Raw genomic sequence first — 57,671 nt, 5'->3', positions numbered from 1 at the left:
CATCTATTCGGGATTTTGATTTTTATTGCGTATAAGACTCTAACCTTGAATGATTTCATTAGCAAATTTCCCCCTCCAACTTTTTAGTAACCCAAGCGGATTTGTGTTATAATTTTAGGGCGAAATTGAAATGAACACGCCTAAAACTCTTTGGAAAAAGATAAAGCAGGCTTGGAGTCCGCTACTCCATCACCTGCTTTCCACCTCGCCTTTTCATTTTCAGGCTCGGGTTAAAAAGGCCTCCCATACCTTTCTAATCCATTGAGTTGCTTAACGGCTTTGCGATACGAAGCTAAAGCAAACTATAATATTGCTTTAGCGGAGTTAGTCAGGGACATAAAAAACGCTCTAGCGGTTTTTGTAGCAAGTCTAAATATCAATAATAGACTTGCTTTGTCCGTGAAATCTTACTTATAAGGAAAAATGTGATGAATCCTTTATTGAATGGAATGAACGACAAGCAAGCAGAAGCGGTCAGAACTACTCAGGGGCCGCTTTTGATTATGGCTGGGGCCGGTTCTGGTAAGACCCGAGTCCTGACCCATAGGATTGCCTATTTAATTGATGAAAAAATGGTTAATCCCTGGAATATTTTGGCCATTACCTTTACCAATAAGGCAGCCAGGGAAATGCGGGAGCGAGCCATGCTCCTCAATCCAGCCACCGAAGAAACCCTGATTGCCACCTTCCACTCCATGTGTGTGCGAATTTTACGACGGGAGGCCGACCATATCGGCTACGACCGCAATTTTACCATTGTCGATCCCGGTGAGCAACGCACCCTGATGAAACGGATTATCAAGGGTTTCAACATGGATTCTAAGAAGTGGAATGAGAGGGCTATTCTGGGCACCATTTCTAATGCCAAAAATGACCTGATTGATGAAGTGGCTTATGAGCAGCAGGCAGGGGATATGTACACCCAGATTGTGGCCAAGTGCTACAAGGCCTATCAGGAAGAACTTCGTCGCAGCGAGGCCATGGACTTTGATGACCTGATTATGCTGACTTTGCGGCTCTTTGACAGCAATCCTGATGTCCTAGCCTACTACCAACAGCGTTACCAGTATATCCATGTCGATGAGTATCAAGATACCAACCACGCCCAGTATCAGCTGGTTAAGCTTTTGGCTTCCCGTTTTAAGAATATTTGTGTTGTCGGTGATGCCGACCAATCCATCTACGGCTGGCGGGGGGCTGATATGCAGAATATCCTAGATTTTGAAAAGGATTATCCTGAAGCCAAGGTCGTTCTTCTGGAGGAAAATTATCGCTCTACCAAGAAGATTCTCCAAGCGGCCAACGATGTCATCAACAATAATCGCAACCGCAGACCCAAGAAACTCTGGACCCAAAATGATGAGGGACAAGAAATTGTTTATTATCAGGCTCATGATGAAAGGGATGAAGCTGTCTTTGTTGCCTCAACCATTGACCAAGAGGTCAGGGAAAATAGGCGTGATTTCAAGGACTTCGCTGTCCTCTATCGGACCAATGCCCAGTCGCGGACCATTGAAGAAGCCCTGCTCAAGTCCAACATCCCCTACACCATGGTCGGGGGCACCAAGTTCTACAGCCGTAAGGAAATTCGTGATGTCATTTCCTACCTCAATGTTATAGCCAATACCCATGACAATATCAGCTATGAGCGGATTGTCAATGAACCCAAGCGGGGTGTGGGACCAGGAACGCTGGAGAAAATTCGGACTTTTGCTCTAGAGCAGAATCTCAGCCTGCTGGAAGCTTCCGAGCAAATTATGCTTTCTCCTATCAAGGGCAAGGCTGCCCAAGCCGTCTGGGATTTGGCCAATAGTCTGCTCAATCTGCGGGCTGATTTGGACAACTATAGTCTGACCGAATTGGTTGAAGCGGTCTTGGACAAGACAGGCTATTTGGAGGCCCTCCAGGTGCAAAATACCTTGGAAAGTCAAGCACGAATTGAAAATATTGAAGAATTCCTGACCGTTACCAAGAATTTCGATGAGAACAAGGACGATGCCCCAGAAGATGAGGCTGGTCTGGACAAGCTTAGCCGTTTCCTCAATGACTTGGCTCTGATTGCTGATACCGATGATGGCGATGTTGAGTCGGCAGAAGTCACCCTCATGACCCTGCATGCCGCTAAGGGACTGGAATTCCCAGTTGTCTTTCTGATTGGTATGGAGGAAAATGTCTTCCCCCTCAGCCGAGCCGCCGAAGACCCCGATGAATTGGAAGAAGAGCGTCGCCTGGCCTATGTCGGCATCACTCGGGCAGAAGAAGTCCTCTACCTGACCAACGCCAACAGCCGGACCCTCTTTGGGAAATCCAACTACAACCGACCAACTCGCTTTATCAGGGAAATTTCTGATGACCTGCTGGACTACCAAGGTCTGGCAAGGCCGGCCAATAGCTCCTTTGCCGCTACCTATCGTGATAGCGGAGAGACTAAGTTTGGTCAAGGCATGAGTCTGGCCCAAGCCTTGCAGACCAGAAAGGCACAAGCAGCACCAAAATCCTTTGCGACTGCTCGGCCAGCCGTAGCCCAAGCCCAAGGGGCTGGTGCTTCTGATAAATCCGCTGTCGATTGGCAGATTGGTGATATTGCCCACCACCGCAAATGGGGAGATGGCACGGTGCTAGAAGTCTCAGGCACTGGCAAGACTCAGGAACTCAAAATCAAATTCCCAGAAGTCGGCCTCAAGAAGGTCCTGGCAAGCGTCGCTCCAATTGAGAAGAAGTAAACAAGGCTTCCATGTTATAATAGTCTCATGAGAGGAGGTGAGTTTATGGACTTAATTGCAAGATTAAAGTTGGAGAGAGAAGGCAAGCTTCATGGTGGCATTTATGATATTACCCAAAAGCGTTTTGCCTACAATTCCAACAAGATTGAAGGCAGTCGCTTAACGCAAGAACAGACCAATCTTATTTTTGAAACCCAGTCCATTGCCAATATCGGCCAGGAGGGAATCAAGCTTGATGACCTGATTGAAAGCACCAATCATTTCAAGTGTTTTGATTTCATTCTAGACTCACTGGAGCAGGAACTGACGCAAGACTATCTCAAGCAACTGCACAGTTTATTAAAATCTGGCACCAGTTCGCAAAACAATCCCCTGACCCCAGTTGGTCATTATAAGATTGTGGATAATGAAGTCGGTTCTATTGCGACGGTTTCCGCCCAACATACCGAAGAAGCTATGCTTTCTCTTTTGATTGGTTATCAATCTGACTCAAACAAATCTTTAGATCAAATTGCTCGCTTTCATGTTAGCTTTGAGCGCATTCATCCCTTTGCGGATGGCAATGGCCGAATCGGTCGACTTCTAGCCTTCAAAGAATGTTTGAAAAATGGTCTAGTTCCCTTTATCGCTTATGATAGCAATAAGCTCGCCTACTATGGGGCTCTAGCCAATGCCCAAGAAAAGGATGAATTCAGCCCTCTTTTCGCATATTTCCAAGAGGAGCAGGCCTTCTATGCCAATTGGCTCAAGACCAAGGGTTTTACAGGACCAATCAACGAGAAACTAAAATCAGATGAAATATAATAAGAGATGAACACCTGCAATAATGTAGGTGTTTTTGCATGGTGTAAATCAATTTTAGATTTGTTAGAATTAGGTGTTAATTAAAAATCCGAAGAGAGCTCTCTTCCATAAAAGGAGAAAGTATTTCCAAAGTTATGAAGAAAGAACTTGAGCAATTATTGTCACAAAATGATGAATTTTTAGTCGAAGGGCGATTGAATAAGAACAAACTAGCGGACCTAGCTCGAAAATATGATTCTGGCCTTATCAATACTCTTATGACTGATCCGAAAATTTCAGAACACTTCTTCTCGAAAATCCAAAAGGGTGTACTTGTTTTCAAAAAAAGATACTTTTCTGCAGTTTTTGAACAATAAAGAATTTCTTCCAGATAGTTTTACGGCTTATAAAACAAAAATCGGCTTGGCGACAGGTGATAATAAGTACCTATCTGAGAATAATGCGGTGGTTCTAAATTTCCCTTACAAAGATTGTATTTTGGAAGGTGGACAAGATAAGGAAGACGCCAAACGTCAAGAAGTCTTCTTCAACGAAACTCTGGCACCGACTGAAATCAACCGACTCTTAGACGATAAAGTCCTGACCAACTTTAAACGCTTTGACCAAAATGGTGAACATGAGGTTGAAGAACTGAAAGACACAGACAACCTCATCATCAAAGGCAATAATCTCATCGCTCTCCATAGTCTCAAGAAACGCTTTGCTGGGAAAGTGAAGTTGATTTATATTGATGTTCCCTATAATACAGGTTCAGATAGTTTTAATCACTCTACATGGTTGACTTTTATGAAAAATCGACTGATGGTTGCCCGAGAATTATTATCCAAGGAAGGAGTAATTTTTGTACATTTGGATGATAATGAAGTAAAGTATCTTGGCGTACTTTTAGATGAAATTTTTGGAAGAGAAAACTTTATTGAGCTTGTAACTGTCGTTAATAATCCTCGTGGTCGTGATTATGGTGGAATTGCTAATATGCATGAGTTTACCCGTGGTGCTAGTTATACTTAAAATATCCCAAGTTATAGGTTAGTACAATCTGTTCCAGCATTAGTTGAAGCCCAGCTAAGCCTCTGGCTAATGTTTGTTCAATTCCAAATAAGCGACAGAGTTCAGAGAAACGTGTTTCAATGGTTCTACGCATAGCTAATAACTCCCAATGACTTTTGTGTGAGTGAGAAGAATCAAAATAACTTGTTTATTTTGATTCAGAAAATCAATAGAATAGTTACCAAAGAGAGGTAAAATATGTTTTCGAAAAACAATTTCTGTCCTATTAACAGTTGTTTGCAATGGTGGTCTGCTGGTTGAAGTAGTTTGCCCTGCTTTATAGGATTCTCACCAAATATTATGATAGAAGTCTGAAAACAGAATAGCACCTCTTGCTTGCTTCTAGTGGAGCTGATTCGCCATTAAGACTTTGATTGATTTTGTTTTGTAATTCAAATTCGTATTTTTTGCTTCACTCCTAAGTTTGAAACGTTTTTCAATCACTTTCTTATTAATTTCTAGTGAAGATCTTGCTTCTTCTGGAATATAGATGCGTAATCGATAAGTTCCATTTTTTGTATTTGTAATTGATACTCAATAAAAATCAAAAATGGCCAAGGCAACGAACTGCAGACAGTACTTGGGTACGGCAAAGTGAGTTAACGATGGATAGTTTTGATTTTTGAAGAGTATGACATAGTATTCTCCTTTTGAATTGAGCTAGAAAAATACCGTGATTTTATGATAGAGAAATCACGGTAAATATACTACTGATTTTTTAGCCAACGATTAACATCGTTTTCGTCAAATCTGATAGATAGTTTATTTCTAATTCTGAGCTAATTCTGATAGTTGGTAACCCTTTTTTAATCCAAGAGTCAAGTGTGTTATTAGAAATTCTTAAGCACTTACAGGTTTGTTGCTTATTTAAAAATGGAGTTCTAATGAAAAAACTAGAAAAAATATGGGAGCAAGGTTTTAAAATGAGTCATCAAAGCCATTTTTTTATAGAGTATACGAAACACTAAGGAATTAAAGTCAATCGTAAAGAGATAGTTGTTTACTTTATCAACTATCTCTTTATACAAATATACATTTATTATACATTTATTAGACAAGCTCATCTTGAAATTTATAAATACATTCATTAAGATTTGTGCCATAAAACTAAACAGTTACAACCCGCTTTGAATTATCAGTCTTACTTAGAGTTTAAAAAGCGATATCATTAATCACTTTTCTTAACTTTCTGTTTCACCTTCGAGAGACAGATCAGTAGAGTCAATTATTATGTAGCAATAGTGTTAATTCATTGAGTATATCATTGAGCATATCCTGAATTTCATTGGGATGGCCAGTTGCCCCATAAATTAATCTTTTTATATTCTTTTGAAAATGTCTAGGTAAATACTGTGCATTTTGTTCTGCATAGTCTATCATTCGTTTTTCACCTGGATGGGTCAGCATATTAAGTGCAAATATTAAATCAAAGTAAGTTTCTAAAAACGCTGTAACTCTATGATTAAAGCTAACAATATCTTTACGCATGGCTGCTTTGATAATTTGCTTATCGTAGGATGGAAGATAACCAGTTAGTAAGTTCATATGGTGACTGAGGATAGTCTGTTTTAGTTTTTGTGGATAGTCAATATCAAATCTGTTAACAATACATTTTAGCTTATCACTGGAATCATAAAGAATTTTTGAGTTCAGAACATTATGCCATAAACAGGTGGTATATGCGTTTTGGATTTTGCATTTTTCAACAACATCTACTAGCTCATTTCTTATCTGATTAATATCTCTATAGAGGATGTCAATGTCTTGGCCAGACATTAAAGTGCAATCGTCTTCAAGTTCCCAAAAATGATTCCCTACTTCTATGTGCGAGCAGAATCTTTTTAATATGGTTAATCGTGTGGCTTCGTCAGGAATTGATGAACAGTAAATGTAAAGATCATAGTCAGATGTTTCATCATAATTATCAGTTGCTCGAGAGCCACCTAGAGCGATTGCTTCAACCTCTGGGATTTTTGAAAATTCTTGCCAAAGAGATGTAAATTCCATGTTGTGCTCCTTCCGTAAAGGTAGACTTCTAATCGGATTATATCATAATAAGCTAAATCCTCAAAGTAAGTTCCGTAAAAGTGGAAGTTAGTATAAGACTTTTAGTGCTTTTTCTTAAACTTTATCCCTGAGCAGTTTAGGAGATTGAACAATTTCTTGAGCCTGAATTGCCCTAATTCCAAGTAGGCTTGCGGTATCTTCCTCGTAAGTGAAGGTAAAGATTTCGTAAGCGATCTTACCGTTAATAGCAGACCTCTTGTGTCAGGTTATCAGAAGACGTTTCAGACTAACTTCCAGATTTTGGACCAAAACGAAACTTGCTTTGAAATGTAACAATATCATAATATTATACCCGAGGTGCTAGTTAAAAAGTTACGAAAAAAGCCCAATTGGACTATACTGTAAGTGCAAAAATCAAACAGGAGGTTGTCCAAATGAGCCACTTACAGTGTACCGCTAATTGTCATCACTTACAATACAAGGTGAAGCCATTGTCCAAAATTTGTCATTGGTTCTATCAAAACTATTGTCCAGAAGCTATTAAGCACCGACATAATGTCAAATTAGCTCATGTCTCCGATGAGTCCCTCTTAACCTTACTTGTCCTACAAGCAGAACTGGGAATTAAGTCACAACGTCACTTTTACCAGATGTGTCATCTATTTTGCTTGGGAAAGAGACTCGAAAGAAGTCGCTTCAATCGTCGATCCCAAAATCTGATTTGGCTCATTCAGTTGATTCGACAAGGCCTGAACCAACAAATACCAGCAGAGTCCATTGTCATTATTGATAGCTTTCCCTTGCCTCTTTGTCAACCCGTTCGCAATCATAGGGTCAAAATCCTCAATGGGTTAGCGGATATTGGCTACAATGCTTCCAAGCAGATGTGGTTTTATGGCTTTAAAGTTCACATGTTAGTGACTTTATCGGGCTATATTTTGAACTATGTTGTCACGCCAGCCTCTGTTCATGATATCAGAGCTGTTGATGAATTACTTGAAAACTGTAGGCAACCGTTTATTCTAGGAGATTTAGGTTACCTTAGTCAGTCCCTTAAAGAGGAACTAAACAAGAGGGGCTATCACTTATGGACACCTTGGCGACAAAATATGCAGGGTTCAACTGAACACAACAACTGGAAGTTACTAGCCATGCGTAGAACCATTGAGACACGCTTTTTCCGAGCTCTGTAGTTTGTTTGGAATCGAGCATACATTAGCCAGAGGTCTAGCTGGGATTCAGCTAATGCTAGAACAAATTATACTAACCTATAATCTGAGCTATTTTATTGTGAACTAGCACCACGGGTAGCCTGTGTCTCTTTTATCAGTACCAATATGTTACTCCAAACTCTGCCCCAGTGGCGGAGTTTTTTCATATAATCCATTTTTCCTGTGTCTGGATTCTCCAAAGAGCTATAGTCCCTACCTATAACCCTTTCGCTTAGATAACTATTGGTCTGAAAATAGTTTTGGGTGTAAAATAATACTAATTTATCGAATAGGAGAGATTTTATGACCCAAGATTATTCCTTTGAAACCCTGCAGCTTCATGCTGGTCAGCCCATCGACTCGGATACCAAGTCGCGAGCTGTGCCCATTTACCAGACAACCTCTTATGTCTTTGACGATGCTCAAGCAGCTGAGGACATCTTTGCCCTGAGACAACCAGCTAATATCTACTCCCGCATCACCAATCCGACGGTGGCTGTTTTTGAAGACCGCATGGCGGCCCTTGAGAAGGGCGTGGGAGCAGTAGCAACAGCATCGGGTATGGCCGCTATCACCTACAGCATCTTGGCCTTGGCCCATGCTGGGGATCACGTGGTTGCCGCCACCACCCTCTACGGAGGCACCTTCAACTTGCTCAAAGAAACCCTCCCTCGCTACGGGATTACAACAAGCTTTGTCAATGTCGATAATCTAGATGAAGTCGCAGCGGCCCTCCAGGACAATACCAAGTTGGTCCTGATTGAGACCCTAGGCAACCCGCTTATTAATATCCCTGATATTGAAGCTGTGGCGAAAATTGCTCATAATCACAAGATTCCTCTGGTTATTGATAATACCTTTGCGACTCCATATTTGATTAATGTTTTTGAACATGGGGCTGACATCGCTGTTCATTCGGCTACAAAGTTTATTGGTGGTCACGGAACCTCTATCGGGGGTGTTATTGTTGATAGTGGTCGCTTTGATTGGGAGGCTTCTGGCAAGTTCCCCCAATTTGTTGAGGAGGATCCTTCCTACCACAACCTTAGTTATACCAGAGATATTGGAGCGGCAGCCTTTGTGACAGCCGTTCGGACCCAGCTTTTGCGTGACCTCGGCGCTTGTTTGTCGCCTTTCAATGCCTTCTTGCTTCTCCAAGGCCTAGAAACCCTCTCCTTGCGGGTTGACCGTCATTTGGAAAACACCAAGAAGATTGTGGATTTCTTGGAAAATCATCCCAAGGTTGAGAAGGTCAATTATCCTGGCCTGCCATCCAGTCCCTATTACGACTTGGCGAAAAAATATCTGCCTAAGGGAGCAGGCTCTATCTTTACCTTCCATGTCAAGGGAGGCAGTAAGGAAGCTAGAGCAGTTATTGATAGCTTAGAAATTTTCTCCGACTTGGCCAATGTGGCCGATGCCAAATCTCTGGTAGTCCACCCAGCGACAACCACCCACGGACAACTATCTGAGGAAGACTTGGTAGCTTGCGGTATTAGTCAAAATCAAATCCGCCTGTCTATCGGCTTGGAAAACGGCAATGACTTAATTGCCGATTTGAGTCAAGCTTTGGAAAAAATTTAACTCAGTCCTTTGATAAAATCTAGGTCAGCTCTTCAATAAGTCTTAAGTTTGGAGGTATTTATATGGTCAGTTTACAAGAAGCTTTTCAAGCCTTTAAGAAGGCCAAATTAGTCGATTTAACCCATCAAATTTCTGAAACCAGTCCCCACTTTCCTGCCTTGCCGGCTCTGGAGAAGAAGGATATCTTTACCCTCAAGGACGGTTTTCATGTCCAACAATTCACCGTTGTTGGCCAGTACGGGACTCATATTGATGCCCCCATTCATTTTGTCCAAGGAGGCAAGTGGCTAGATGAGCTCCCTCTAGAAGAACTTTTTCTCCCCCTCTATGTCATTGATTTATCAGAAAAAGTTGCCCAAAATCCTAATCTTGAATTAAGTGTAGCCGATATTCTAGCATTTGAAGAGCAACATGGCCAGATTGAAGCTGGGGCCTTTGTCGCCTTCCGCAGTGATTGGTCCAAGAGATGGCCCGACCAGGACGCTATCAGAAATCTCAATGCCCAAGGCACTCAGGAAACCCCAGGCTGGAGTCGGGAAGCTATCGAATTTCTGATTAAGGAAAGAGCTGTTAAGGCTCTGGGGCATGAAACCCTGGATACGGATAGCGGTCAGACCGCTGCCAAAAATGGAGCCCTGCTTAACGAATACTATTTACTGGAGCAAGGGATCTACCAACTAGAGGTCATGGCCAATTTGGACCAGGTTCCAGCCACAGGCAGTTTCATCGCCATCGCCTATCCTCATTGGGAAAAGGCGACAGGCTCGCCCGTTCGGGCAGTGGCCTATGTCCAAGAATAAAAGTGCCCTCTAAAAGAGCTAGTGCGCCTGAGGCTAGCCAATAACCGTCTAATCATTTTTAAAGGGAGGAGCACCTCTCTTTTTCTTATGGTCCTCTTTTTTGATTGCCGGTCAATTCTCTTTCGTATCTACCCCCTGCAATTTTTCAATAAGTCCTGTCCGCCTTTCTTGGGGATTTGTGCTATAATGAACTGTAAAACATTTTGGCAGAAAGCTGATAGAAAGAACATTATGGATTTAAAAAACTACATTGCTTCAATTGAAAATTACCCTAAAGAAGGCATTACCTTTCGTGACATCAGCCCCTTGATGGCAGACGGTCCAGCTTACAGCTATGCGGTTCGTGAAATTGTTCAATACGCTAGCGACAAGAAGATTGATATGGTCGTTGGACCAGAAGCCCGTGGCTTCATTGTTGGTTGTCCAGTTGCCTATGAATTGGGGATTGGTTTTGCACCTGTTCGTAAGCCTGGAAAATTGCCTCGCGAAGTTATATCCGCTGACTATGAAAAGGAATATGGGATTGACACTTTAACCATGCATGCCGATGCTATTAAGCCTAGTCAAAGGGTTCTGATTGTCGATGACCTCCTGGCAACGGGTGGTACGGTTAAGGCTACTATCGAGATGGTTGAACGTCTGGGTGGTGTCGTTGCCGGCTGTGCCTTCTTGATTGAGTTGGATGGTCTTGATGGTCGCAAGGCTATCGAAGGTTACGATACAAAGATTTTGATGAACTTCCCTGGTTGAGCTATAGAGAGTAGTTATAGCCCAGCCTAGTAAAGTTCTATTTGAAATGCCTATCCCCATGTTTTATAATAGAGGTAATCTATTATAGAATGGGGATATTTTCATGCCAATTACCCTCAATAAAAAATTGCCTGCCGTTGATATTTTAAAGAATGAAAATATCTTCGTCATGGACGATATCAGAGCCAGGGGGCAGGATATTCGGCCAATTAAGGTCTTGATTCTCAATCTCATGCCGACCAAGGAGGCCACAGAGACCCAGCTTTTGCGCTACCTGTCTAACACCCCGCTGCAAATTAAATTGGACTTTATCTATACCGCCAGTCATCAGTCCAAAAATACCAAGGCTGAGTATTTGGAGACCTTTTACAAGACCTTTGAAGAAATTAAGGGGGATTACTTTGATGGCTTAATCATTACGGGGGCACCCGTAGAAACCCTGCCCTTTGAAAAGGTTGACTACTGGCAGGAGCTCTGTCAGATTTTTGATTGGGCCAAGCATCATGTCTACTCAACCCTGCACTTGTGTTGGGGGGCTCAGGCAGGGCTCTATTACCGCTATAGGGTGGAGAAGTTGTTGATGGACTACAAATTGTCCGGAATCTATGAGCAAGATGTGGTGGAGCATTTTTCACCGCTCATGCGGGGTTTTGATGATAGCTTCCTATCGCCTCATTCCCGCCATACCCAGGTTACAGAAGAACAGGTCCGCTCAAAAACCAATCTGCAAATCTTAGCTAAGGGAGATGAGGTTGGCCTGTCTATCCTAGCCAGCCGGGATTTGCGAGAAATCTATAGTTTTGGGCATCTGGAATATGACCGCGATACCCTGAAACGAGAATATCAAAGAGACCTTAAGGCCCATAAGGGGCCCAAGCGTCCTGTCAATTATTTCCCTCAGGGACAGGCTGACCAGCAGCCCAAGCTTCGGTGGAGTTTGGCAGCCTCGACCTTTTTTACCAATTGGCTTAATTACGCTGTCTACCAAGAAACACCTTATTGCCTGGAAGATTTGGAAGAAAGAGACAGCCTATATGGCTATTTATAAAGAGAAACTATGACTTTTTTAGACAATTATCAAAAGGGCAACTTGGTTTTGCCAGCTAGCCTACTCTTTCATTTTAAGGAAATCTTTGCGACCGCTGATGACTATCTGGTCTGGCAATTTTTCTACCTACAAAATACAACTAAAGTAGATGAAATGCCCTCCAGCCGAGTGGCTGATGCCTTAGGAAAGACCGTGGCAGAGGTCAACCAAGCCATTTCTAACCTGACCAATCAGGAGCTTCTAGTCATGAAGACCATTGAATTGGACGGAGAGACGGATATTATCTTTGATGCCAGTCCGGTGCTCCAGCATTTGGATGACCTGCTGGGACATGGAAATCAAGGGAGCCAAGCTCCGACGGCTCCGCTGGATAATGCCAATGATTTGCAAAGCCTCATCAATGATTTTGAAAAATCGGGCTGGATGCTAACACCGTTTGAATTGGAGGACTTGCAAAAGTATGTCCGAGAAGATGATGTTAGCCCTGATTTGATTCGTGAGGCCCTTAAGGAAAGTATTTTCAACAGCAAGCGCAACTGGAAATACTTGACGGCCATTCTGAGGCGGTGGACCAGGGATGGTATCACTACCGTTCGGCAGATTGAAGAACGCCGCCAAGAGCGCGATCAAGCCAACCCCAGTAAGGTTCAAGTTTCAGATGATTTTCTTAATGCCATGAACCTCTGGAATGAGCGAGAATAAACTATCAAGAAAGGTCCGAGCCAATCATGTGCTCAGGCCTTTTTGCAATTTGGAGTCACTTGCTTGTCATTAGCTCTGAGAAATTGGCTGCGCCCCCAAGCTAGGAAGTAACTGATGTTTCTGACCTTTTCAAGCAAAAAAACGGCAGGCAAGGCTTGATTTTTTCTGCTATAATAAGGCCTATGGAAACAAATATTTCACAACGTCTCTTGGATGTGGCGGACTTTATCCCCCAGGGGGTCAAACTCTTAGATGTCGGTAGCGACCATGGCTACCTGCCAATTTATCTTTTACAGGCAGGGTTGATTAGCTCGGCCATTGCTGGTGAAGTGGTTCAAGGTCCCTATCAGTCTGCCCTTGCTAATGTGGCAGAAGCTGGTCTGGATAAGCAGATTCAGGTTCGTCTGGCTGATGGTTTAGAGGCCTTGGAGCCTAGTGATGGGGTGACCACCCTTGCCATCTGTGGGATGGGAGGACGACTGATTGCCGATATTTTGGCAGCAGGTGAAGACAAATTATCAGGTCTGGAGCGCTTGGTGCTCCAACCCAATAATCGTGAGGATGATGTTCGAGCTTGGCTATCTGACCACGGCTTTAGAATTAAGGCCGAAAAGGTCATGAGCGAAAAAGGAAAATTCTATGAAATCATTGTCGCCCAGCCTGGACAGGAAATTCTCAATGATTTTCAGCAACGCTTTGGTCCCCGCCACCTAGAAGTGAAATCTCCTGGTTTCATGGCCAAATGGCAAAGGGAACTGGGAAAATTAGAAGGAGCTCTGAGCAAGATTCCCCAAGATAACCAGGGGGACCGGCAGGCTCTAGAGCAAAGAATTCAAGCTATCAAGGAGGCTATCAAGGATGAAGGCTAGAGAATTTATTGACAAATATGAAAGTTATTGTCCCCAGGAGCTCTCCATGGAGGGAGATATTTCTGGACTTCAAGTTGGCAGTCTAGACAAGGTCATTAAGAAGGTCATGGTGACCCTGGATGTTCGGGAAAATATGGTAGCAGAGGCTATAAAAAATGGAGTGGATCTCATCATCACCAAGCACGCTCTAATTTTTCGTCCCCTCAAGGATTTGACCAGTAGTCCACGAACAGATATTCTTTTGGAGCTAGTCAAACATGATATTGCTGTCTATGTCAGCCATACTAATATTGACATTGTCCCTGATGGCCTCAATGACTGGTTCTGTGACCTTTTGGCCATTGAAGATAGAGAAATTTTGACGCCAACAACCGATGGCTATGGCATTGGCCGAGTGGGAAATATTAGACCCCAAAGTTTGGAAGATTTAGCGTTGAACGTTAAGTCGGTTTTTGGTCTAGACAGCATCAGGCTGGTGCGTTACGATGGAGCTAATCCAACCATTAGTCGGGTTGCTATCTGCGGTGGTAGTGGTCAAAGTTTCTACCAGGATGCCCTAGCTAAAGGGGCTCAGGTCTATATCACGGGAGATATATATTACCACACAGCTCAGGATATGCTGACAGATGGCCTTCTGGCCCTTGACCCCGGTCACTATATCGAAGTCCTTTTTATTGAAAAACTCGTGGAGAAGATGACTGCCTGGAAGTTAGAAGCAGGCTGGGATGTAGAAATTATCCCTAGTCAGGCTTCCACCAATCCTTTTAGTCATCGCTAGGAGAGTCAATCATGAATTGGATTTTATCGCAAAATGTTGTCCTCCTAGCCTTCCTAGCTGGGCTTTTCACCTGGGGCTGTACCATTCTTGGGGCAGCTATCGTTTTCTTCTTTAAGACTATAAGTCGCAGGCTTCTGGATACCATGATGGGTTTTGCGGCAGGGGTCATGATTGCTGCCTCCTTTTGGTCCCTCTTGGAGCCCTCCATCACTTATGCCAAGGCAGATTATGGAGGCTGGTCTTGGATTCCTGCAGCGGTCGGATTTTTGGTGGGCGGTCTTGCCCTTCGTCTGATTGATGCCCTGGTCCCCCACCTGCATTTGGATAAGGAGGATGTCAGTCAGGCTGAGGGCCTGCAGCCCCCTAAGAAGCTCTCCAAAACGGCCTTGCTCTTTCTAGCCATTACCATCCACAATTTCCCTGAAGGCCTGGCGGTCGGCGTAACCTTCGGTGCCCTAGCTGGTTGTCTTCCCAGCCAATCAGCTCTTCTAGGAGCTCTTGGCTTGGCCATCGGGATTGGTTTACAAAATGTCCCCGAGGGGGCAGCCTTGTCCATTCCTATTCGGACAGATGGTAAGTCACGATTGCGAGCCTTTTATCTGGGCTCTATGTCAGCCATTGTTGAACCCATCGGAGCCGTCTTAGGGGCAGGACTGGTTATGCTCATGATGCCCATTCTTCCCTACGCCCTCTCCTTTGCGGCTGGTGCTATGATTTTTGTTGTCGTGGAAGAACTAATTCCCGAGTCCCAGACCAATGGCAATACCGATATTGCTACTCTGGGGTTGATGCTGGGCTTTGTCATTATGATGGTCATGGATGTGGCCCTTGGTTAGGAGAATATTAGCATGAAAGTTGCTGTAGTAGGGGCAGGTATTGTTGGCGCAACAGCTGCCTATTACCTTTCAAAAGAAAATGATTATCAAGTGACGGTCTTTGATTACGGCCAAGGACAGGCCACCAAGGCAGCAGCAGGAATAATCAGTCCCTGGTTTTCCAAGCGACGCAATAAGGCTTGGTATAAAATGGCCCGTCTGGGTACGGATTTCTATCAAGAGCTGATAGCCGACTTACAGGCCGATGGCTGGGATACTAGTTTCTATAAGCAGACTGGCGTCTATCTCCTAAAGCGGGACCAAAGTAAGCTGGCTGAACTGAAAGCCCTAGCTAACAGTCGGCGAGAGGAGTCGCCCCTGATTGGTCAACTGGAGATTTTAAATCAAGCTCAGGTAGCTCAGCGGTTTCCGCATTTACAGGGCTTTGACCAGCTTCTCTATGCTTCTGGTGGTGCCCAAGTGGAAGGGGCTAATCTGACTAGGACCCTTTTGCAGGCCTCTGGTTGTCAGGTAATCAAGGACAAGGTTGGCCTCCAAGTCATGGCGGATGGCACCTATCAGATTGAGGGGCAGACCTTTGATAAGGTCTTACTGGCGACAGGAGCCTGGCTACCAGAAATTCTCCAGCCACTAGGCTACCAAGTGGATATCCGCCCTCAGAAGGGCCAGTTGCGAGATTACTTCTTTGAGGACTTACCGACCGTTGACCTACCCGTCGTCATGCCAGAAGGTGAACTGGACATCATTCCTTTTAAAGCAGGACAAATTTCAGTTGGAGCCAGCCACGAAAATGATCAAGGGTATGATTTGACACCAGACCCCCAAGTCTTGCAGGAATTAGAAAATCAGGCTCAGGCCTTTCTGCCTATATTGGCTCAAGCTAAAACCTATCAGGAGCGAGTGGGCACTCGGGCCTACACCAGTGACTTTGCTCCCTTTTACGGTCAAGTCCCTGAGCTAAAGAACGTCTATGCTGCCTCAGGTCTAGGCTCGTCAGGCTTAACAACAGGTCCTCTAATCGCCAAAGAATTAGTGCATCTTCTAGTCGGCAAAAAAGGCCAATTGGATTACCAGGATTATCCGATTGAACGTTATATAAAGTCAATCAAGTCAAAGGATTAAAAAGGCTTAGGATACCTTTTTATACTCAATGAAAATCGGAATTAGCCGAGGCAACGAACTGAAGACAGTACTGGAGTACGGCAAGGTGAGTTAACGATGGAAAGTTTTGATTTTCGAAGAGTATTGATCCAATTTATAGTGGTCGTTATCATTGAAAACCTCCATGAAACTCACAACTATAAAATTAGCCCTGACCGTTTTGGTTAGAGTCAATAAAAAGAGCCGAATTTAGTTTTCTCGGCTCTTTTATACGTTCTAAAGTAAGGCTAGGTAGCCTAGATGGCTTCTTTATTTACCAAAAAGTCCCTTAACCTTATCCAGGACACCATCGGCACCTTTGACGCCAGCCAAGAGGTCCTTGGCCTTATCGAGGTAGTCACCGAGGTCGTCCTTATGTTGGTCAATAAATTTTTGGGCAGCTGAGAAGTCTTTCTTCTCAATGAGTTCCTTGACTTGGTTAAATAATTCACTTGGATTCATGGTCTCTCTCCTTTTTATGTCTTTATTTTGTCTTAGACCCTTTTATTAAAGCATAAAACTTTTAAATATCAAACCAAATTGCTTAAAAACTTGTGGCTAGCCAGCTGTTCTTTAGGGTTATTGACATCCTTGACGACAATTTCATAGATGGCAGAAGCCTGGGGATTGAGCCTTTTTAGGACCTCTGGTCAATCCGTAATGCCCTTTCCCAGAGTCAGGCTGTCATGGTATTTGCCCATACTGTCGACCAGGTGGTAGTGGTGGCTATTGGGCCTTAACCTCTCCAAAGAGTCCAGCAGGACCTGATTGTCCCCCTGGGCCTTAATCAGGGCGTGGGAGGTATCAAAGGCTAGACGATAGCCCCTGTCCAATATTTCTTGGTCATAGTCGGGTCGCCAAAGAAGAAAATTGGCGAAATCCCATTTTCAAAGAGGATTTTCTGACCACCCAGCTGGCTGAAATAGTCCAAACGTTCAAAAGTGACTTGTCGGGCCATCTCCAGACTACCGTAGTATTCTAATACCTGAGGATTTTTAAGCTCATAAGAACCGTGAACCAAGACCTGACAATCATGGTCGAAGGCCAGATCCAGCAAATCGTTGGTTGATTTTTCCAAAAAATAGTAGAGTTCAGGCAGAAGCTTCTTTGGTGTAATCATCTCCAAAAACTCCCCATGATATTTCATGGGCTGGTGAAGGACGATGCGCTTAGTAGCTTGATTTTGAACCTCTAAAACGGCTTCCTTAAGGCGTCTGAGTCCTATCTGAGAAAAGTCATCTTGACTGGTATAAAATTCAAAAACCTCCGGTTTGTAACGGAGGCGACTGGCTAATTGCTGGGGGTCGGCAGAAGCCTTAAGTCCAAGAATGGGTTTAAACATGGGTGTTATCCTTGCTTTATACTCAATAAAAATCAAAAATAGCCAAGGCAACGAACTGCAGGCAGTACTTGGGTACGGAAAGGTGAATTAACGATGGATAGATTTGATTTTTGAAGAGTATTAAATTAGGGAAGAGGGCGATTGACTAAGCAGACCGCTTCGGGAACTTGAAAATCATGACTAACTTCGCTCAAGCGACCAGTATCCAAATTTCTGCGAAAAACCGTCACATTGTCCGAATCCTGATGGGCCACCAGAAGATAATTTTCATCAGCGCTCAGGCAGATGTCTCGTGGTGTTTCTCCATGAGTGGGAACGACATCAATCAAATGAATGTAGCCATCTAAAATAAAACGGTAGCAGGCGATAGAATTATGACCTCGGTTGGAGACATAGACGAACCAACCATCACTGGTCACCTTGATGGCAGCAGGAGCATTGAAGCCCTGGTAATCATCAAGGAGTGTTGGGATGACTTGATAGGCCTCAAAATTACCACAGCCCTGATAAATTAAATTATGAACGGATGAATCTAATTCGCAGACCACAAAAGCATGCTTAAAAATAGGATGGAAGGTCAGGTGACGAGGGCCACTGCCAGCCGGAAATTTGTAGTTGTCGATGGGTTGTACCAGGCCTGTCTCATTCAGGGCGTAGCTGGTCAATTCATCTGTCCCCAAGTCGCAGGTCAGGAGGTAGTGGTCAGGACTGATATCAGCAAAATGAACCCGAGCATGGCCTTGATTGGCATGGGGGCCAGACCCCTGATGGACAATCCGATTAACCAGGTCTAGGCTACCATCAGCTTGGCGTTTGTAAACCAGGGCTTGGCCTGTGTGGTAATTGGCTGAAAAGACCAAGTCTCGCTTGTCATCCCAACCCAGGTGGCAGGGAGCAGCACCATCTTCTAATACGGTATTAAGAGGCTGAAAACCAGCCGAATAGCTGGCAACTCCTCCCTGGTCTTGATGACTAGCAATACTATAGAGGCAATCATCGGGGCTAAAGGTTAGGTAAGTGGGATTTTCCTGCTCAGCCAGTAATTCTAGGTTGGACAGTTGCCCTGTTTCATTATCAAAATCAGCCTTGTAGATTCCTTGGGATTGGCGTTTGGTATAAGTCCCAAAATAGATTTCTTCCATGCTAGCCTTTCTAGATGAGGAAGCTGCCTCCCAAAAAGAAGGAGGACCAGTCCTCAAGCCTTATTTCTATAGAGAAATTATAGCATTTTTTTGTTAAAATAAATATACTATTGTAAGGAATGAAAGAAGGCAGCATGACCAAACTGGCAACCATCTGTTATATAGATAACGGCAAAGAACTTTTGTTGATGCTCCGCAACAAGAAGCCCAATGATGTCCATGAGGGTAAGTGGATTTCTGTTGGGGGCAAGTTAGAGGCTGGAGAAACCCCAGAAGACTGTGCCAAAAGGGAGATTTTCGAAGAGACCCATTTCACCGTCAAGGAAATGGATTTTAAGGGCATCATTACCTTTCCCGAATTTACACCTGGCCACGACTGGTACACCTATGTGTTCAAGGTGACAGATTTTGAAGGTGAGCTCATTTCTGATGAGGCATCCCGTGAGGGAACGTTAGAATGGGTTCCCTATGATCAGGTTCTCTCTAAGCCCACCTGGGAAGGGGACTATGAGATTTTCAAGTGGATTCTAGAAGACAAGCCCTTTTTCTCTGCCAAATTCACCTATGATTCAGCTGGGAAATTGGTTGAGAAGGCGGTTAAATTTTACGATAAATAAGGAATATCATGGATAAGAAAAACGAAAAATTTTACGAGAGTTGGTTTTACAAGTGGGTGGTTGACAATCGCTTTGTCAGCAGTCTGGTCATTTTAATTTTGACCTTCTTGGCTCTATATCTTTTGACCCGTATCAGCTTTATCTTCACGGCCTTAGCTGGCTTTCTAACGGTCATCATGTTGCCGATTGTCATTTCGGTTCTGCTTTATTACCTCCTCAAGCCCATTGTTAATTTTGTGGAGAAGCACCTGCCCATCAATCGGGTCATGGCCATCAGTCTAGTTTATCTGGTTATTGTTGGTCTCCTAATTTGGGGTGGTGCCAGCTTTTTCCCCATGTTGCAGGAACAGATTATGTCCTTTATCAATAATCTGCCCCACTATATCAAGTCAGTCGAAAGACAGGTGAATCAGGTTATTGCGGACAATCGCTTTGAGGCCATCCGTCCCCAACTGGAAGACTGGGTCAACAACTACAGTAGCAAGGCTATTGGCTATGCTGAGAATTTTTCTAAAAATATTGTCAGCTGGGCTGGCGATTTCGCCTCAGCTGTTACTCGAGTGGCCATCGCCATCATCATGATGCCCTTTATCGTTTTTTACCTCTTGCGTGACAGCGATAAACTTAAAGGCTCCATCCTTAAGACCTTCCCTGTCAAATGGCGCAAGCCTCTGTCTCGGATTCTCAGCGATGTCAACACGCAGTGGCAGGGCTATGTTCAGGGGCAGGTGACCGTGGCTATCGTGGTTGGTATTATGTTTTCTATCCTCTTTAGCCTGATTGACCTGCGCTATGCTGTGGCCTTGGGAATCCTGGCTGGAGTTCTCAACCTCATTCCCTATCTGGGGAGCTTCTTGGCTATGCTGCCAGCTATTATCCTTGGTCTGGTGGCTGGACCCTGGATGTTGATCAAGGTCCTGATTGTCTTTGCGGTTGAGCAGACCATTGAAGGACGTTTTGTGTCCCCCCTGGTCTTGGGCACCAAGCTCAGTATCCACCCCATCATGATTCTCTTTATCCTCTTGGCCTCGGGTTCAGTCTTTGGTGTCTGGGGTGTGCTACTTGGAATTCCAGTCTATTCAGCCCTGAAAGTTGTCGTCAAAGAAATCTTCGATTGGTATCGTGATTTCAGTGGCTTATACAATGAAGAAAGTGAGCAGGAACGTGCTAAATAGTGAAAAAATGATTGCCTCCCTAGACCAGGGAGATTTGGACCATGCCAATAAATATTTCAAAAAAGCCTTGGCGAATGATGACGCCGAGACTCTTTTGTCTCTAGCCCAGTATCTAGAGAGTATAGGATTTTTACCTCAAGCCAAGGAAATCTACCTCCAGGAGTTGGCTACTTATCCCGATGTCGCCATCAATTTAGCCCAGATTGCAGCTGAAGATGGCCAACTAGAAGAGGCCTTTGGCTATCTGGATACCATTGGTCCAGACGATGAAAATTACCTATCTGCCCTTATGGTCACGGCCGACCTCTATGATATGGAAGGCTTAAGCGATGTGGCCAGGGAGAAAATGCTAGAGGCTTCTCAAATCAGTCAGGAGCCTCTGGTCATCTTTGGCCTGGCGGAACTGGATTACCAGCTGGAAAATTATGACCAAGCGATTAAGGAATATGCCCAACTGGATAACCGAGACATCCTAGAAACCACGGGGATTTCTACCTACCAAAGAATTGGGCGGGCCTACGCCAGCCTAGGAAAGTTTGAAGCAGCCATTGAGTTTCTCGAAAAGGCTGTCCAGATTGAATATGAAGATGCTACGGTCTTTGAGTTGGCCACTATTCTCTATGACCAAGAGGAGTATCAGAAGGCCAACCTCTATTTCAAACAGCTAGATACCATAAACCCTGACTTTGAGGGCTACGAATACGTCTATGCCCTCTCCCTGCATGAGGAGCATAGGATTCAAGAAGCCCTCAAACTAGCCCAGCAGGGTCTATCCAAGAATGAGTTTGATAGTCGGCTCTTGCTTCTGGCCTCCCAGCTCTCCTATGAAAACCACGATAGTAAGGTCGCCGAAAGCTACCTCCTATCGGCCAGGGATTTGGCTGAGGATTTGGAGGAGGTGCTGATGCGCCTATCCAACCTCTATCTGGAAGAGGAGCGCTATCAGGATGTTCTCGCCTTGGAGCAAGAGGATATTGATAGTGTCCTAACCAAGTGGAATCTGGCCAAGGCCTATCAGGCCCTTGAGCGAGAAGAAGCCCTAGAGCATTTTCAAGCCATTGCTGAGGACCTCAAGGATAATCCCGAATTCCTCCAAGATTACGCCTATATTCTAAGAGAATTCGGTTACCATGACCGAGCCCGTCAAATCGCCCAGCACTATCTCCAACTGGTACCAGACGATATGAATATGGCGGACTTCTTGACAGACGAAAATTGAACCATCAGCTGAGCCTCTAAGGGGGCTTTTTTATTATGCAAAAACAACATCATGACAAAAAAAGTTACAATATTACAAAACAATGTTGAAAACGCTTTCTCTTAGTGCTATAATAAGTTTAGAAATTAATTCATAATTCTAATGAAAGGGGTTCCGACAATGAAAAAATACATGGCCCTGCATGAAAAACAACGGTTTTCCATTCGCAAATATTCCTTTGGTGCTGCCTCAGTCCCGCTAGGGGCCAGTCTCTTCTTGGCTAGTCAGGTGTAGCTGGTCAAGCCGTTAACTACGATAGTATTAAAACGGCCGAAGGTAAGACATGGATTTCTTACATCGCTTATAGTGGCAACCGTCGCTATATTGCCATTGATTAGTCAAAAGTTCTCAATCGGCTCACCTTTAGGAGGTGGGCCTTTTTGAGCTCCAGCCTTAATGCTCATCATTTCACAAACTTTAGGACTAGAATTTAGGAAGAAACGTGCTATAATGTGACTTACATGATGTAAAAATCAAAAAGAAACTTTGTGAAATTCTTTGTCACCAGAGCTTCTTTTTTATTGTTAGAAAGTTGGGTAAAGTAATGACAGAAGAAAAAATTTATGGGGCCGATCTAGTTGTTGATAGTCTCATTAATCATGATGTCAAATATGTTTTCGGAATTCCTGGAGCCAAGATTGACCGAGTTTTTGATACCTTGGAAGACAAGGGGCCTGAATTGATTGTAGCCCGCCATGAACAAAATGCGGTCTTTATGGCTCAGGGGGTAGGACGAATAACGGGTCAACCTGGAGTTGTGATAACAACCTCTGGTCCTGGAGTTTCTAATATGGCTACCGGTCTAGTGACCGCAACCGATGAAGGCGACCCTGTCCTTGCCATTGGTGGCCAAGTTAAGAGGGCTGATTTGCTTAAGAGGGCTCACCAGTCCATGAACAATATGGCCATGATGGCTCCCATTACCAAGTATGCTGCCGAGGTCCAAGAACCTAATACCATTTCTGAAACCTTGGCTAACGCCTATCGCTATGCTAAATTGGGTAAGCCAGGAGCCAGCTTTATTTCTATCCCTCAGGATGTGACTGATAGCCAGGTTTCTGTCAAGGCCATTAAACCTCTGACCGATCCCAAGATGGGCTCAGCCTCGGTTGATGATATTAATTATCTGGCTCAGGCCATCCGCAATGCGGCACTGCCTGTTTTACTTTTGGGAAATGGTGCTTCCACCAGTCGGGTGACTGGGGCTCTCCGTCGTCTCTTAGAGGCCGTTAAATTACCTGTTGTCGAAACCTTCCAAGGGGCAGGAATTGTCTCACGTGAGTTAGAAGAAGAAACCTTTTTCGGTCGGGTAGGCCTCTTTCGTAACCAACCAGGGGACATGCTACTCAAGCGCTCTGACTTAGTGATTGCTATTGGCTATGACCCAATCGAATATGAAGCTCGCAACTGGAATGCTGAAATCTCAGCCCGCATTGTCGTTATTGATACGGATACAGCTGAAATTGACACCTATTTCCAACCCGAGCGAGAATTAATCGGTAATATTGAAGAGACCATTGACCTACTCTTGCCAGCTATTTCTGGCTACCGCTTGCCAGAAGGTTCTGTTGACTACCTAAAAAATTTGAAGAAGGAGTTGGCTGGTGACCTTAAGTTTGATACCAATTCTCAAGCTGGCCTCCTTCACCCTTTGGATGTAATTGAGGTTCTTCAAGACCAAGTTACTGATGATATGACGGTGACGGTTGATGTGGGCAGTCACTATATCTGGATGGCCCGTTATTTCAAGTCCTATGAAGCCCGCCACCTGCTCTTTTCCAACGGGATGCAGACCCTGGGTGTTGCCCTGCCTTGGGCTATCTCGGCAGCCCTCCTACGGCCCAATACCAAAATCGTCTCCATTTCTGGGGATGGTGGTTTCCTCTTTTCCGCTCAAGAGTTGGAAACAGCAGTCCGTCTCAAACTGCCGATTGTCCATATCATTTGGAATGATGGTAAGTATGACATGGTTAAATTCCAGGAAGAAAAGAAGTATGGTCGTGCTTCAGGGGTTGACTTTGGACCAGTTGATTTTGTAAAATATGCGGAGAGTTTCGGTGCCAAGGGCTATCGGGTCGATAGCAAGGACAGCTTCCAAGCCACTCTTAGGCAAGCTCTGGCAGAGGCTAATCAAGGACCTGTATTAATTGATATCCCAATTGATTACAAGGATAATACAGCCCTAGCTGAGACTATCCTACCAGAAGAATTTTATTAAGACCTCTGGCTTACCTTGTATAAGGGATGTTTTGCCCTCAGACTCTTACATAAGAAAGAAGGAAAAAAGACATGGCTGAAGTCATTAAACTTTTTCAGTATAATACCTTAAATGCCCTCTTTGCTGGTCTCTACGATGGTTCTATGACCATCGGGGAGTTGCTCAAGCACGGAGACCTAGGCATTGGGACCCTAGATTCTATTGATGGGGAGTTGGTGGTCCTTGATGGCAAGGCTTATCAAACGACTAGTAAAAATGGCAATCTCAAGGTGGTTGAAGTAGCTCCAACAACGAAGGTTCCCTATGCGGCTGTAGTTCCCCACCAAGCAGAAGTGGTTTTTAAGCAACGTTATGAAACGACCGATAAGGAATTGGAAGATCGTATAGAATCCTACTATGATGGGGCTAATCTCTTTCGTTCTATCAAAATTAAGGGACATTTCAAACACATGCACGTCCGCATGATTCCCCAAGCCCAAAGCGGGGAAAAGTTTGCAGAAGTAGCGACCCGTCAGCCTGAGTATACAGCTGAAGATGTTTCGGGGACCATTGTTGGTTTTTGGACACCGGAAATGTTCCATGGGGTTAGCGTCGCTGGTTACCATCTTCACTTTATTTCCGAGGATTTCTCCTTTGGTGGCCACGTCATGGACTTTGTCATGACAGACGGTACCGTTGAAATTGGCCCCGTCGACCAGTTGGACCAACGCTTCCCAGTCCAAGACCGCAACTATCTCTTTGCCAAGTTTAATTTAGACGAATTAAAAGAAGATATTAATAAATCCGAATAGAAGGACTAGGATTGCTAGCCTTTCGACCACCAAGCTTAAGTAAACCCAAAAAGGCCGACCTCATGCAGTAGTGAGGTCGGCCTTTTTAGCTAGTATTCAGTCTATTTTTTTATTATCAAAGATGAAGAGTTTACTCAGGATATAATTGATGAGGATGATTAGAATTTGACTAATAACCCCGACAACTCCATTGACGATTTCTAGATTGTCATTAAAGAATTGACCAATTAAATGGGGATAGCTAGTGACGAAGACAAAAGTCATTCCAAAATCAAGCCCCAGGGTTAGCAAGCGAGCAGTCGTAAACTTGATAAAACGGGGGAACCAACCAGACCTTGCTTGATTAAAGACCCAAATGTCATTGGTGACAAAAGCGAAAATAATAGCGATAGCATTGGCAATAACGGTTGTTGTTAGGGGCATCTTTAGGAGGGCAAAGAGGCCAATCCGGCTAATCAGATAGACTAGTGTGGTCAAGCCACCAAAGAAGAGATACTTCATGGCTTCATTATTCCATGCCCAAATAATTAGTGATTTAATTTTTTTCATATCATTACTTTAGCATAAATGTCACGGATATGCTAGAATTGATAGAAAGTCCAGATGAAAATAGAAAGAAAACTTTTATGAAAGCTTGGCAGATTCCTTTGGTCCTAGTATGGATACTTGCTTTAATTATTATTTTTCCAGGGAACTGGCTCCTGTCCTTGCACGGCCTAGCATGGGAAACCAAGATTATGCATATTGGCCTCATGCTTTTAATTCCTAGTCCCAGCCTGGCTGCCTACCTACTGGGCAAGCTGTCCTGGTGGAAGACTGTCCTTTTGGCCCTAGTTCCGACCTTGATGACCTTTATCTTGGTAACGACCTTTGGCATTGCCCCCTTTTCCAACTATCGCGACCAAGGCCCCTATCTGGTCAGTGAAGAGGGACATTTCAAGAGGACTCACGACGACTATCATTTAAAAGTTAATAATTTTGTCATGGAAAAGAAGGTTGTGAAAACAGTAGATTTGGATTAGGAGAAGGAGATGAAGAAGGAAAGATTTAGGAGGTTCATAGGAATCTTGGTTAGTATTATCGTGGTACTAGCCTTTTTCCTGTTTCCAGACTTACTTGATTTTCCAAGTCGTTTATTTAGTATTTTTAAGGATATTTTATGTTTGGTTTATTTTGGGATTTGCCTGTCCTTTACTTTGGTCTCTTACTATACTGGACTTTTCGCAAGAGTCAAGTCTGGGAGGAGCGGACCAAGTTCGCAAAGTTTCTCTTTGGACTGAGGTGGAGCCTTCTGGCTCTCTATGTCCTTAGTTTGGCGGGATTCTACTTAGCTCAACTAATCCTTGAGGCCAAGGGACTGATGTGGTTGTCCTGGTACTCCAGGCGGGCTATGTGTCTTCTGGCCCTGTCTCCTTTTATCATCGCTCTTCTTCTACCAACCCCTCCCTCGGGGAAAGTGCTAATGAAGAAGTCTTTCCTGGTGCTCGTTCTTGGTCCCTTTATAGCTTTTTCTATTTTTACTTTGAGCGTTGGAGGTTCCGCAGACCCAGTATCTGACTATTCCTACCAGGGTTCCTATGTTGTTCTTCGGGAGGGCTATTTGCAGAGTGAGCATTTGACTTACCGTCACAAGCTTAATCAGTTTGTGATGGAAAAGAAAATTGTAAAGACGGTCTATTTTGATAGAAAACCGTAATGAATTTTAGGAGGAGAAAATGAAGAAAGTCGCTAGCTTTTTACTCATTGCTTTACTCTTGTCCTTCCTAGTCTGGGGTGGGGAGGAACTCTTTTTGTCACCGACTTTTGTGGTCTTAATGGTTCTTGACCTAATTTTTGCCGGCATTGTTATTGGGCTAAAAAATACCCCTGCCTGGCGGATTGGCTTAATTTGCTAGCTGACCTTGCTGGCTCTGACTTTCTTGGGTGATTGGCTTGGTCCTCAAGCCCTTGAGAATTTAAGCTGGACTCCCCTCATTCGGCAGGGGAGGGTTATGGCCCTGATTCTCCTTCCTTTTTGCCTTGTTCTAGGTGATTCCAGTCTGAAAGAAAAGGAGAAAGGCTGAATTTTTTCTTCTGGCATTTTAACTAGTCTCCTGTTGGTTCTCTGTCTCAAGGGACTGGGGTCAACCGAGTATGGTCTAGGTCCCTTTTGCCAAAGTCGTAGCCTAGGGGCGGACATTTTAGTCAAAGAAGGCCAAATGCAGACAGAGCATTATTCTTTCTACCATCGTCGAAATTTACTGATGATGGAGGCTAAACCTTACAAGCGAATTTTTGTGGACCAAGAGGAGTTCCAGCATATCTCACTTGAAGATTGATGCTCTATAGAATTTGTCCAAGCTCGACTAGCAAGTCATCTAGCTTAAGCTAGTCTAATTTTATCAAGCATAAGCTAGTCGAATTCTAGGAGCTTCTTTTTTCTTTTGACTTGTGCTATACTGATAAAGCTGATTTCCAGCCCTTGGTGCTTAGCTCTTTTCACCAAGCATACTATAAGCAGAAGTATTTCTTTTTTTCTGCTAAAGGAGAATATTTAATGAAATTTACCGTTCGTGATTTGGTACAAATCGCCTTGGTGGCAGCTCTCTATTTTATTCTGACAGCTATGCCCCCTTTTAATGCTATTAGCTATGGAGCCTACCAGTTCCGCTTGTCAGAGATGCTTAACTTCTTGGCCTTCTATAAGCGCAAATATATTATTGCCCTGACTTTGGGTTGTGCCATCTCTAATTTTTACAGTTTTGGCCTAATCGATGTTCTTGTCGGAAGTGCTCAGAGCTTGATTGTTGTCAGTCTGGGGGTCTACCTTTTCAAGAAATTTATGGACCAAAGCATTTTAGGCTATAATCTGGCCTTTTTCTACTTTAGCTTGTTCTTTTCAGCTAGTATGTTCATCATTGCTGCTGAATTGAATTTGGTCAGCCAGGCTCCCTTCTTCTTTACTTGGATGACAACAGCCCTGGGAGAGTTAGCCTCCTTGCTTGTCGGCGGTTATCTCATCGGCCTGCTAGCAAAACGCATCGATTTAACTAAATAAATGAAAATGCCTTTCCTTTTGGGCAATGACATTAAGCTAAGTGTTCCCCTACCATCAGTTTATATGGTAGGGGCTTTTTTTCTGTGCTAGACTAAGGTTAGGAGGTGACTTATCATGCTCAATCAGATTAAACATACCTTTTCTAAAGCTCTAGCATCCCTACTCACTCATCCCAAACCATTTATTGTTAAGCCTGACCAACAGTTCGTACGACGAAGTTCCTTATCTCTAGAAAAGATGGTCAATGCTATCCTAGGGATGGGTGGAAAAACCTTATCGAAAGAATTGCTTGATTTAAAATTAGATGTGACAAATTCAGCTTTTGTTCAAAGGCGCTATCAGATTAAATCCGATTTGTTCAAATCACTCTTTGACTCTTTTACGGACAGGATTCCTAACCATATTGACCTGCCAATTCTTGCCATTGACGGGAGTGATGTTTCCATCCCTAGAAATGATCAAGATTATGAGACTTGCATCATCGCCTCTCATTCGGATTAAGGACGGCTCCTATGGTATCAAAGGGAAAGTGAACTTACCTGCTTCTCCCTGCTTTGACCAAACTTTTCATCTGATCTTATGTCGATAACAAACGAAAGATTGGAAGCAGGTTTACCAGCAATTTCCAAACCACTTCCGGTTTTTACCAAAGACTAGTCGATTTGATTTTTTATCCGAGAAAAGTCGAACGCAAGATATCCAGACTTACTTCTTAGGGTTTAGAATGGTACGCTTAGAGGTGGCGCCAGGTAGCTACGAAACCTTAATCACCAATACTGATACTCTTCGAAAATCAAAATTTTCCGTCGTTAACTCACCTTGCCGTACCCCAGTACTGTCTTCAGTTCGTTGCCTCGGCTAATTTCGATTTTCATTGAGTATGATTATCCTATTGAACAATTAAAAAGCCTCTATACCAGCAGATGGGGCATAGAGACGAGTTTTCATCAGCTAAAATATAGTATTGGATTGGTCAATTTTCATGCAAAAAAGAAGGAAGGGATACTCCAAGAAATCTATGCCCGCTTAATCAACTTTAACTTTTGCCAATGGCTAGCCTCGCAAGTAATCATCAATAAATCTGGTAGAACGTATGATTATCAGATTTGTTTTTCAGATGCAGCTTATGCTTCTAGGCTATTCTTTATTGGAGTTCTCTCTTCCCCTAAGGTAGAAGCCTACCTCAAGAAACACTTAACACCAGTTCGACCGAAGCGATCCTTTGAACGACGATTACACCCACAAACTGTTGTTAGTTTCGCCTACAGAGTATCATAAATTCGAAAAAATTAGGTTGAAAAAACTTTCTTTAGTGTACTCTAAAACACCCCTGTAGACTAAAAATCACTACAAATAGATTTCGTCTAAAGAGGTGTTTGTATAACTGATCGCTTAGCTTAATGACATTGGCCTTTTGGGAGGGTTTTTCTTGCCTAAAATTTTAGCTCAAAGGAGCAAGATTTGGTCAGAATTTTGCTATAATGTAAGTGCTATGGAAAATCGTATGAAAGAGCTGGTTGATCAGCTGAATCGCTATGCCAAGGAGTACTATACCCAGGACAATCCTTCAGTCTCAGATGCCCAGTATGACAAGCTTTATCGTGAACTGGTAGACTTGGAGAAGGCCCATCCTGAATTGGTGCAGGCTGATAGTCCCACTCACCGAGTTGGTGGCTTGGTCTTAGACGGTTTTGAAAAATATACCCATGAATATCCTCTCTTTTCCTTGCAGGATGCTTTTTCCCGTGAGGAGTTGGATGATTTTGACCGTCGGGTTAAGGCGGAGTTTCCTTCAGCCTCCTACTTGGCTGAGTTAAAGATTGATGGCCTGTCCATCTCACTGACCTATGTCAATGGCCAATTGCAAATCGGAGCCACTCGGGGGGATGGAACTGTCGGTGAAAATATTACTGAAAATCTTAAGCGGATTCAGGATATTCCTCTCAGCCTAGCTGGGGGTCAAACCATCACGGTTCGGGGGGAGGCCTATCTTCCTAGGGCTTCCTTTGAGGCCATCAATGCCAAGCGTCGGGAAGAGGGGCAGGATGAATTTGCCAATCCCCGTAATGCGGCAGCTGGGACCCTGAGACAGCTGGATACAGCAGTTGTCGCCCAACGTAAATTAGCGACCTTCATCTATCAGGAAGCTGGTGAGACGGATTTTCCAACTCAAGAAGCTGTATTGGAAGGTTTTGCGGACATGGGCTTTGTGGTTAATCCTCGCAGGATTGTCACCAGCTCTATGGATGAGATTTGGGACTTTATTCAAGCAGTCCAAGCGGATCGTGATAACCTAGCCTATGATATTGATGGGATTGTCATCAAGGTTAATAGTCTGGCCATGCAAGAAGAGCTTGGTTTTACCGTCAAGGCGCCCCGTTGGGCCATTGCCTACAAGTTTCCGGCTGAAGAAAAAGAAGCAAAGATTATTTCGGTTGACTGGACGGTGGGTCGGACGGGCGTGGTCACCCCGACTGCTAATCTCAGTCCTGTTCAGCTAGCAGGCACCACCGTCAGTCGAGCTACCCTTCACAATGTTGACTATATTGCTGATAAGGACATTCGGCTGGATGACACGGTTGTGGTATATAAGGCAGGCGACATTATTCCTGCCGTTCTCAATGTGGTCATGGCCAAGCGTCAGAAGCAACTGCCCATGGAGATTCCAGAGACCTGTCCATCTTGTTATAGCCGGCTGGTTCACTACGAGGATGAAGTGGCCCTGCGCTGTGTTAATCCACGTTGTCCAGCCCAGCTCAAGGAAAAACTCATCCACTTTGCCAGTCGTGATGCCATGAATATTACAGGGCTGGGCCCTTCCCTGATTGAGAAAGTTTATCAGGCAGGGCTGATCCAAGATGTGGCTGACCTCTACCAATTGACAGTGGCTGATCTCTTAACACTAGAAGGAGTCAAGGAGAAGTCGGCTGCTAAGCTCTATCAAGCAATACAGGCCTCCAAGGAAAATTCTGCTGAGAAGTTGCTCTTTGGTCTGGGGATTCGCCATGTCGGTGCCAAGGCTAGCAAACAACTCTTGGAGAAGTTTGGCTCTCTGGGCCAGCTGATGTCAGCGAAATTTGAAGCTATTGCAGACATTGACGGTCTGGGTGCTGTTATTGCTCAATCCCTTCAAGACTACTTTGCGACAGACGGGGCCAAGCAACTTATGAGAGAGTTACAGGAAGCTGGCCTCAACTTTGACTACCTAGGTAAAAGGGTGACTGAGGATGCTGCCCTTTCAGGAATGACCGTTGTTCTAACAGGAAAATTAGTCAGCCTCACACGTAGTCAGGCCAAGGAAAAATTAGAAACCCTAGGGGCCAAGGTTACCGGTTCGGTCTCAAAAAATACAGACCTAGTAGTAGCAGGGACAGATGCTGGTTCCAAGCTGACCAAGGCTCAGGAATTAGGCATTACCATTCAAGACGAAGATTGGCTGGCAAATTTATAGGAGAAGAAGATGCGACAAAAACGTGCTCGCCTGATTTATAACCCAACATCAGGTCAAGAAATTATGAAAAAAAATGTGGGTCAGGTTCTGGATATTTTAGAAGGCTTTGGCTATGAGACCTCGGCCTTCCAGACCACACCGGAGCCTGATTCGGCTAAGAACGAAGCCAGTCGGGCTGCCAAGGCTGGTTTTGATTTGGTCATTGCCGCAGGTGGTGATGGCACCATCAACGAGGTGGTCAATGGGCTGGCTCCCCTCAAGAAGCGACCAAAGGTAGCTCTGATCCCGACAGGAACGACTAATGATTTGGCTCGGGCTCTCAAGATTCCCCGTGGCAACCCTATTAAGGCTGCCCAGGTCATTGGAAAAAATCAGCTCATTCATCTCGATGTTGGTCGGGCTCATGGTGATACCTATTTTGTCAATATTGCAGCAGCAGGGACGCTAACCGAGCTAACCTATAATGTGCCCAGCCAGCTCAAGACCATGATTGGCTATCTGGCCTATTTAGTCAAGGGGGTTGAGCTCCTACCTAGGGTCAAGACGGTCCCTGTCAAGATTACCCATGACCAAGGGGTCTTTGAGGATGAGGCTTCCATGGTTTTTGCGGCCATTACCAACTCAGTTGGGGGCTTTGAGACCATCGCACCAGACGCCAAATTGGACGACGGTAATTTCACACTCATCATCGTCAAGACGGCCAATTTAATTGATATTGCCAATCTGGTTCGCAAATTGATTCAGGGGGGCAAGCATATTGGCGACAAGCGAATTGAATACATCAAGACCAGCAAGATTGTCATTGAACCTCAAACCGACGAGCGGATGATGATTAACTTGGATGGTGAATATGGAGGCGATGCCCCAATTACCCTGGAAAATCTTAAGAATCATCTGGAGTTCTTTGCAGATACCGATGAAATTTCAGACGATGCCTTTGATTTAGATACCGAAGAATTAGCCTTAGAAGCCATTGCCCAAAAATTCTCTCACGAAGTTGATGAACTGGGCCAAGGCGAGAAAGACAATCAAGAATAATGCGAAAGTAGGTTAGGCCTACTTTTTTCTATCTCCTGATCTTTAGACTTATACAGACTATAAAAAACGACAGCTCAGTTAAAAGTTCGGATTCTTGAATTTGCAGAAACTAGGATAAAAAGGCAAAAACCGAACGTTCATCCCTAAATTTTAAAAATTGCTTCAAGACCAACTAGTAAGCCTTTACAATTACGTGAAATCATTGACTTTCCCCCCGAATAGGACTAAAATGATTGAGTAAAAAATTTTTAAAAGGAGTATTTTTACTATGCATTTAACTGTTTTAGCACTCGGCCTTGCCGTTATGGGTGTATCAATCGGTGAAGGTATCTTGGTAGCCAACATTGCCAAGGCTGCTGCACGCCAACCAGAAATGTTCAGCAAACTTCGTTCATTGATGTTCATCGGGGTCGCCTTTATTGAAGGTACCTTCTTCGTACTCTTTGGTCTAAGTTTCGTCGTCGCTAACTTGTAGAATAAAGAAGATAGAGAAGAAGGAGGGATAAGGATTGGAAACACAAACTAATCCAAGCGTATCCATTTTCGGGATCAAATTTGATTTGACCATTTTAGCCATCTCTCTTTTGACAGTCTTAGTTGTTTTTCTCTTCGTTTTTTGGGCCAGTCGGAAAATGTCAATCAGACCTAAGGGCAAGCAAAATGTTTTGGAATATCTCTTTGAATTTGTCAATGAGACCATTACAGATGCCCTAGGGGGTTACACCAAGAACTACAGTCTCTTGCTCTTTGTCATTTTCACTTTTGTCTTTACGGCCAATAATATTGGTCTTATGACCGCTATTAAAACAGAAAAATTCAACTATTGGACGTCGCCAACATCGAACTTTGGCGTTACCATTACTCTCTCTTTATTGATTGCTCTGGTTTGTCACGTTGAAGGTATTCGCAAAAAAGGCTTGGGAGGTTATCTGAAAGGTTACCTCGAGCCCTATCCTGCTATGCTACCCATGAATATCTTAGAACAGCTCACCAATATTGCCTCTCTGGCCTTGCGGTTGTTTGGTAATATTTATTCAGGTGAAGTTCTAACCGGTTTGATTTTGAAACTAGCAACGGCCTCTGTATTTGCTTGGCCTGTCGCTTTCGTTATCAACATCCTTTGGGTTGGCTTTTCACTCTTCATCGGTGCCATCCAGGCCTATGTCTTTATCATCCTCAGTTCCAACTACATTGGTGATAAGGTCAGTACAGAAGAAGAATAAAGAAAGAGAGGGGAAACATGTCTATACTTATTAATAGTACAACACTCGGCGATATTATTATCACGACTGGCTCAGTTCTTGTCCTCTACTGGTTGATTCGGACCTTTGCCTGGAAGCAAATCACAGGAATCTTCGAGGAACGGGCTAATAAGATTAATCAAGACATTGATGATGCGGAAAATGCCCGTCAAGAGGCGCAAGAACTAGCACAAAAACGTCAAGAACAGTTAAATTCGGCTAAGGATGATGCTGCAAAAATCATCGATGATGCTAAAGAAACTGGGAATGCACAATCGGCTAAGATTCTTGCAGAAACCCGCGATGAAGTTAGTCGCTTGAAAGAAAAAGCTAACCAAGACATCGCTCAAAACAAGGCAGAAGCCCTTTCTAGTGTAAAGGGAGATGTCGCTGATTTGACCGTCTTGTTGGCTGAAAAAGTGATGACCAAGAATTTGGACAAAGCAGCTCAGTCAGAGTTGATTGACCAATATCTTGATCAATTAGGAGATGCCTAATGGATCGTAAAACACAAGCTCTTGTTGAGCAATATGCTGACAGCCTAAGTCAAGTTGCCCTTGAAAAAGGCCTTGTGTCTGAGATTCAGGCTGAACTCTCATCCTGCCTAACCATTTTTAAAGAGACCGATTTAGGCTCCTACCTATCGAGCTTGGCCCTCAGCCGAGACGATAAGGCTAAACTGGTTAGTTACCTGCAAGAAGAAGCTTCAACCTATGTCAAGAACTTTCTTGCCATCATCTTGTATAATGAGCGAGAAAATCTGATTGAAGCTATCTTCCAGAGGGTTCTGGACAAGTTAGTCCAAGAAACCCGGCAATTTCCCTTGTCTGTCAAGACAGCTGTTCCTCTGAGCCAAAGCCAGAAGGAGCGTATCTTGGCCCTGGGGAATCAAAAGTTTGAAATTTCAGCCCAAACCCTTGTTGAAGACCTAGATGAGTCCATCATCGGTGGTTTCGTCCTCCAGGCCAACAACAAGATTATTGACACAAGTATTCGCAGTCAATTACAACAACTAAAAAACAATCTCAAATAGAAAGTGGTGTGACTTTTGGCCATTAATGCTCAAGAAATTAGTGCTTTAATTAAAAAGCAAATTGAAAACTTCCAGCCAAATTTTGACGTCACTGAAACTGGAGTAGTAACCTACATTGGTGATGGTATCGCTCGGGCTCGCGGTCTGGACAATGCCATGGCTGGTGAGTTGCTCGAATTCCAAAATGGTGCTTACGGTATGGCTCAAAACCTTGAGTCCAATGACGTTGGTATCATCATCCTTGGGGATTTCTCAGAAATCACTGAAGGTGATACGGTTAAGCGGACCGGTAAAATCATGGAAGTTCCAGTTGGTCCTGAATTGATTGGTCGGGTGGTCAACCCGCTCGGTCAACCAGTTGATGGACTTGGTGATATTCAGACAAGTAAAACCCGTCCAGTTGAAACACCTGCTCCAGGTGTCATGCAACGTAAGAGCGTATCCGAGCCCCTGCAAACTGGTCTCAAGGCCATCGATGCCTTGGTTCCAATTGGACGTGGTCAACGGGAACTGGTTATCGGTGACCGCCAAACAGGTAAGACCTCAGTCGCTATTGATGCCATCTTGAACCAAAAGGATCAAGATATGATTTGTATCTATGTGGCTATCGGTCAAAAGGAATCAACTGTTCGGACTCAAGTTGAGACCCTACGCAAATACGGTGCCCTTGATTACACGATCGTTGTGACAGCTTCGGCTTCACAACCTTCACCTCTGGTTTATATCGCGCCTTATGCTGGTGTCGCTATGGCAGAAGAATTCATGTACAATGGCAAGCACGTTTTGATTGTCTATGATGATTTATCAAAACAAGCGGTTGCCTACCGTGAACTTTCCCTCTTGCTGCGTCGTCCACCAGGACGTGAAGCCTATCCGGGGGATGTCTTCTACCTGCATAGTCGTCTTTTGGAACGGTCTGCCCAGGTTTCTGACGATTTAGGTGGTGGCTCTATTACGGCTCTGCCATTTATCGAAACCCAAGCCGGTGATATTTCGGCCTACATTGCGACCAACGTTATCTCCATCACTGATGGACAAATCTTCTTGCAAGAAAACCTCTTCAACTCCGGTATTCGTCCAGCCATCGATGCTGGGTCATCCGTATCACGGGTTGGGGGTTCTGCCCAAATTAAGGCCATGAAGAAGGTTGCTGGTACCCTGCGTTTGGACTTAGCTTCCTATCGTGAATTGGAAGCCTTCACCCAATTCGGTTCTGACTTGGATGAAGCAACCCAGGCTAAATTGAACCGTGGTCGTAGGACCGTAGAAGTCCTCAAACAACCGGTTCACCAGCCCCTCCCAGTTGAAAAACAAGTTTTGATTCTCTATGCCTTGACCCATGGCTTCTTGGATAGTGTCCCTGTCAACGATATTTTAGCCTTTGAACAGGCCATGTATGACTACTTTGATGTTCACCATGCTGACATCTTTGAAACCATTAAGACGACCAAGGACCTTCCAGAAGAAGCAGTGCTGGATCAAGCCATCCAGGCCTTCAAAGATCAATCTTCATTTGAATAAGGAGGTTGACTTATGGCAGGTTCTCTAAGCGAAATCAAAACAAGAATTAGTTCAACTGAAAAAACCAGTAAGATTACGAGTGCCATGCAAATGGTATCTGCCGCAAAATTGACCAAATCTGAACAAGCAGCCAAGGACTTTCAGGTCTACGCTTCCAAGATTCGGCAAATCACAACCGACCTCCTACATGCGGAGCTGACCAATGGCTCTGATAATCCTATGTTGGCCTCCCGTCCTGTTAAACGGACTGGCTACATCGTTATCACCTCTGATAAGGGGTTAGTTGGTGGCTACAATTCCAAAATCCTCAAGGCCGTCATGGACCTGATTGAAGAGTACCATTCTGGTAAGAATGATTTTTCAATCATTGCTATTGGCGGAACAGGCGCTGACTTCTTCAAGTCACGGGGAATTGACCTGGCCTTTGAATTAAGAGGTTTGGAAGACCAACCCAGCTTTGACCAGGTGTCGCAAATTATTTCGCAGTCGGTTGAAATGTATAAGGAAGAGCTCTTTGATGAGCTCTATGTCTGCTACAATCACCACATCAACAGTCTGACTAGCCAGGTGCGGGTCGAACAGATGTTGCCTATTGTTGACCTTGATGCCAACGAATCCAAGGAAGAAGCCTCTAATGCTTTTGAATTGGAACCTGATCGAGAAGCTATCTTGGAGCAGCTCCTGCCTCAATATACCGAAAGCTTGATTTACGGGGCCATTGTTGATGCCAAAACGGCTGAACATGCTGCAGGGATGACTGCCATGCAAACGGCGACAGATAACTCAAGAAATCTTATTAGCGATTTGACCATTCAGTACAACCGAGCTCGGCAGGCAGCGATTACCCAAGAAATTACCGAAATCGTTGCTGGTGCCAATGCTCTGGAATAAAGGTCGGTCGAACCCTAGTGGTTTTTTATCATAAATTGAAAGGAAAATTGCATGAGCTCAGGCAAAATTGCTCAGGTTGTCGGACCTGTCGTTGACGTAAAGTTTGCGACTGGCGATAAGCTTCCTGAGATTAATAATGCATTGGTCGTCTATAAGGATAACGACCAAAAAGAAAAAATCGTGCTCGAAGTTGCCCTTGAATTGGGTGACGGTGTTGTGCGTACCATTGCTATGGAATCTACCGATGGGCTTACGCGGGGACTAGAAGTTCTAGATACTGGCAGTGCTATCAGTGTACCAGTCGGTAAGGAAACTCTGGGTCGTGTCTTCAATGTGCTTGGTGATACCATTGACTTGGAAGAGCCATTTGCGCAAGATGCCCAACGTGAACCTATTCATAAAAAAGCTCCTAGCTTTGATGAACTCTCAACCTCATCAGAAATCTTGGAAACAGGGATCAAGGTTATTGACCTCTTGGCCCCTTACCTCAAAGGTGGTAAGGTCGGCCTCTTCGGTGGTGCCGGTGTTGGTAAAACCGTCCTGATTCAAGAGCTGATTCACAATATCGCCCAAGAACACGGTGGTATCTCAGTTTTCACCGGTGTTGGTGAACGGACCCGTGAAGGGAATGACCTTTACGGGGAAATGAAAGAATCCGGGGTTATTGAAAAGACCGCCATGGTCTTTGGTCAGATGAATGAACCACCTGGAGCTCGGATGCGGGTTGCCCTGACAGGTTTGACCTTGGCAGAATACTTCCGCGATGTTGAAGGTCAAGACGTGCTCCTCTTCATTGACAATATCTTCCGCTTTACTCAAGCCGGTTCCGAAGTATCTGCCCTGCTTGGTCGGATGCCATCAGCCGTTGGTTACCAACCAACCCTGGCTACTGAAATGGGACAATTGCAAGAACGGATTACCTCTACCAAGAAGGGATCTGTAACCTCCATTCAAGCCATCTACGTACCAGCCGATGACTATACTGACCCTGCCCCAGCGACAGCCTTCGCCCACTTGGATTCAACTACCAACTTGGAACGGAAACTGACTCAAATTGGTATCTATCCAGCTGTGGATCCCTTGGCTTCATCATCTCGTGCCCTAGCCCCTGAAATTGTTGGTGAAGAGCACTACCAAGTTGCAACTGAAGTGCAAAGGGTCTTGCAACGCTATAATGAACTGCAGGACATCATTGCCATCTTGGGTATGGATGAATTGTCAGATGACGAAAAGGTCTTGGTTGGCCGTGCCCGCCGGATTCAGTTCTTCCTCTCGCAAAACTTCAATGTGGCAGAACAATTTACTGGTCAACCGGGTTCTTATGTCCCAGTTGCTGAAACCGTCCGTGGCTTCAAGGAAATCCTTGAAGGTAAGTATGATAACCTACCAGAAGATGCCTTCCGGAGTGTTGGTCCGATCGAGGATGTAGTTGAAAAAGCTAAAAAGATGGGCTTTTAATGAGGTGATATTATGACTGAACATATGGCAGTACAAATTGTAACGCCTGATGGGGTTCGTTATGATCACCATGCCACTTATATTTCAGTAACCACAATTGATGGTGAGATGGGGATTTTGGCTAACCATGTCAATACTATTGCCCCCTTGAGCGTCCATGAGATGAAGATTCGCCGTATTGACGACGATAAGCATGTGGACTGGGTTGCTGTCAATGGTGGTATCCTTGAGATTAAGGACAATACCGTAACGATTGTAGCGGATTCGGCCGAACGGTCGCGTGATATTGATATTTCACGGGCTGAGCGGGCTAAGCAAAGAGCTGAACGTAAGCTCCAAGAAGCACAAGCCAGCCATCAAGCCGATGATGTTCGCCGTGCTGAAGTTGCTTTACGTCGGGCTCTCAACCGCATCAGCGTTGGGAATAAATAATAAGCAAAATCGATTCCAGACGGGGTCGATTTTTTGGTATTCTGGCAACTTGTTGTGGCTTGCTCTTTTATAGGCTCTGTGCCAATTTGTTGTACCCTGCTGTTTTATAGGGAATCTTGCTTGCTTTTTGAAAGAATGACAGAGAGGAGGTAAGGGCTGGTTTTGATGGAAAAAACTTTCGAGATCACTATTTGGACTGGACCCCGCCTTTGGTTTGAGTTTTATCCCTCAATCGTGCTAAAATAGGTCTATGGAACTTGTACAATCACTTATAACAATTCTTTCCCATATTTTCTTTATCCTAATGGCTCATCAACTTCTAACTAAGTTGGTGGATTGGGAGAAAATTCTAAAAGTCAATTTATCCAACCTTAGGCAGGTCAATCTCCTGGTTATGTTTTTGGCTATCGGCCTAGGCTATCTGGTTAGTTCTTTCTTTTTGTCGATCATCTCTCTTGCCACGTCAATTTTTACCACGGTTCACTAAAGCAGTTTTTTTCAAATCTTGTGATATAATAGGAAAAAACTTGGAAATCGGAGAAAATACGAATGGATAAAATTATTGTCAAGGGTGGTCAAACACGCTTGCAAGGAGAAGTGACCATTGAAGGGGCTAAGAATGCCGTCCTGCCTCTTTTAGCGGCAACAATTTTGCCTGCCCAAGGAAAGACAATTTTGAATAATGTTCCGATTCTATCGGATGTTTTCACCATGAATAATGTGGTTCGTGGTCTGGATGTTGAGGTTGATTTCAACCAGGAGCAAAATCAAGTTACTGTAGATGCCACGGGCCAGCTTTTAGACGAAGCTCCTTATGAGTATGTCAGCCAGATGCGAGCTTCTATTGTGGTCCTTGGCCCCATCTTGGCTAGAAATGGTCATGCCAAGGTTTCCATGCCTGGCGGTTGTACCATTGGTAGTCGTCCTATTGACCTCCACCTCAAGGGTTTGGAGGCTATGGGAGCTAAGATTAGTCAAACTGGTGGTGACATCACAGCCACAGCCGAGCGCCTCAAGGGGACCAATATCTATATGGACTTCCCTTCAGTTGGGGCTACGCAAAATCTCATGATGGCAGCGACCCTAGCCCAAGGGACTACGGTCATTGAAAATGCAGCTCGGGAGCCAGAAATCGTTGACCTTGCCATCCTCCTCAATAAGATGGGAGCTAGTGTTCGTGGTGCTGGGACAGAGACCCTGACCATCAAGGGTGTGGATCAACTGCATGGGGCTGAACATGATGTTGTTCAAGACCGTATTGAAGCTGGAACCTTTATGGTAGCGGCAGCCATGACCTCTGGGGATGTCTTGGTAAAATCAGCCGTCTGGGAACACAATCGTCCCTTGATTTCCAAACTTTTGGAAATGGGCGTAGAAGTGACCGAAGAAGAAGAGGGGATTCGGGTCAAGTCTGACATCAGCAAGTTAAAACCTGTAACGGTTAAGACCCTGCCCCATCCAGGCTTTCCAACTGATATGCAGGCCCAGTTTACAGCCCTAATGGCGGTGGTTCCAGGGGAATCGACCATGATTGAAACGGTCTTTGAAAATCGCTTCCAGCACTTGGAAGAAATGCGACGGATGGGACTAAATTCGGAAATTATGCGAGATACAGCTCTCATTCGTGGAAGTCAAGAGCTCCAAGGGGCTCAGGTTATGTCAACAGATTTGCGTGCGAGTGCGGCCCTGATTCTCATTGGTATGGTGGCCCAAGGAACGACTTCTGTTGGTAAGATCAGCCATTTGGACCGAGGCTATTATAAATTCCATGAAAAGTTGGCTGCCTTGGGGGCAGACATTGAAAGGGTGAATGCTTAATGGCAAAATCAGGTTGGGCCTATGTCAGGCATCAGTTAGCCTTGATTCTTCTAGTTGCCCTGCTTTGCCTCATTTTCCTTGCTCTGGGCCTGATGCTTGGCTATGCTGTTCTTGGAGAGGGGCACAACCCATTAGAAATCCTGTCTCCCCACAAGTGGCAGGAACTCATCAATAAATTCACAGGAAAATAATACTCAATAAAAATTAATCTAGCCAAGGCAAGGAGCAATGCCATCAGTCACTAAAGTGACTGATGTCGCAGTAGGTGTCTGCTATCTTTGCGCCACTTCGTGGCACAGCAGACAGCTAGTCAGCTTTGCTGGGGTATGACGACGAAGGTTTTGACATCTGTCAAAGCCCTTCTGTCTTACTCCCAAACGGCAATCCCCATAGCGATTGCCTAGCTCCCTTACTAACCTCACAAAGTTAGTAAAATCGACCAAATTTGCTCCGCATCGCACGAACTGAAGGTAGCTCAAAAGGTCTGGGAGACCTTTTGAGGTCGGAAATGGGGAAGCTTTGCTTTCCTCAGTAGGTACGGCAAAGCGAGTTAACGATGGATAGTTTTGATTTTTGAAGAGCATAAATTGAAATCCCGATAGGCAAAGAGGCTAGTCGGGATTTTTCGAGGAAGACGATTATGGCTAAAAAATCAAAAAGAAGGATGAAGCAGGAGCAGAAGGTCCTCTATTCCTTAATCGGCTTGGTGCTTGTCCTTTTACTGGGATTTGTAGCGACCAATGATGGGATTTCTAATCAGAATCCCATTAAACAGGTGGCTCAACAATTAACGGGGCAAAAGCAGAGCCCAAGTCGCTCTAGTCAAGAGGCACCTAGTAAAAGTCTGGCAGATAGCGTAATGACCCAGGAAATCAGGAGTCAGCTTCCAGCTAAACTCAAATGGAATGGGGCTGGGGCCTATATTCTCAACAATAATGAGACTGACCTCGATGCCAAGGTCTCAAGCACTCCTTATGTCAACAATCAAACCAAGACAGTCCAAGGCCAGCAGGTTCCGACGACAGCCAATGCTTGGCTCTCCAAAGCGACCCGCCAGTATCGCAACCGTCAGGAAACAGGCAACGGCTCGACCGACTGGACACCTGCAGGTTGGCACCAAAGAACCAGACTGTCTGGGGCCTATGACCATGCGGTCGATCGCGGTCATCTGATTGCCTATGCTCTGGCTGGAAGTCTCAAAGGCTTTGATGCCTCTACTAGTAACCCTGCCAATGTGGCTGTTCAGACGGCTTGGGCCAATGAAGCCAGCAGTTCTAACTCAACCGGTCAGAACTACTATGAGACCTTGATTCGTAAGGCCTTAGATAAGCACAAGCGGGTCCGCTATCGTGTAACACTCATCTACCAGGGTGACAATCTCATTGCCTCAGGGAGCCATCTAGAGGCCAAGTCATCTGACGGTAGTCTGGAATTCAATGTCTTCATCCCCAATGTCCAAAAGGGTATCCGTCTTGACTATTACTCAGGGCAGGTATCTCTCAAGTCATCCGTTGAGTAAGAGTGGTAAAAGAGAGGTCGGATCCAGTCCAAAAGTAGCCTATTTGATTGGTCATGGCTTCTGTATTGCTTTTTTGGTGGGCATTTTTGTGAAAATTCCCCTAGCTTTTTCGGGCATTTGAAATGCAGGTTTCCTTCTGACAAGTGGAAAGTACATAGCCTCCTGTCAAACCAAGATCCCATCGGTTTTGTCAATCAAAGGGTCTTTATCCCTATCAACCGAAACTCATTGACTGTGCCAACACAAAGCATTGTCTTATCCACGGAAACACTCATTGCTCCGACATTGACAAATTTCATCGGCTCTTGCCAGCCCTAGAAATTTTTGTTAGAATAGAAGCAATTAAATAAGGAGTCCGTGAGACTAGTAGCTTGGTCATACTTGAAAAGGGAATGTGAATCGTCGACTGGAAGTTCACTCAAGGAAAGCCTTGTGAATTCACTCATATTAAGGACTCAGTCAATTAAGGTCTAGCCTGCTAGATAAAAATCGGATGGTACCGCGTGTCAACGCTCCGCATGATGGAGTATTGGCAGGCGGTTTTTTCTTGCTTAAGATTAGGAGTGATACTCAACGAAAATCGAAAGAGCCGAGGCAAGGAGCAATGACATCAAGTCACTAAAGTGACTGATGTCGCAGTAGGTGTCTGCTATCTTTGCGCCACTTCGTGGCACAGCAGACAGCTAGTCACCCGTCACCCTTGCTGGGGTAAGACAACGAAGGTTTTGACAGCTGTCAAAGCCCTTCTGTCTTACTCCCAAACGGCAATCGCTATGGAGATTGCCTAGCTCCCTTACTAGCCTCACAAAGTTGGTGAAATCGACCAACTTTGTGAGGCATCGCACGGACTGAAGACAGCTCAAAAGGTCTGGTAGACCTTTTGAGGTTGGAAATAGGGAAGGCTTCGCTTTCTTCAGTAAGTACGGCAAGGTGAGTTAACGACAGTAAATTTTGATTTTCGAAGAGTATGAAACGCCACTGGGACTTTCATTTTTCCCCACTAGCAAGGAAATATCTCAGGCAAACATTTGATTTTTATTGGGTTTAAGACCAGACCTTAATGAAGAAAGAAAGGAAATCTAAAGATGGATTTACAGAAGCAATTAGAAGAGTTGAAGGCTTCAACTCAGGCTAAATTGAAGGAAATGACGGGTGACCACAGCAAGGAATTACAGGACTTGCGGGTTGCTGTCCTGGGTAAGAAGGGCTCTTTGACTGAGCTCCTCAAGGGCCTTAAGGACCTGTCCAAGGAAATGCGACCTGTGATTGGTAAGCAGGTCAATGAAGTTCGCGATATCCTGACCAAGGACTTCGAAGAGCAGGCCAAGATTGTTGAGGCTGCCAAGATTCAGGCACAGCTGGAATCAGAAAGTCTCGATGTCACCCTGCCAGGCCGTCAAATTAAGTTGGGTAACCGCCATATTCTCAGCCAAACCTCAGAAGAAATCGAGGATATTTTCCTGGGCATGGGCTTCCAAGTTGTCGATGGCTATGAAGTGGAAAGTGACTATTATAATTTCGAGCGGATGAATTTGCCTAAAAATCACCCAGCTAGAGATATGCAGGACACCTTCTATATTACTGATGAAATCCTACTTAGAACCCACACTAGTCCCGTCCAAGCAAGAACCTTGGACCAACACGATTTTTCTAAGGGACCTCTCAAGATGATTTCTCCAGGACGGGTCTTCCGTCGCGATACCGATGATGCCACCCATTCCCATCAATTCCATCAGATTGAAGGGCTGGTTGTCGGAGAAAATATTTCCATGGGTGACCTCAAGGGAACCCTGCAAATGATTAGCCAGAAGATGTTCGGGGCCGACCGTAAGATTCGCTTACGGCCATCCTACTTCCCATTTACGGAACCATCGGTCGAAGTTGACGTTTCTTGTTTTAAGTGTGGCGGTGAAGGCTGTAACGTTTGTAAGAAGACGGGCTGGATTGAAATCCTCGGTGCCGGCATGGTTCACCCAAGCGTTCTAGAAATGTCTGGTGTGGACGCTGAGAAATACTCTGGTTTTGCCTTTGGCCTCGGTCAAGAGCGGATTGCCATGTTACGTTACGGTATCAATGATATCCGTGGCTTCTACCAAGGGGACGTTCGCTTTTCTGCCCAATTCAAATAAAGGAAACTAAGGAGCTTAGCTTATCATGACGCTCAAGCTTAGAAAAATTCAAGAGGCCGATTTGCCAGTCTTGCGAGATCTAGCCATTAGGACCTTTGAGCAGACCTTCGCCCACGACAATAGTCCCCAGCAACTGGCCGACTATTTTGACAAAACCTATTCATTAGAGGTTTTGGGTCAAGAGCTGGCCAATCCCGAATCCCTGCATATATTAGCAGAGGTCAATGGGAGACCTGCTGGTTTTCTCAAGACTAATTGGGGAGCTGCCCAAATCGAAAAAGAATTGGATTTGGCCTATGAAATCCAGAGACTCTACGTTCTTCAGGAATTCCAAGGGCAAGGAATTGGAAGAGCCCTCTTTGAATATGCTTTGCAACTGGCGCACGAGTCTGGTGCTAGCTGGGCCTGGCTAGGAGTCTGGGAAAAGAATTTCAAGGCTCAAAAGTTTTATGCTAAGTATGGCTTTGAAAAATTCAGCCAACACGCCTTTCGGGTTTCTCAGGATAAGGTTGATGTGGATTGGCTCCTCAAAAAGAAATTGAAATAAGACAATTAGATAGGAAGGAAAGCACAGTAAGGAAGCATCAGAAGTTTTGCTTTCCAAGTGCTAGAAAATTATGCTTGTATCATATAAATGGTTAAAAGAGCTGGTTGACGTGGACGTAACCACGGCCGAGCTGGCTGAAAAAATGTCAACGACAGGGATTGAAGTTGAAGGGGTAGAAAGTCCAGCCCAAGGCCTGTCAAAAATTGTTGTCGGGGAAGTTCTGACTTGCCAAGATGTCCCTGAAACCCACCTCCACCTCTGTCAAGTGGACACGGGAGATGAAGAGCCTCGACAAATCGTCTGTGGAGCCCCTAATATTAAGGCAGGGATCAAGGTGATGGTGGCCCTGCCAGGAGCTAGAATTGCTGATAACTACAAGATTAAAAAGGGTAAAATCCGTGGCTTGGAATCTCTAGGGATGATTTGCTCCCTGCAAGAGCTAGGGATTTCTGAATCCGTTGTTCCCAAGGAATTCTCAGATGGTATTCAAATACTACCAGAGGATGCTGTGCCAGGTCAATCTGTATTCCCCTACTTGGATTTGGATGATGAAATTGTCGAGCTAGCAATTACCCCCAATCGGGCCGACGCCCTCTCTATGCGAGGGGTTGCCTATGAAGTAGCAGCTATCTATGGCAAGACCGTTCACCTACCTGAAAAGCAGGTCCATGAGATTGATCGTCAGGCCAGTGACAAATTGGCCGTCGCTATCGAATCCGATAAGGCTCTGACCTATAAGGCTCGGCTGGTCGAAAATGTGACCGTTGCCCCAAGTCCTCAATGGTTGCAAAACCTGCTCATGAATGCCGGCATTCGCCCTATCAACAATGTGGTCGATGTGACAAATTATGTCCTTCTCTACTTCGGCCAACCCATGCATGCCTTTGACTATGCTAAGTTTGCTGACAAGACCATCCTTGCCCGTCAAGCGAGGGCCAATGAAAAATTGGTCACTCTAGATGGGGAGGAACGCCAACTTCAGACTGATGACTTGGTAATCAGCGTATCCGACCAAGCGGTAGCCCTAGCTGGTGTCATGGGCGGTCAGTCTACAGAAATTGATGCCAACAGCAAGACCGTTGTTTTGGAGGCTGCTGTCTTTGATGATCAATCCATTCGCAAGACCAGCTCACGCCTCAATTTGCGTTCTGAAAGTTCCTCTCGCTTTGAAAAGGGCGTTAACTACGATACAGTTGGTCAGGCCCTAGACTTTGCGGCAGCTATGCTAGAAGAATTAGCCGGAGGTCAAGTCCTAGCCGGACGCGTAGAAGCCGGTAGTCTGCCAACAGAGCCCGTCCAAGTTTCAAGCAGTCTGGACTATGTGAATGTCCGTCTGGGTACCGACCTGACCATGGCAGACATTCAGGATGTCTTTGCTAGCCTAGATTTCTCTCTGACTGGGGATGCTGATCATTTTACCGTTACTGTTCCTCGTCGTCGCTGGGATATTAGTATTCAAGCTGACTTGGTGGAAGAAATTGCCCGCATTTATGGTTATGATAATTTACCAACGACCCTACCTGAGGCGACTGGGACAGCTGGTGAATTGACTGCCAGCCAAAAACTGCGCCGTAAAGTACGGACCCTAGCCGAAGGAGCAGGACTGTCTGAAATTATTTCCTACGCCTTGACCACACCAGAAAAAGCTGTTCAATTCACCCAAAATCCGACCAATGTGACCGAACTCATGTGGCCTATGTCCATTGAACGCTCTGCCCTAAGGCAAAACGTCGTGGCTGGAATGCTGGATACCATTGCCTACAATGTGGCCCGTAAGAACAAGGATGTGGCCATCTACGAAATCGGTAAGGTCTTTGAACAAAAGGGTAACCCTAAAGAAGACCTGCCAACTGAACTTGACACCCTGGCCCTAGCTATGACAGGTCTTGTCAGCGATAAGGATTTCCAAACCAAAGCAGTAGCCGTTGATTTCTTCCATCTTAAGGGAATCCTGGAAGCTCTCTTTGATAAGTTGGATGTAAGGCCTGATTTTGTTCCTGATAAATCCATGGCAGCCATGCACCCTGGTAGGACAGCTAGTCTGGTCTTAGATGGTCAAACCATCGGCTTCTTGGGCCAAGTTCACCCTGAGGTAGCCAAGGACTATGGTATTCCAGAAACCTATGTAGCCCAAATTAATTTGACGGCCCTTCAGGCTAAGTTGCAACCAGTCTCAGCCTTTGTAGAAATTACCAAGTTCCCAAGTGTTTCTCGTGACATCGCCCTCCTGGTTGGCCAAACTGTTAGCCACCAGGCCATTCTTGATGCCATCCAAGCTGCCGGTGTTAAGCGCTTGACGGACACTAAACTCTTTGACGTTTACGCTGGGCACAATATTGAGCATGGTAAGAAGTCCATGGCCTACAGCCTGACCTTCCAAAATTCAAATGACAATCTAACCGATGAAGAAGTCGCCAAGTATATGGAAAAGATTACCAAGTCTCTGACCGAAAAAGTCGCAGCAGAAGTGCGGTAAGCACAACTTAACGAAAAAGTCTCAGGATCTAGTTCTCGAGAAGTCTAGAATTTAGCCCCAGGGCTTTTTCTTTTTTCCTTCATTCTCCGCTTTGACACAAAACAGGCTTAATGAAGTTGAAAATTAGATGAAAGTATTCAGAAAACAGACAAAAAAGTGGGGATTTGCTGATTTTAAAAAAGAAATTTTTAAGTTAAAAAATTCTCAGGAATCCCTTTATATCAGGTCTTTTGCTAACATAAAGTTTTCAAAAAAATAATTTGGAGAACAAAATAATTTGGCTATTTGTAATTTTTTTGTTATAATACTAATTAGTATTTAATGGTTTCAATAAATTAAATACTTGAGATACAAATTCTTTGGGAGGAATGATTAACATGGAAAAAAGATCTCAGCGCTTCTCCATCCGCAAATACAGCTATGGAGCGGCATCCGTTTTGCTGGGAACTGCAGCCTTTGCTTTGTCATCGTCTACAGTTCTTGCTGACGAACAAACCAACCAATCAGCTGCTGATTCTGGCAATGCTGCCAGTGAAGTAGCAGCCAGTCAAAATGGTCCACAAACCAAGGTGATTGACCAAAAGACTGAGGGTGATACCACTACAACAACTAAAGAAGTAACCTCACCTGAATTAGAAACAGCAAAGGCTAATGCAAATCAAGCTGGACTTGAATCATCAGCAGATGAAACTAAGACCCAGCCTTCTGTCCAAGCAGCTGATGAAGACAACAAGGCCCAAGCCCAAGAAATCAACAAGACCGTTGATAACTACAAGGCGCAACAATCTGATTATGAAAAGGCTCAAGCCCAGTACAATCAAGACAAGGCTGCCTATGATAAGGCTGTAGCAGACAAGGCTGAAGCTGATAAGCAAAATGCGGCAGCTAAGGGGGCCTACGATGCGGCTATGATTCAGTACAACCAAGACAAGGCTGAATACGATCAGGCATTGGCTAAGTACAATGTTGCTAAAGCAACTTACGACCAACAAAAGGTTCAGTACGAAACTAGCCTGGCTGAGAAAGAGGCAGCAGACAAGGCGAATGCCGCTGCTAAACTCAAGTATAAACAAGAAATGGCAACCTACAATGCTGCCAAAGCAGACTATGATGCTGCCCTTGCTCAATACAATGAAGATAAGAAAAAATACGATGCTGATAAGGCTAACTACGACAGTAAAGTAGCTGAAAAAGCAGCAGCCGATAAGCAAAATGCTGAAGCTAAAGCTCAGTACCAAGCACAAATGGCTGACTACAACAAGGCTAAGGCTGACTACGACAAGGCTTTGGAACAATACAAGGCAGATAAGGCTAAGTATGATGCTGAAAAAGCAACTTACGACAGTAAGAAAGCTGAAAAAGAGGCAGCGGACAGGGCCAATAAGGAAGCTCAAGACAAGTACAACCAAGAAAAGGCTGCTTATGATGCCGCTAAGGCGCAATACGACCAAGACTTGGCTAAGTACAATGAAGACAAGGCCAAATATGAAGCTGACAAGTCTAACTACGACAAGAAGTTAGAAGAAAAAGCAGCTGCTGAAAAGGCTAACCAAGAAGCGCAAGCCAAGTACGACCAAGAAAAGGCCGCTTATGATGCCGCTAAGGCAAAATATGACCAAGACTTGGCTAAGTACAAGGAAGAAAAAGCCAAATACGAAGCTGACAAGTCTAACTATGACAGCAAGCTAGCTGAAAAAGCAGCCGCTGACAAGGCCAACAAGGAAGCTCAAGCCAAGTACAACCAAGAAAAGGCCGCTTACGATGCTGCCAAGGCTCAATACGACAAAGACTTGGCTAAGTACGAAGTTGACAAGGCTGCCTATGAAAAGGCTAAGACTGAGCATGATAACAAACAGGCTGAAAAAGAGGCAGCGGATAAAACCAATGCTGAAAATGAAGCTAAGTACAACCAAGAAAAAGAAGCTTACAACCAAGCGCGTGCAGAATATGAACGCAAATTGGCTGAGTACAACACTAAGCACGAACAATGGCAAAACGCTAAGGATGCTTACGACAAATTTCTGGCTGACCACAATCTTACAGAAGCTCAGGCAACTCAGGAGTTGGTCTTTGAACGTGAAAAAAATGCGACTCACACCATCGAAGGCATCAATTCTTATCTGACTCCTGAAGCGCAACAGCGTATCGGGACCAGTGCCGTTAACCAATATCGCTCTAATGAAATTAAAGAAGGCGATGTCGTTTCTGAAAGCCCTTATGGCAACAAGGATAACGAATGGTTGGAAGTTAAACAAGGTGATAAGTTTACCGTTACCTATGATGGTTTGACCGAATCTAAGATGATTGTCGAAGGTGTTCCACAAGATATCACTCGTGTTATCTACCGTTATACCATTGATGAATTGCCATCTTACAACCAAAAGGGTATTGCTAAGGTTAGCAATGACCCAACTGTTACTTTGACAGTTGGTGCGTCGACTGACGACGAAAACAAGACCGTTAAGGTTTCCGTTGATGTTGAATTCTACGATAAGAATGGCCAAAAATATGACCTGACCCAACGTAAGGCTATTGTGGCCCTCAACTCCCTTAACCACTGGACTGGTGCGGCTTACGTATCAAGTGAAGATACCCCACGTGCCTTGACAGTTGAAGCCCGCGATACTGAGGGTAATGTCGTTCGTGGTACCTGGAATCCTTATGCTGATGGCAGTCACCCAGACATCCAAAACGGTGAAGTACAAACCAAGTCTGGTTATGCTGACTTCGGTGGTAAGACGGTTAATATTTCAGCTGACAACCCTCTCAAGATTGTTACTCAAAGCTATGCTGTTGACGGCAGTCAAGTTGAAAACCTTACTGGGGAAGCAACAACTGACGATAAAACCGTTAATGCTTCTGGTAGTGCCAATGCTCACTCAATCGGTAACCAAGACTATGGTTACGATGATAATGGTGTTCAAAAGGATGATGTTATCGGTAGCTACACCGTTGATGCTGAAACAGGCATGATTACCTTCACACCGAAGAAGAAATTCCAAAATGTGGAACACCAAGAGTTTGTTAATATCGGCGACAACCGCTACATTGCTATTCCAAACTCCAGCGTTAGCTACGATGCCAATACGCATGAAGCAACTTCAAACGCTGACAACCAATACATTGAACACGGTGCTGTCTTCAACGGTGAGTCAACTCCTAACCTACGTGGTTGGGATGATGAAGAATCACCTTACCTCTATTACGGTGGTGCCGGTATGCAGATGACTAATGGTCATTTGGTCTTCACCGCTAAGGGTGCTAATGCCGTTGGAGCTCCAACTATCTACTGGTTTGCGATCAACTCCACTGTTGGCTATCCTAAGAAACCGGGAGAAGAGCCCAAACAACCGACAGCTCCAACACCACCAACGCCGCCAACTAAAATTGTTGTTGAAGTTCCAGATAAACCCACTGAGCCCAAACAACCAACACCTCCGGTAGCGCCAGAGCCGCCTAAGATGACAACGGTTGAAATCCCAGATAAACCCACTGAGCCCAAACAACCAACGCCACCGGTAGCGCCAGAGCCGCCTAAGATGACAACGGTTGAAATCCCAGATAAACCCACTGAGCCCAAACAACCAACGCCACCGGTAGCGCCAGAGCCGCCTAAGATGACAACGGTTGAAATCCCAGATAAACCCACTGAGCCCAAACAACCAACGCCACCGGTAGCGCCAGAGCCGCCTAAGATGACAACGGTTGAAATCCCAGATAAACCCACTGAGCCCAAACAACCAACGCCACCGGTAGCGCCAACACCACCTAAAACCATTAATATTGTTGTACCTAAGAAACCAACTGAGCCTAAGGCACCAACGCCACCAACAGCTCCAGTGCCACCTAAGACAATTACAGTAGAAGTGCCTAAGGTACCAACCAAACCAAACGAACCTACCAAACCAAACGTTAAATGGCACAAGAACATTGTCGTTGAAAGTGTCAAGGAACCAAAACCTGAAACACCAACAACTCCTAATGTTCCAAATAAACCTTCTAAACCGGTTGAACCAAGTAAACCAGTTAAGAATGAAAGTCCAAAACCAGTCAAGGCAACACCAGTTGCGCAAGAAAGCTTGCCACAAACTGGTGATGCAGAAGGCTATGGCTTGGCAGTCTTCGGACTAGGCATGGTTGCCTTCGCTGTTTCAACAATGTTGGCTGCGAAAAAACGCCAAGAAGACTAAGATAGTCTAACCTAGATATCTCTTCTTTCCCCATATTTTGAGATAGACCCAAGAGGACCAGTCGACTGGTCCTCTTTTGGCGTTCAGGAATTAGGGAGACAACCAATTTCTAGAAATGGTGTACAGCAATTAGGGAGACAACTAACTTCTAGAAAAATTCTCAGGGAGCCTATTGCGGGAGGTCAAGAAATTTTATTTAGACTATCCAAGTGGACAGATTTCAGAATCTGTCTTATAAATCTAGCCAGAATCGCCGTTAACATAACTGTAAAGATTTCGATAAAAACTTTTAAAAATTAGATTTTCCTAAGTCAGTTTAAGGCTAACTTGGTTTTTAGGGTCTTTGAAAGCCTGATAATATTAGGGTTTGGACTGGTTCATAGTTTTTAATAATCTGTTAAGAAACCGCTTTCTTTTCCAGCCCGTTTTTTGCGGACAAAATTGCTTGTATTCGGTAAAGTTTCTGCTATAATTGATAAGGCAAGTTTAATTTTCTAAAACTTTAAACGAAGAAAACATTTCTAGTATATGGGGGAATATATTATGGAAAAACGTTCACAACGCTTCTCTATTAGAAAGTATAGTTTGGGTGCGGCTTCTGTCTTACTTGGGACAGCTGTTGTTGCTCTTAATGGCCCTACTGTATTGGCTGATGAAACAGCAGGTAATTCCGCGTCTGGTACAAGCCAGCCAACTAGCAGTACGACAGACAACATAGGAGAGAGCTCGGCAACTGCTGATCAGGAAACAGCTAGCGTAGTCTCTGTAGAAAGGGAAGATGATACGACAACTGTGACTAGTCAAGTTACTTCATCTGCTTTAGAAGATGCCAAGGCTAATGCTGAACAAGCGGGTGTTCAGGTGGAAGAGACTGAACCTCAGTTTCAACCATCGACAGAAGCAGCTGCAGCTGACAATCAAGCTCAGGTCCAAGAAGTGAAAGCAGCAACGGAGGCTCAAAAAGCCGCAGATGCTGACTATGCTCAAAAACAAGCTGAATATGAAGCAGCTGTAAAAGCAACTGAAGCCGCAATAGCAACAAACACTCAAATCCAAGCAGAGAACGCTGTAGCGCAAGCGGCTTATGAACAAGCGCAAGCAGCGTATGAAGCTGATCTTGCTCAATATGAGAAGACTAAAGCTCAATATGATACTGCTAAAGCAGCTTACGAGGCAGCAGTAGCTGAAAAAGCCCAAGCTGATGCTCGCAACGCTGAAGCAAAGGCTGCTTATGAATCCGCTCTTCAAGTTTATAAGGATGAGCAAACTAAATATGAAGTTGCAAAGTCATTTTATGAGTCTGTCAAAGTAGCACATGAAAATGCTATAGCAACAAACACACAAATCCAAGCCGACAACGCTGCAGCGCAAGCGGCTTATGAACAAGCCCAAGCGGCGTACCAAACTGCGCAAGCTCAGTATGAGCAAGATAAGGCAGCCTACGATAAGGCAGTAGCGGATAAGGCAGCTGCGGAAGCGCAAAACACACAAATCCAAGCCGACAACGCTGCAGCGCAAGCGGCTTATGAACAAGCGCAAGCCGCGTACCAAACTGCGCAAGCTCAGTATGAGCAAGACAAGGCAGCCTACGATAAGGCAGTAGCGGATAAGGCAGCTGCAGAATCACAAAACACGCAAATCCAAGCGGATAATGCTGCAGCACAGGCCGCCTATGAGCAGGCCCAAGCGGCGTACCAAACTGCGCAAGCTCAGTATGAGCAAGACAAGGCAGCCTACGACAAGGCAGTAGCGGATAAGGCAGCTGCAGAAGCGCAAAACACACAAATCCAAGCGGATAACGCTGCAGCGCAAGCGGCTTATGAACAAGCGCAAGCCGCGTACCAAGCTGCGCAAGCTCAGTATGAGCAAGATAAGGCAGCCTACGATAAGGCAGTAGCGGATAAGGCAGCTGCGGAAGCGCAAAACACACAAATCCAAGCCGACAACGCTGCAGCGCAAGCGGCTTATGAACAAGCGCAAGCCGCGTACCAAACTGCGCAAGCTCAGTATGAGCAAGATAAGGCAGCCTACGATAAGGCAGTAGCGGATAAGGCAGCTGCGGAAGCGCAAAACACACAAATCCAAGCCGACAACGCTGCAGCGCAAGCGGCTTATGAACAAGCGCAAGCCGCGTACCAAACTGCGCAAGCTCAGTATGAGCAAGACAAGGCAGCCTACGATAAGGCAGTAGCGGATAAGGCAGCTGCAGAATCACAAAACACGCAAATCCAAGCGGATAATGCTGCAGCACAGGCCGCCTATGAGCAGGCCCAAGCGGCGTACCAAGCTGCTCAAGCTCAGTATGAGCAAGATAAGGCCGCTTATGACAAGGCAGTAGCGGATAAGGCAGCTGCAGAAGCGCAAAACACACAAATCCAAGCGGATAATGCCGCAGCACAGGCCGCCTATGAGCAGGCCCAAGCCGCGTACCAAACTGCGCAAGCTCAGTACGAGCAAGACAAGGCAGCCTACGACAAGGCAGTAGCGGATAAGGCAGCTGCAGAAGCGCAAAACACACAAATCCAGGCAGACAATCAAGCGGCAAGAGATGCTTATAATACGGCTAAGGCTGAGTATGATGCTAAGAAAGCCGAGTACGATCAGGCGAAGGCTAAGTACGACGCTGACAAGGCCGAATATGATGCTAAAGTAGCTGAGAAAGCAGCTGCTGATAAGGCAAATGCGGAAGCTGAAGCCAAATATAATGCTGATAAAGCTCAGTTTGAAAAAGACACCATTGACTACAATACCGAGCTTCTAGAGTATGAAACTGCTCTGAAACAGTATAAAAATGCTAAAGAAGCTCATGATAAGTTCTTAGCTGATACTGGCTTAACTCAGACTCAAAAAGCACAGGAGTTGACCTTCCTACGTGAGCCTAATGCGACTCATAAGATTGACGGCATTAGCTCTTATCTTACTAAAGATGCACAACAGCGCTTGGCTAATGATGGTGGCGTTAAGCAATATGAATCTAACAATCTCAAAGAAGGTGATGTGGTTAGCACCAGTCCATACTCTAACAAAGAAGCTGAATGGTTGAGCGTCAAGGTTGGGGATAAATTCTCTGTCACTTACGATGGGCTGTCTAAATCTAAGATGATTGTTGATGGTGTCGAGCATGACATTAGCAAGGTTATCTACCGCTATGAAATTCTCAACCTGCCATCTAATAATGGTAAGGGGATTGCCAAGGTTGATGCTGACCCAACGATTACCCTGACGGTTGGTGCGTCAACGGATAAGGCGGATGAGCCGATTAGGGTTGCAGTCGATGTAGAGTTCTACGATGAAAATGGTCAAATGTATGACCTCTCTCAACGTAAGGCTATCGTTGCCCTTAACTCTCTCAACCACTGGGATGGGGCTGCTTATGCCAATGGTTCTGATAAACCACGTGAACTGGTTGTAGAAGCCAAAGATGCTGATGGCAACACCGTTCGTGGTACTTGGGCTCCTTATGCAGATGGTAGCTCACCTAGTCTGAATAACGGTGCTCCAGTTGTCAAGTCTGGTTATGCAGGCTTTGGTGGCAAAACTGTTACCATTTCAGAATCGAATCCCCTGAAGATTATTGCGCAAAAAGCGGGCTGGAATGGGAGTTGGATTGTAGAAAAAGAAACGACTGTACCTGAAAATTATGTCTATGCCTCAGGTGGCGGGAACGGTCACTCAACAGGTCTTGACGAATATAAGTTTGGTGATCAGGATGATGTTTTAGGAACCTATAGGATTGATCCAACTTCAGGCTTGATTACTTTTACACCTAAGAAAAAATTCCAATCGATCAAACACCAAGAGTTTGTTAATATTGGAGATAAAGAGTTTGTTGCTATTCCAAACTCAAGTGTCACCTATAATCCTGATACTAAGGAAGTGACCTCAGAAAAAGACAACCAATATATCGAACATGGAGCTGTCTTTAATGGTGAAACCACACCTACTTTACGTGGTTGGGATGATGCGGACTCACCATATCTTTACTATGGTGGTGCGGGGGTTAAGATGACTGACGGTCATCTGGTCTTTACTGCTAATGGTGCTAATGCTGATGGGCAACCAACGGTTTACTGGTTTGCTATCAACTCAAATGTTGGATTCCCTAAGGATCCGGGAGATGCGCCAAAAGCTCCAGAAAAACCAACTCCACCAACTCCACCAACGCCAAAAACGGTGACCGTACCAACCCCGCCGACGGAGCCAACCCCACCAACCCCACCGACGGAGCCAACGGATAAACCAACTGTACCGGTTCCATCAGTACCAGATGAGCCAACTCCGCCAACTCCACCAACGGCGCCAGAAGTGAAGCCAGAGGTAGATGTTCCATCCGTACCGGATGAACCGACTCCGCCAACTCCACCGACAGCGCCAGAAGTGAAGCCAGCGGTAGATGTTCCGTCCGTACCGGATGAACCGACCCCGCCAACTCCACCGACAGCACCAGAAGTGAAACCGACGGTAGATGTTCCATCAGTACCAGATGAGCCAACTCCACCGACTCCACCGACAGCACCAGAAGTGAAGCCAGAGGTAGATGTTCCATCAGTACCAGATAAACCAACCCCACCAACTCCACCGACAGCACCAGAAGTGAAACCAGAGGTAGATGTTCCATCAGTACCAGATGAGCCAACTCCACCGACTCCACCGACAGCGCCGGAAGTGAAACCGACGGTAGATGTTCCGTCCGTACCGGATAAACCAACCCCACCAACTCCACCGACAGCACCAGAAGTGAAACCAGAGGTAGATGTTCCATCAGTACCAGATGAGCCAACTCCACCGACTCCACCGACAGCGCCAGAAGTGAAACCGACGGTAGATGTTCCGTCCGTACCGGATGAACCGACCCCGCCAACTCCACCGACAGCACCAAACTATGACATTGTAGAAGTTCCAGCTGATCCAGGTGAAGAGCCGAAAGCTCCAACCCCACCAACAGAACCAAACTACAAACCAACAGTAGACGTACCAGAGATACCAGAAGCCCCAGAACGCAAACAAATTTCTGTGAAATGGCATAAAAATTTGATTGTTGAAAAATTCAAGGATCCTAAACCGGAAAAACCAGCGCTTAAGGAACCTGTAACTCCTGTTAAAGTTGCCGATCCGGCTCCAGTATCTGTGACATCTGAAAAAACTCTGCCACAGACTGGTGATAGCAATAGCTATGGACTAGCTCTATTTGGTATGGGGATGACAGCTTTTGCTGCTGCAACCCTGCTTGGTTCATTAAAGAAGCGCAAGTAAGATTAAATCTAACCAAATTTTAGATAAGATTTCTCAATAAAAAGCGATAAAAGAGAGGATTGAAGTCCTCTCTTTTACAATAGATGAAAACGTTGATTTCTTTTCAGGTTTCTTTCCATTTTTGCTAAATCGTGCTAAAATGTAGGTGTCATTAGAAAGAAGGCGGTTACATGAGTGACCAATCGCATAACTATCAAAGTCTCTCGACGGAGGAGCTCTACCAAACTTTAGCAACCCGTCAAACAGGACTTTATAATGAAGAGGTCAGCCAAAGACAAAGCCAATACGGCAAAAATCTTTTAGCAAGCGGAAAGCAGGAATCCAAACTGCTTAAGTTTCTCAAGAATTTCACCAGTCTGATGGCCATTCTCCTCTGGGTGGGTGGTTTAGTGGCCATTCTCTCAGGAACCTTTGAGCTGGGAATTGCTATCTGGTTAGTCAATGTTATCAACGGCGTCTTCAGCTTTATCCAAGAAAATCGAGCCCAAAAGGCGACCGAGGCCTTGAAAAATATGCTTCCTTCTTATGCTCGGGTTGTCCGTGATGGGATTGAGCAGAAGATTTTGGCTGAGGATCTGGTGCCAGGTGACATTCTCCTGATTGAAGAAGGAGACAAGATTTCGGCCGATGCTAGAATCATCCTCTCAACTGATTTGCAGGTCAACCAGTCAGCCCTAACAGGGGAATCCAATCCTGTTCGTAAGAATGCCAAGATTATCACCGATAGTGATGTCACAGCTTTAGAAGCTGACAATCTCGTTTTTGCGGGAACGACCGTCGCTAATGGCTCGG

At 44.9% G+C, this 57,671-nt stretch carries 48 protein-coding genes, 7 pseudogenes and 1 riboswitch (1 of these 56 running past the window's edge); of the genes and pseudogenes, 47 read left to right on the top strand and 8 right to left on the bottom strand.

The genetic code is table 11. The features are described 5' to 3' along the window. Nucleotides 1–428: 428 nt before the first annotated feature. The 4 genes from pcrA (at nucleotide 429) to DYE66_RS08260 (ending at nucleotide 4,538) form a co-directional block, all read left to right on the top strand. Complete coding sequence (gene pcrA, locus DYE66_RS08275) at nucleotides 429–2,723, top strand: DNA helicase PcrA (RefSeq protein ID WP_002997099.1); 2,295 nt, start codon at nucleotides 429–431, stop codon at nucleotides 2,721–2,723. Between the two features lie 45 nt (nucleotides 2,724–2,768). Next, the gene (locus DYE66_RS08270; protein WP_002996767.1) at nucleotides 2,769–3,527 is read left to right on the top strand and encodes a Fic family protein; all 759 of its coding nucleotides are present in this window, start codon (nucleotides 2,769–2,771) and stop codon (nucleotides 3,525–3,527) included. A gap of 134 nt (nucleotides 3,528–3,661) precedes the next feature. After that, on the top strand, nucleotides 3,662–3,883 hold the full coding sequence (locus DYE66_RS11140) for a site-specific DNA-methyltransferase (protein ID WP_002997319.1): 222 nt from the start codon (nucleotides 3,662–3,664) through the stop codon (nucleotides 3,881–3,883). After that, complete coding sequence (locus tag DYE66_RS08260; protein WP_002996589.1) at nucleotides 3,834–4,538, top strand: site-specific DNA-methyltransferase; 705 nt, start codon at nucleotides 3,834–3,836, stop codon at nucleotides 4,536–4,538. Before DYE66_RS11140 ends, DYE66_RS08260 begins: the two co-directional genes overlap by 50 nt. Here DYE66_RS08260 and DYE66_RS08255 read toward each other — a convergent pair. The 4 genes and pseudogenes from DYE66_RS08255 to DYE66_RS11030 all read right to left on the bottom strand — a co-directional run. Continuing rightward, a pseudogene (locus DYE66_RS08255) lies at nucleotides 4,525–4,692 on the bottom strand (transposase); the annotation flags it as partial. The gene DYE66_RS08260 and the pseudogene DYE66_RS08255 overlap by 14 nt on opposite strands. Then, nucleotides 4,677–5,105 (bottom strand): annotated as a pseudogene (locus DYE66_RS11040) (tyrosine-type recombinase/integrase); the annotation flags it as partial. The pseudogenes DYE66_RS11040 and DYE66_RS08255, both read right to left, overlap by 16 nt. A 693-nt stretch (nucleotides 5,106–5,798) precedes the next feature. Further along, nucleotides 5,799–6,584, bottom strand: a complete 786-nt coding sequence (locus DYE66_RS08245) for a nucleotidyltransferase domain-containing protein (RefSeq protein WP_002997401.1) — start codon at nucleotides 6,582–6,584, stop codon at nucleotides 5,799–5,801. Between the two features lie 114 nt (nucleotides 6,585–6,698). Then, nucleotides 6,699–6,842, bottom strand: a pseudogene (locus tag DYE66_RS11030) (IS30 family transposase); the annotation flags it as partial. A gap of 176 nt (nucleotides 6,843–7,018) precedes the next feature. On the opposite strand from DYE66_RS11030, the pseudogene DYE66_RS08240 reads away from it, so the two are divergent. The 10 genes and pseudogenes from DYE66_RS08240 to DYE66_RS08195 all read left to right on the top strand — a co-directional run bounded on the left by DYE66_RS08240 (nucleotide 7,019) and on the right by DYE66_RS08195 (nucleotide 16,284). Then, a pseudogene (locus tag DYE66_RS08240) lies at nucleotides 7,019–7,883 on the top strand (IS982 family transposase). 215 nt (nucleotides 7,884–8,098) lie between these two features. Then, nucleotides 8,099–9,379: an O-acetylhomoserine aminocarboxypropyltransferase/cysteine synthase family protein gene (locus tag DYE66_RS08235; protein WP_002996504.1), complete on the top strand. Its 1,281-nt coding sequence runs from the start codon at nucleotides 8,099–8,101 to the stop codon at nucleotides 9,377–9,379. A 62-nt stretch (nucleotides 9,380–9,441) separates the two neighbouring features. Beyond that, on the top strand, nucleotides 9,442–10,179 hold the full coding sequence (locus tag DYE66_RS08230; RefSeq protein WP_002997224.1) for a cyclase family protein: 738 nt from the start codon (nucleotides 9,442–9,444) through the stop codon (nucleotides 10,177–10,179). Nucleotides 10,180–10,410: 231 nt separating this feature from the next. Beyond that, nucleotides 10,411–10,929, top strand: coding sequence for an adenine phosphoribosyltransferase (locus DYE66_RS08225; protein WP_002997263.1), 519 nt, complete (start codon nucleotides 10,411–10,413; stop codon nucleotides 10,927–10,929). A gap of 103 nt (nucleotides 10,930–11,032) precedes the next feature. Further along, a complete protein-coding gene (locus tag DYE66_RS08220; RefSeq protein ID WP_002996641.1) occupies nucleotides 11,033–11,977 on the top strand; it encodes a homoserine O-succinyltransferase in 945 nt (314 codons plus the stop codon). A gap of 9 nt (nucleotides 11,978–11,986) precedes the next feature. Next, complete coding sequence (locus DYE66_RS08215) at nucleotides 11,987–12,679, top strand: DnaD domain-containing protein (RefSeq protein WP_002996676.1); 693 nt, start codon at nucleotides 11,987–11,989, stop codon at nucleotides 12,677–12,679. Between the two features lie 182 nt (nucleotides 12,680–12,861). Further along, a complete protein-coding gene (locus tag DYE66_RS08210; protein ID WP_002997218.1) occupies nucleotides 12,862–13,548 on the top strand; it encodes a tRNA (adenine(22)-N(1))-methyltransferase in 687 nt (228 codons plus the stop codon). After that, entirely contained in the window at nucleotides 13,538–14,326 is a 789-nt protein-coding gene (locus DYE66_RS08205) for a Nif3-like dinuclear metal center hexameric protein (RefSeq protein WP_115325111.1), read from the top strand. Before DYE66_RS08210 ends, DYE66_RS08205 begins: the two co-directional genes overlap by 11 nt. An 11-nt stretch (nucleotides 14,327–14,337) precedes the next feature. Then, the gene (locus tag DYE66_RS08200) at nucleotides 14,338–15,162 is read left to right on the top strand and encodes a ZIP family metal transporter (protein ID WP_002997233.1); all 825 of its coding nucleotides are present in this window, start codon (nucleotides 14,338–14,340) and stop codon (nucleotides 15,160–15,162) included. A gap of 12 nt (nucleotides 15,163–15,174) precedes the next feature. Continuing rightward, nucleotides 15,175–16,284: an NAD(P)/FAD-dependent oxidoreductase gene (locus DYE66_RS08195; protein WP_002997056.1), complete on the top strand. Its 1,110-nt coding sequence runs from the start codon at nucleotides 15,175–15,177 to the stop codon at nucleotides 16,282–16,284. Nucleotides 16,285–16,572: 288 nt separating this feature from the next. On the opposite strand, the gene DYE66_RS08190 is transcribed toward DYE66_RS08195, so the two are convergent. The 3 genes and pseudogenes from DYE66_RS08190 to DYE66_RS08180 form a co-directional block, all read right to left on the bottom strand. After that, nucleotides 16,573–16,764, bottom strand: a complete 192-nt coding sequence (locus tag DYE66_RS08190; protein WP_002996627.1) for a hypothetical protein — start codon at nucleotides 16,762–16,764, stop codon at nucleotides 16,573–16,575. Nucleotides 16,765–16,832: 68 nt separating this feature from the next. Then, nucleotides 16,833–17,644 (bottom strand): annotated as a pseudogene (locus DYE66_RS08185) (sugar phosphate isomerase/epimerase). Nucleotides 17,645–17,769: 125 nt separating this feature from the next. After that, complete coding sequence (locus tag DYE66_RS08180) at nucleotides 17,770–18,786, bottom strand: lactonase family protein (protein WP_002997148.1); 1,017 nt, start codon at nucleotides 18,784–18,786, stop codon at nucleotides 17,770–17,772. 134 nt (nucleotides 18,787–18,920) lie between these two features. Here DYE66_RS08180 and DYE66_RS08175 point away from each other — a divergent pair, with 134 nt between their 5' ends. The 7 genes and pseudogenes from DYE66_RS08175 to budA all read left to right on the top strand — a co-directional run bounded on the left by DYE66_RS08175 (nucleotide 18,921) and on the right by budA (nucleotide 24,845). Then, nucleotides 18,921–19,403 (top strand): NUDIX hydrolase, encoded by a 483-nt coding sequence (locus DYE66_RS08175; RefSeq protein WP_002997163.1) that lies wholly within the window; start codon nucleotides 18,921–18,923, stop codon nucleotides 19,401–19,403. An 8-nt stretch (nucleotides 19,404–19,411) separates the two neighbouring features. Then, nucleotides 19,412–20,578, top strand: a complete 1,167-nt coding sequence (locus tag DYE66_RS08170) for an AI-2E family transporter (protein WP_002997341.1) — start codon at nucleotides 19,412–19,414, stop codon at nucleotides 20,576–20,578. Next, entirely contained in the window at nucleotides 20,568–21,797 is a 1,230-nt protein-coding gene (locus DYE66_RS08165; protein ID WP_002997270.1) for a tetratricopeptide repeat protein, read from the top strand. Before DYE66_RS08170 ends, DYE66_RS08165 begins: the two co-directional genes overlap by 11 nt. A 159-nt stretch (nucleotides 21,798–21,956) precedes the next feature. After that, nucleotides 21,957–22,064 (top strand): annotated as a pseudogene (locus DYE66_RS08160) (YSIRK-type signal peptide-containing protein); the annotation flags it as partial. A 20-nt stretch (nucleotides 22,065–22,084) separates the two neighbouring features. Beyond that, nucleotides 22,085–22,174: pseudogene (locus DYE66_RS08155) on the top strand (SH3 domain-containing protein); the annotation flags it as partial. Between the two features lie 206 nt (nucleotides 22,175–22,380). Beyond that, on the top strand, nucleotides 22,381–24,054 hold the full coding sequence (gene alsS, locus DYE66_RS08150; RefSeq protein WP_002996842.1) for an acetolactate synthase AlsS: 1,674 nt from the start codon (nucleotides 22,381–22,383) through the stop codon (nucleotides 24,052–24,054). Nucleotides 24,055–24,125: 71 nt separating this feature from the next. Beyond that, nucleotides 24,126–24,845, top strand: coding sequence for an acetolactate decarboxylase (gene budA / locus DYE66_RS08145; RefSeq protein WP_002997380.1), 720 nt, complete (start codon nucleotides 24,126–24,128; stop codon nucleotides 24,843–24,845). A gap of 96 nt (nucleotides 24,846–24,941) precedes the next feature. Here the strand turns inward: budA and DYE66_RS08140 are convergent, their stop codons facing one another. Further along, the gene (locus DYE66_RS08140; RefSeq protein ID WP_115325110.1) at nucleotides 24,942–25,394 is read right to left on the bottom strand and encodes a GtrA family protein; all 453 of its coding nucleotides are present in this window, start codon (nucleotides 25,392–25,394) and stop codon (nucleotides 24,942–24,944) included. A 77-nt stretch (nucleotides 25,395–25,471) separates the two neighbouring features. Between DYE66_RS08140 and DYE66_RS08135 the strand changes: the two genes are divergently transcribed. From DYE66_RS08135 to DYE66_RS08005, 26 genes are all read left to right on the top strand, one after another. After that, nucleotides 25,472–25,867, top strand: a complete 396-nt coding sequence (locus DYE66_RS08135; protein WP_019782915.1) for a hypothetical protein — start codon at nucleotides 25,472–25,474, stop codon at nucleotides 25,865–25,867. A gap of 137 nt (nucleotides 25,868–26,004) precedes the next feature. Beyond that, entirely contained in the window at nucleotides 26,005–26,541 is a 537-nt protein-coding gene (locus tag DYE66_RS08130; protein ID WP_002998124.1) for a hypothetical protein, read from the top strand. 19 nt (nucleotides 26,542–26,560) lie between these two features. Beyond that, entirely contained in the window at nucleotides 26,561–26,740 is a 180-nt protein-coding gene (locus DYE66_RS08125) for a hypothetical protein (RefSeq protein ID WP_002998282.1), read from the top strand. Between the two features lie 534 nt (nucleotides 26,741–27,274). Then, nucleotides 27,275–27,381: riboswitch (PreQ1 riboswitch) on the top strand. Then, nucleotides 27,382–27,882 carry a QueT transporter family protein gene (locus DYE66_RS08120; protein ID WP_002998028.1) on the top strand — a complete coding sequence of 167 codons (501 nt, stop codon included), beginning with the start codon at nucleotides 27,382–27,384 and terminating at the stop codon, nucleotides 27,880–27,882. Between the two features lie 114 nt (nucleotides 27,883–27,996). Beyond that, on the top strand, nucleotides 27,997–28,383 hold the full coding sequence (locus tag DYE66_RS11025) for a hypothetical protein (protein ID WP_002997704.1): 387 nt from the start codon (nucleotides 27,997–27,999) through the stop codon (nucleotides 28,381–28,383). A gap of 348 nt (nucleotides 28,384–28,731) precedes the next feature. Next, the gene (locus tag DYE66_RS08105; protein ID WP_002998277.1) at nucleotides 28,732–29,160 is read left to right on the top strand and encodes a transposase; all 429 of its coding nucleotides are present in this window, start codon (nucleotides 28,732–28,734) and stop codon (nucleotides 29,158–29,160) included. 214 nt (nucleotides 29,161–29,374) lie between these two features. Next, the gene (gene ligA / locus DYE66_RS08100) at nucleotides 29,375–31,333 is read left to right on the top strand and encodes an NAD-dependent DNA ligase LigA (RefSeq protein ID WP_044123803.1); all 1,959 of its coding nucleotides are present in this window, start codon (nucleotides 29,375–29,377) and stop codon (nucleotides 31,331–31,333) included. Nucleotides 31,334–31,342: 9 nt separating this feature from the next. Then, the gene (locus DYE66_RS08095) at nucleotides 31,343–32,371 is read left to right on the top strand and encodes a diacylglycerol kinase family lipid kinase (RefSeq protein ID WP_002997963.1); all 1,029 of its coding nucleotides are present in this window, start codon (nucleotides 31,343–31,345) and stop codon (nucleotides 32,369–32,371) included. 268 nt (nucleotides 32,372–32,639) lie between these two features. Further along, a complete protein-coding gene (locus DYE66_RS08090; protein WP_002997972.1) occupies nucleotides 32,640–32,846 on the top strand; it encodes a F0F1 ATP synthase subunit C in 207 nt (68 codons plus the stop codon). A 34-nt stretch (nucleotides 32,847–32,880) separates the two neighbouring features. Then, on the top strand, nucleotides 32,881–33,594 hold the full coding sequence (atpB, locus tag DYE66_RS08085) for a F0F1 ATP synthase subunit A (protein ID WP_002997893.1): 714 nt from the start codon (nucleotides 32,881–32,883) through the stop codon (nucleotides 33,592–33,594). 17 nt (nucleotides 33,595–33,611) lie between these two features. Next, nucleotides 33,612–34,109 (top strand): F0F1 ATP synthase subunit B, encoded by a 498-nt coding sequence (gene atpF / locus DYE66_RS08080; protein ID WP_002998548.1) that lies wholly within the window; start codon nucleotides 33,612–33,614, stop codon nucleotides 34,107–34,109. Further along, the gene (locus tag DYE66_RS08075) at nucleotides 34,109–34,645 is read left to right on the top strand and encodes a F0F1 ATP synthase subunit delta (protein ID WP_002998443.1); all 537 of its coding nucleotides are present in this window, start codon (nucleotides 34,109–34,111) and stop codon (nucleotides 34,643–34,645) included. The genes atpF and DYE66_RS08075 overlap by 1 nt, the downstream gene beginning before the upstream one ends. Nucleotides 34,646–34,660: 15 nt before the next feature. Further along, a complete protein-coding gene (atpA, locus tag DYE66_RS08070; protein WP_019787890.1) occupies nucleotides 34,661–36,166 on the top strand; it encodes a F0F1 ATP synthase subunit alpha in 1,506 nt (501 codons plus the stop codon). 12 nt (nucleotides 36,167–36,178) lie between these two features. Then, entirely contained in the window at nucleotides 36,179–37,057 is an 879-nt protein-coding gene (locus DYE66_RS08065; protein ID WP_002998091.1) for a F0F1 ATP synthase subunit gamma, read from the top strand. Nucleotides 37,058–37,108: 51 nt separating this feature from the next. Further along, on the top strand, nucleotides 37,109–38,515 hold the full coding sequence (gene atpD / locus DYE66_RS08060; RefSeq protein ID WP_002997852.1) for a F0F1 ATP synthase subunit beta: 1,407 nt from the start codon (nucleotides 37,109–37,111) through the stop codon (nucleotides 38,513–38,515). Nucleotides 38,516–38,527: 12 nt separating this feature from the next. Beyond that, complete coding sequence (locus DYE66_RS08055; protein WP_002998526.1) at nucleotides 38,528–38,947, top strand: F0F1 ATP synthase subunit epsilon; 420 nt, start codon at nucleotides 38,528–38,530, stop codon at nucleotides 38,945–38,947. A 250-nt stretch (nucleotides 38,948–39,197) separates the two neighbouring features. Beyond that, complete coding sequence (locus DYE66_RS08050) at nucleotides 39,198–39,434, top strand: DUF1146 family protein (RefSeq protein ID WP_080567935.1); 237 nt, start codon at nucleotides 39,198–39,200, stop codon at nucleotides 39,432–39,434. A gap of 62 nt (nucleotides 39,435–39,496) precedes the next feature. Next, nucleotides 39,497–40,765 carry a UDP-N-acetylglucosamine 1-carboxyvinyltransferase gene (murA, locus tag DYE66_RS08045; protein WP_115325107.1) on the top strand — a complete coding sequence of 423 codons (1,269 nt, stop codon included), beginning with the start codon at nucleotides 39,497–39,499 and terminating at the stop codon, nucleotides 40,763–40,765. Further along, on the top strand, nucleotides 40,765–40,956 hold the full coding sequence (locus DYE66_RS08040) for a DNA-directed RNA polymerase subunit beta (protein ID WP_002997989.1): 192 nt from the start codon (nucleotides 40,765–40,767) through the stop codon (nucleotides 40,954–40,956). The genes murA and DYE66_RS08040 overlap by 1 nt, the downstream gene beginning before the upstream one ends. 449 nt (nucleotides 40,957–41,405) lie before the next feature. Next, nucleotides 41,406–42,284, top strand: coding sequence for a DNA/RNA non-specific endonuclease (locus DYE66_RS08035; protein WP_115325106.1), 879 nt, complete (start codon nucleotides 41,406–41,408; stop codon nucleotides 42,282–42,284). A gap of 1,085 nt (nucleotides 42,285–43,369) precedes the next feature. Then, nucleotides 43,370–44,413 (top strand): phenylalanine--tRNA ligase subunit alpha, encoded by a 1,044-nt coding sequence (pheS, locus tag DYE66_RS08030; RefSeq protein WP_002998436.1) that lies wholly within the window; start codon nucleotides 43,370–43,372, stop codon nucleotides 44,411–44,413. Nucleotides 44,414–44,438: 25 nt separating this feature from the next. Continuing rightward, the gene (locus tag DYE66_RS08025; RefSeq protein WP_002998213.1) at nucleotides 44,439–44,960 is read left to right on the top strand and encodes a GNAT family N-acetyltransferase; all 522 of its coding nucleotides are present in this window, start codon (nucleotides 44,439–44,441) and stop codon (nucleotides 44,958–44,960) included. A 70-nt stretch (nucleotides 44,961–45,030) separates the two neighbouring features. Further along, nucleotides 45,031–47,436: a phenylalanine--tRNA ligase subunit beta gene (pheT, locus tag DYE66_RS08020; RefSeq protein ID WP_002998015.1), complete on the top strand. Its 2,406-nt coding sequence runs from the start codon at nucleotides 45,031–45,033 to the stop codon at nucleotides 47,434–47,436. Nucleotides 47,437–47,813: 377 nt separating this feature from the next. Further along, entirely contained in the window at nucleotides 47,814–51,626 is a 3,813-nt protein-coding gene (locus DYE66_RS08015) for a GbpC/Spa domain-containing protein (protein WP_115325105.1), read from the top strand. Nucleotides 51,627–52,169: 543 nt separating this feature from the next. Continuing rightward, nucleotides 52,170–56,879, top strand: a complete 4,710-nt coding sequence (locus DYE66_RS08010; RefSeq protein WP_115325198.1) for a GbpC/Spa domain-containing protein — start codon at nucleotides 52,170–52,172, stop codon at nucleotides 56,877–56,879. Between the two features lie 170 nt (nucleotides 56,880–57,049). After that, a protein-coding gene (locus DYE66_RS08005) for a cation-translocating P-type ATPase (protein ID WP_002998360.1) crosses the window boundary here: on the top strand, nucleotides 57,050–57,671 show its beginning. It continues 2,150 nt past the right edge of the window; only the first 622 of its 2,772 coding nucleotides appear in the window; it begins with the start codon at nucleotides 57,050–57,052; the stop codon falls past the right edge of the window.

The sequence above is a fragment of the Streptococcus downei MFe28 genome (assembly GCF_900459175.1).
Taxonomy (GTDB): domain Bacteria; phylum Bacillota; class Bacilli; order Lactobacillales; family Streptococcaceae; genus Streptococcus; species Streptococcus downei.
Note: the sequence above shows the minus strand (reverse complement) of the source record. Positions and strands in the feature narration are given on the sequence as shown.

Excerpts from the sequence above, each read along its gene's own strand:
- pcrA (WP_002997099.1), top strand. The coding sequence starts at position 429 with ATGAATCCTTTATTGAATGGAATGAACGACAAGCAAGCAGAAGCGGTC.
- DYE66_RS08270 (WP_002996767.1), top strand. The coding sequence starts at position 2,769 with ATGGACTTAATTGCAAGATTAAAGTTGGAGAGAGAAGGCAAGCTTCAT.
- DYE66_RS11140 (WP_002997319.1), top strand. The coding sequence starts at position 3,662 with ATGAAGAAAGAACTTGAGCAATTATTGTCACAAAATGATGAATTTTTA.
- DYE66_RS08245 (WP_002997401.1), bottom strand. The coding sequence starts at position 6,584 with ATGGAATTTACATCTCTTTGGCAAGAATTTTCAAAAATCCCAGAGGTT.
- DYE66_RS08235 (WP_002996504.1), top strand. The coding sequence starts at position 8,099 with ATGACCCAAGATTATTCCTTTGAAACCCTGCAGCTTCATGCTGGTCAG.
- DYE66_RS08230 (WP_002997224.1), top strand. The coding sequence starts at position 9,442 with ATGGTCAGTTTACAAGAAGCTTTTCAAGCCTTTAAGAAGGCCAAATTA.
- DYE66_RS08225 (WP_002997263.1), top strand. The coding sequence starts at position 10,411 with ATGGATTTAAAAAACTACATTGCTTCAATTGAAAATTACCCTAAAGAA.
- DYE66_RS08220 (WP_002996641.1), top strand. The coding sequence starts at position 11,033 with ATGCCAATTACCCTCAATAAAAAATTGCCTGCCGTTGATATTTTAAAG.
- DYE66_RS08215 (WP_002996676.1), top strand. The coding sequence starts at position 11,987 with ATGACTTTTTTAGACAATTATCAAAAGGGCAACTTGGTTTTGCCAGCT.
- DYE66_RS08210 (WP_002997218.1), top strand. The coding sequence starts at position 12,862 with ATGGAAACAAATATTTCACAACGTCTCTTGGATGTGGCGGACTTTATC.
- DYE66_RS08205 (WP_115325111.1), top strand. The coding sequence starts at position 13,538 with ATGAAGGCTAGAGAATTTATTGACAAATATGAAAGTTATTGTCCCCAG.
- DYE66_RS08200 (WP_002997233.1), top strand. The coding sequence starts at position 14,338 with ATGAATTGGATTTTATCGCAAAATGTTGTCCTCCTAGCCTTCCTAGCT.
- DYE66_RS08195 (WP_002997056.1), top strand. The coding sequence starts at position 15,175 with ATGAAAGTTGCTGTAGTAGGGGCAGGTATTGTTGGCGCAACAGCTGCC.
- DYE66_RS08190 (WP_002996627.1), bottom strand. The coding sequence starts at position 16,764 with ATGAATCCAAGTGAATTATTTAACCAAGTCAAGGAACTCATTGAGAAG.
- DYE66_RS08180 (WP_002997148.1), bottom strand. The coding sequence starts at position 18,786 with ATGGAAGAAATCTATTTTGGGACTTATACCAAACGCCAATCCCAAGGA.
- DYE66_RS08175 (WP_002997163.1), top strand. The coding sequence starts at position 18,921 with ATGACCAAACTGGCAACCATCTGTTATATAGATAACGGCAAAGAACTT.
- DYE66_RS08170 (WP_002997341.1), top strand. The coding sequence starts at position 19,412 with ATGGATAAGAAAAACGAAAAATTTTACGAGAGTTGGTTTTACAAGTGG.
- alsS (WP_002996842.1), top strand. The coding sequence starts at position 22,381 with ATGACAGAAGAAAAAATTTATGGGGCCGATCTAGTTGTTGATAGTCTC.
- budA (WP_002997380.1), top strand. The coding sequence starts at position 24,126 with ATGGCTGAAGTCATTAAACTTTTTCAGTATAATACCTTAAATGCCCTC.
- DYE66_RS08140 (WP_115325110.1), bottom strand. The coding sequence starts at position 25,394 with ATGAAAAAAATTAAATCACTAATTATTTGGGCATGGAATAATGAAGCC.
- DYE66_RS08135 (WP_019782915.1), top strand. The coding sequence starts at position 25,472 with ATGAAAGCTTGGCAGATTCCTTTGGTCCTAGTATGGATACTTGCTTTA.
- DYE66_RS08130 (WP_002998124.1), top strand. The coding sequence starts at position 26,005 with ATGTTTGGTTTATTTTGGGATTTGCCTGTCCTTTACTTTGGTCTCTTA.
- DYE66_RS08125 (WP_002998282.1), top strand. The coding sequence starts at position 26,561 with ATGAAGAAAGTCGCTAGCTTTTTACTCATTGCTTTACTCTTGTCCTTC.
- DYE66_RS08120 (WP_002998028.1), top strand. The coding sequence starts at position 27,382 with ATGAAATTTACCGTTCGTGATTTGGTACAAATCGCCTTGGTGGCAGCT.
- DYE66_RS11025 (WP_002997704.1), top strand. The coding sequence starts at position 27,997 with ATGCTCAATCAGATTAAACATACCTTTTCTAAAGCTCTAGCATCCCTA.
- ligA (WP_044123803.1), top strand. The coding sequence starts at position 29,375 with ATGGAAAATCGTATGAAAGAGCTGGTTGATCAGCTGAATCGCTATGCC.
- DYE66_RS08095 (WP_002997963.1), top strand. The coding sequence starts at position 31,343 with ATGCGACAAAAACGTGCTCGCCTGATTTATAACCCAACATCAGGTCAA.
- DYE66_RS08090 (WP_002997972.1), top strand. The coding sequence starts at position 32,640 with ATGCATTTAACTGTTTTAGCACTCGGCCTTGCCGTTATGGGTGTATCA.
- atpF (WP_002998548.1), top strand. The coding sequence starts at position 33,612 with ATGTCTATACTTATTAATAGTACAACACTCGGCGATATTATTATCACG.
- DYE66_RS08075 (WP_002998443.1), top strand. The coding sequence starts at position 34,109 with ATGGATCGTAAAACACAAGCTCTTGTTGAGCAATATGCTGACAGCCTA.
- DYE66_RS08065 (WP_002998091.1), top strand. The coding sequence starts at position 36,179 with ATGGCAGGTTCTCTAAGCGAAATCAAAACAAGAATTAGTTCAACTGAA.
- atpD (WP_002997852.1), top strand. The coding sequence starts at position 37,109 with ATGAGCTCAGGCAAAATTGCTCAGGTTGTCGGACCTGTCGTTGACGTA.
- DYE66_RS08055 (WP_002998526.1), top strand. The coding sequence starts at position 38,528 with ATGACTGAACATATGGCAGTACAAATTGTAACGCCTGATGGGGTTCGT.
- DYE66_RS08050 (WP_080567935.1), top strand. The coding sequence starts at position 39,198 with ATGGAACTTGTACAATCACTTATAACAATTCTTTCCCATATTTTCTTT.
- murA (WP_115325107.1), top strand. The coding sequence starts at position 39,497 with ATGGATAAAATTATTGTCAAGGGTGGTCAAACACGCTTGCAAGGAGAA.
- DYE66_RS08040 (WP_002997989.1), top strand. The coding sequence starts at position 40,765 with ATGGCAAAATCAGGTTGGGCCTATGTCAGGCATCAGTTAGCCTTGATT.
- DYE66_RS08035 (WP_115325106.1), top strand. The coding sequence starts at position 41,406 with ATGGCTAAAAAATCAAAAAGAAGGATGAAGCAGGAGCAGAAGGTCCTC.
- pheS (WP_002998436.1), top strand. The coding sequence starts at position 43,370 with ATGGATTTACAGAAGCAATTAGAAGAGTTGAAGGCTTCAACTCAGGCT.
- DYE66_RS08025 (WP_002998213.1), top strand. The coding sequence starts at position 44,439 with ATGACGCTCAAGCTTAGAAAAATTCAAGAGGCCGATTTGCCAGTCTTG.
- pheT (WP_002998015.1), top strand. The coding sequence starts at position 45,031 with ATGCTTGTATCATATAAATGGTTAAAAGAGCTGGTTGACGTGGACGTA.
- DYE66_RS08015 (WP_115325105.1), top strand. The coding sequence starts at position 47,814 with ATGGAAAAAAGATCTCAGCGCTTCTCCATCCGCAAATACAGCTATGGA.
- DYE66_RS08010 (WP_115325198.1), top strand. The coding sequence starts at position 52,170 with ATGGAAAAACGTTCACAACGCTTCTCTATTAGAAAGTATAGTTTGGGT.